This window comes from Psychrobacter sp. CX16 (assembly GCF_057396245.1).
Genome location: NZ_JBXYJF010000026.1, coordinates 1 through 49,973 on the forward strand (window position 1 = coordinate 1; position 49,973 = coordinate 49,973).

37 protein-coding genes and 2 pseudogenes are annotated in these 49,973 nt (G+C 41.1%); 16 read left to right on the forward strand and 23 right to left on the reverse strand.

Annotation, left to right across the window (positions count from 1 at the left end; genetic code table 11):
* A partial coding sequence (locus AC2SLM_RS09850) for a Calx-beta domain-containing protein (protein WP_486553570.1) occupies nucleotides 1-4,070 on the reverse strand: 4,070 nt, incomplete at its 3' end.
* Between the two features lie 105 nt (nucleotides 4,071-4,175).
* Nucleotides 4,176-5,114: an OmpA family protein gene (locus AC2SLM_RS09855; protein ID WP_486553572.1), complete on the reverse strand. Its 939-nt coding sequence runs from the start codon at nucleotides 5,112-5,114 to the stop codon at nucleotides 4,176-4,178.
* A 393-nt stretch (nucleotides 5,115-5,507) separates the two neighbouring features.
* On the opposite strand from AC2SLM_RS09855, the pseudogene AC2SLM_RS09860 reads away from it, so the two are divergent.
* The 3 genes and pseudogenes from AC2SLM_RS09860 to AC2SLM_RS09870 all read left to right on the forward strand — a co-directional run.
* Nucleotides 5,508-6,299: pseudogene (locus tag AC2SLM_RS09860) on the forward strand (IS982 family transposase); the annotation flags it as partial.
* A 126-nt stretch (nucleotides 6,300-6,425) separates the two neighbouring features.
* The gene (locus AC2SLM_RS09865) at nucleotides 6,426-8,546 is read left to right on the forward strand and encodes a sensor histidine kinase (protein ID WP_486553574.1); all 2,121 of its coding nucleotides are present in this window, start codon (nucleotides 6,426-6,428) and stop codon (nucleotides 8,544-8,546) included.
* A gap of 644 nt (nucleotides 8,547-9,190) precedes the next feature.
* Nucleotides 9,191-9,412 (forward strand): annotated as a pseudogene (locus AC2SLM_RS09870) (transposase); the annotation flags it as partial.
* A gap of 22 nt (nucleotides 9,413-9,434) precedes the next feature.
* On the opposite strand, the gene AC2SLM_RS09875 reads toward AC2SLM_RS09870, so the two are convergent.
* From AC2SLM_RS09875 to AC2SLM_RS09890, 4 genes are all read right to left on the reverse strand, one after another.
* A complete protein-coding gene (locus AC2SLM_RS09875; RefSeq protein ID WP_486553576.1) occupies nucleotides 9,435-10,187 on the reverse strand; it encodes an IS4 family transposase in 753 nt (250 codons plus the stop codon).
* Between the two features lie 6 nt (nucleotides 10,188-10,193).
* A complete protein-coding gene (locus AC2SLM_RS09880) occupies nucleotides 10,194-10,550 on the reverse strand; it encodes a transposase domain-containing protein (RefSeq protein ID WP_486553578.1) in 357 nt (118 codons plus the stop codon).
* Nucleotides 10,551-10,670: 120 nt separating this feature from the next.
* Nucleotides 10,671-10,901 carry a hypothetical protein gene (locus AC2SLM_RS09885; protein ID WP_486553580.1) on the reverse strand — a complete coding sequence of 77 codons (231 nt, stop codon included), beginning with the start codon at nucleotides 10,899-10,901 and terminating at the stop codon, nucleotides 10,671-10,673.
* Between the two features lie 152 nt (nucleotides 10,902-11,053).
* Nucleotides 11,054-12,196, reverse strand: coding sequence for a M14 family metallopeptidase (locus AC2SLM_RS09890; protein ID WP_486553582.1), 1,143 nt, complete (start codon nucleotides 12,194-12,196; stop codon nucleotides 11,054-11,056).
* A 220-nt stretch (nucleotides 12,197-12,416) separates the two neighbouring features.
* Here AC2SLM_RS09890 and dnaE point away from each other — a divergent pair, with 220 nt between their 5' ends.
* From dnaE to cysE, 7 genes are all read left to right on the forward strand, one after another.
* Nucleotides 12,417-16,055 carry a DNA polymerase III subunit alpha gene (dnaE, locus tag AC2SLM_RS09895; protein ID WP_486553584.1) on the forward strand — a complete coding sequence of 1,213 codons (3,639 nt, stop codon included), beginning with the start codon at nucleotides 12,417-12,419 and terminating at the stop codon, nucleotides 16,053-16,055.
* A gap of 885 nt (nucleotides 16,056-16,940) precedes the next feature.
* The gene (locus AC2SLM_RS09900) at nucleotides 16,941-17,645 is read left to right on the forward strand and encodes a hydrolase (protein ID WP_486553585.1); all 705 of its coding nucleotides are present in this window, start codon (nucleotides 16,941-16,943) and stop codon (nucleotides 17,643-17,645) included.
* A gap of 140 nt (nucleotides 17,646-17,785) precedes the next feature.
* Nucleotides 17,786-18,010, forward strand: coding sequence for a DUF1427 family protein (locus tag AC2SLM_RS09905; protein ID WP_486541013.1), 225 nt, complete (start codon nucleotides 17,786-17,788; stop codon nucleotides 18,008-18,010).
* Between the two features lie 387 nt (nucleotides 18,011-18,397).
* Complete coding sequence (locus AC2SLM_RS09910) at nucleotides 18,398-20,284, forward strand: amidohydrolase (protein WP_486553587.1); 1,887 nt, start codon at nucleotides 18,398-18,400, stop codon at nucleotides 20,282-20,284.
* A 483-nt stretch (nucleotides 20,285-20,767) separates the two neighbouring features.
* Complete coding sequence (locus AC2SLM_RS09915; RefSeq protein ID WP_486553589.1) at nucleotides 20,768-21,130, forward strand: Hpt domain-containing protein; 363 nt, start codon at nucleotides 20,768-20,770, stop codon at nucleotides 21,128-21,130.
* 51 nt (nucleotides 21,131-21,181) lie between these two features.
* Nucleotides 21,182-22,117, forward strand: coding sequence for an RNA methyltransferase (locus tag AC2SLM_RS09920; protein ID WP_486553591.1), 936 nt, complete (start codon nucleotides 21,182-21,184; stop codon nucleotides 22,115-22,117).
* 61 nt (nucleotides 22,118-22,178) lie between these two features.
* Nucleotides 22,179-23,081, forward strand: coding sequence for a serine O-acetyltransferase (cysE, locus tag AC2SLM_RS09925; protein ID WP_486553593.1), 903 nt, complete (start codon nucleotides 22,179-22,181; stop codon nucleotides 23,079-23,081).
* A gap of 80 nt (nucleotides 23,082-23,161) precedes the next feature.
* On the opposite strand, the gene AC2SLM_RS09930 is transcribed toward cysE, so the two are convergent.
* The 6 genes from AC2SLM_RS09930 to pheA form a co-directional block, all read right to left on the reverse strand.
* On the reverse strand, nucleotides 23,162-23,779 hold the full coding sequence (locus AC2SLM_RS09930; protein ID WP_486553595.1) for a hypothetical protein: 618 nt from the start codon (nucleotides 23,777-23,779) through the stop codon (nucleotides 23,162-23,164).
* A 52-nt stretch (nucleotides 23,780-23,831) separates the two neighbouring features.
* Complete coding sequence (gene folB / locus AC2SLM_RS09935; protein ID WP_486541001.1) at nucleotides 23,832-24,194, reverse strand: dihydroneopterin aldolase; 363 nt, start codon at nucleotides 24,192-24,194, stop codon at nucleotides 23,832-23,834.
* A gap of 59 nt (nucleotides 24,195-24,253) precedes the next feature.
* Nucleotides 24,254-25,219, reverse strand: coding sequence for an EamA family transporter RarD (rarD, locus tag AC2SLM_RS09940; protein WP_486553596.1), 966 nt, complete (start codon nucleotides 25,217-25,219; stop codon nucleotides 24,254-24,256).
* Between the two features lie 171 nt (nucleotides 25,220-25,390).
* Nucleotides 25,391-27,685: a bifunctional prephenate dehydrogenase/3-phosphoshikimate 1-carboxyvinyltransferase gene (locus tag AC2SLM_RS09945; RefSeq protein WP_486553620.1), complete on the reverse strand. Its 2,295-nt coding sequence runs from the start codon at nucleotides 27,683-27,685 to the stop codon at nucleotides 25,391-25,393.
* 102 nt (nucleotides 27,686-27,787) lie between these two features.
* Nucleotides 27,788-28,891 carry a histidinol-phosphate transaminase gene (gene hisC, locus AC2SLM_RS09950; RefSeq protein ID WP_486540997.1) on the reverse strand — a complete coding sequence of 368 codons (1,104 nt, stop codon included), beginning with the start codon at nucleotides 28,889-28,891 and terminating at the stop codon, nucleotides 27,788-27,790.
* A gap of 159 nt (nucleotides 28,892-29,050) precedes the next feature.
* Nucleotides 29,051-30,235 carry a prephenate dehydratase gene (gene pheA, locus AC2SLM_RS09955; protein WP_486553598.1) on the reverse strand — a complete coding sequence of 395 codons (1,185 nt, stop codon included), beginning with the start codon at nucleotides 30,233-30,235 and terminating at the stop codon, nucleotides 29,051-29,053.
* A 317-nt stretch (nucleotides 30,236-30,552) separates the two neighbouring features.
* On the opposite strand from pheA, the gene AC2SLM_RS09960 reads away from it, so the two are divergent.
* On the forward strand, nucleotides 30,553-31,500 hold the full coding sequence (locus AC2SLM_RS09960) for a transaldolase (protein ID WP_486540995.1): 948 nt from the start codon (nucleotides 30,553-30,555) through the stop codon (nucleotides 31,498-31,500).
* A 208-nt stretch (nucleotides 31,501-31,708) separates the two neighbouring features.
* Here AC2SLM_RS09960 and AC2SLM_RS09965 read toward each other — a convergent pair whose 3' ends face one another.
* The gene (locus AC2SLM_RS09965) at nucleotides 31,709-32,284 is read right to left on the reverse strand and encodes an adenine phosphoribosyltransferase (protein WP_486553599.1); all 576 of its coding nucleotides are present in this window, start codon (nucleotides 32,282-32,284) and stop codon (nucleotides 31,709-31,711) included.
* A 208-nt stretch (nucleotides 32,285-32,492) separates the two neighbouring features.
* Here AC2SLM_RS09965 and AC2SLM_RS09970 point away from each other — a divergent pair, with 208 nt between their 5' ends.
* The 3 genes from AC2SLM_RS09970 (at nucleotide 32,493) to AC2SLM_RS09980 (ending at nucleotide 34,866) form a co-directional block, all read left to right on the forward strand.
* A complete protein-coding gene (locus AC2SLM_RS09970; RefSeq protein WP_486540991.1) occupies nucleotides 32,493-32,657 on the forward strand; it encodes a rubredoxin in 165 nt (54 codons plus the stop codon).
* Nucleotides 32,658-32,728: 71 nt separating this feature from the next.
* Nucleotides 32,729-33,706, forward strand: a complete 978-nt coding sequence (locus tag AC2SLM_RS09975; protein WP_486553600.1) for an alpha/beta fold hydrolase — start codon at nucleotides 32,729-32,731, stop codon at nucleotides 33,704-33,706.
* Nucleotides 33,707-33,855: 149 nt separating this feature from the next.
* A complete protein-coding gene (locus AC2SLM_RS09980; RefSeq protein WP_486553601.1) occupies nucleotides 33,856-34,866 on the forward strand; it encodes an alpha/beta fold hydrolase in 1,011 nt (336 codons plus the stop codon).
* Nucleotides 34,867-35,003: 137 nt separating this feature from the next.
* Here AC2SLM_RS09980 and AC2SLM_RS09985 read toward each other — a convergent pair whose 3' ends face one another.
* The 10 genes from AC2SLM_RS09985 to cysS form a co-directional block, all read right to left on the reverse strand.
* Complete coding sequence (locus AC2SLM_RS09985; protein ID WP_486553603.1) at nucleotides 35,004-35,408, reverse strand: DUF4377 domain-containing protein; 405 nt, start codon at nucleotides 35,406-35,408, stop codon at nucleotides 35,004-35,006.
* Between the two features lie 180 nt (nucleotides 35,409-35,588).
* Nucleotides 35,589-36,830, reverse strand: a complete 1,242-nt coding sequence (argJ, locus tag AC2SLM_RS09990) for a bifunctional glutamate N-acetyltransferase/amino-acid acetyltransferase ArgJ (RefSeq protein ID WP_486553604.1) — start codon at nucleotides 36,828-36,830, stop codon at nucleotides 35,589-35,591.
* Between the two features lie 61 nt (nucleotides 36,831-36,891).
* On the reverse strand, nucleotides 36,892-37,707 hold the full coding sequence (xthA, locus tag AC2SLM_RS09995; RefSeq protein ID WP_486553606.1) for an exodeoxyribonuclease III: 816 nt from the start codon (nucleotides 37,705-37,707) through the stop codon (nucleotides 36,892-36,894).
* 115 nt (nucleotides 37,708-37,822) lie between these two features.
* Entirely contained in the window at nucleotides 37,823-38,470 is a 648-nt protein-coding gene (pdxH, locus tag AC2SLM_RS10000; protein WP_486553608.1) for a pyridoxamine 5'-phosphate oxidase, read from the reverse strand.
* A 162-nt stretch (nucleotides 38,471-38,632) separates the two neighbouring features.
* The gene (gene glmM, locus AC2SLM_RS10005) at nucleotides 38,633-39,991 is read right to left on the reverse strand and encodes a phosphoglucosamine mutase (protein ID WP_486553609.1); all 1,359 of its coding nucleotides are present in this window, start codon (nucleotides 39,989-39,991) and stop codon (nucleotides 38,633-38,635) included.
* Nucleotides 39,992-40,282: 291 nt separating this feature from the next.
* Nucleotides 40,283-42,454 carry a phosphocholine-specific phospholipase C gene (locus tag AC2SLM_RS10010; RefSeq protein ID WP_486553611.1) on the reverse strand — a complete coding sequence of 724 codons (2,172 nt, stop codon included), beginning with the start codon at nucleotides 42,452-42,454 and terminating at the stop codon, nucleotides 40,283-40,285.
* A gap of 102 nt (nucleotides 42,455-42,556) precedes the next feature.
* Entirely contained in the window at nucleotides 42,557-42,808 is a 252-nt protein-coding gene (locus AC2SLM_RS10015) for a hypothetical protein (RefSeq protein WP_486553612.1), read from the reverse strand.
* Between the two features lie 281 nt (nucleotides 42,809-43,089).
* Complete coding sequence (gene guaB / locus AC2SLM_RS10020; RefSeq protein WP_486540975.1) at nucleotides 43,090-44,562, reverse strand: IMP dehydrogenase; 1,473 nt, start codon at nucleotides 44,560-44,562, stop codon at nucleotides 43,090-43,092.
* Between the two features lie 228 nt (nucleotides 44,563-44,790).
* A complete protein-coding gene (locus AC2SLM_RS10025; RefSeq protein WP_486553614.1) occupies nucleotides 44,791-46,737 on the reverse strand; it encodes a mechanosensitive ion channel family protein in 1,947 nt (648 codons plus the stop codon).
* Nucleotides 46,738-46,954: 217 nt separating this feature from the next.
* A complete protein-coding gene (gene cysS / locus AC2SLM_RS10030; RefSeq protein WP_486553616.1) occupies nucleotides 46,955-48,460 on the reverse strand; it encodes a cysteine--tRNA ligase in 1,506 nt (501 codons plus the stop codon).
* 562 nt (nucleotides 48,461-49,022) lie between these two features.
* Between cysS and AC2SLM_RS10035 the strand changes: the two genes are divergently transcribed.
* Nucleotides 49,023-49,631, forward strand: coding sequence for a cob(I)yrinic acid a,c-diamide adenosyltransferase (locus tag AC2SLM_RS10035; RefSeq protein ID WP_486553618.1), 609 nt, complete (start codon nucleotides 49,023-49,025; stop codon nucleotides 49,629-49,631).
* 138 nt (nucleotides 49,632-49,769) lie between these two features.
* Nucleotides 49,770-49,973: helix-turn-helix domain-containing protein (locus AC2SLM_RS10040; RefSeq protein ID WP_486552558.1), on the forward strand; the 204-nt coding region annotated here is incomplete at its 3' end.

Sequence of the window (49,973 nt, forward strand, 5' to 3'; positions counted from 1 at the left end):
ACGCTATCGGTGATAGACACGGTGACAGGGTCTGGTAGGTTGTCATCATCGCTGCCATCTTCATCTAAGATAGTACCGATGTTTGAGGCGCTACCTACAGTAACGGTGGTGGTCTCGCCGCTATCGGCGTAGCTGTCATCTATAGTGGGATACGTAACCGTAAAGCTGGTAATGCCTGCTGGAACCGTAATCTCACCGGTACTGGCATCATAAGTGACGCCATCACTAAATATAGGACTGTTGGTATAGTCATCGCCTTCAGTGGCCGGATTCGTGGCACCTGGGGTGAGACTAAAGCTGTACGTCTCAGCCGCGGCGCTTGGGGTACTGATAGCGACGGTATGCACAAGGTTACCGCCCTCAACAACTTGAGCTGCACTGACAGTCAGGGTAGCGCTATCGCTATCGGTGATAATCATATCTGCCGTATTGGCAGTGCTATCGACACTGATGCCCTCAAAGCCGCCGCCTTGGGCGTTACTGATACTGATGTTCACCAGCTCATCGCCCTCAACAAGGTTGTCGACAAGCGTGGCAAGATCAAGACTGGTTGCGCTTGCGCCTGCGGGAATGGTGACTTGCACCACACCGGTAAAGTCAGTACCATTTTGTGCCACACCTGAGTAGGTCACATCAACGGTCACATCGCTTGCCGCGGTTTGTGGATTACCATCTTCATCTTTTAAGATGATTTGGAAGCTGGCTGTTTCACCTTCGTTAACAGCGTCAATATCATCGTAGATCGAAACTAAAACCGTATCAGAATCATCTCTTTCATCAACGATATTCATATCCGCTGTATTTTGAGTAGTATCAACTGCTATGGCTTCATAACCACCGCCTGATACTCCGGTCAATTCAATATTTACAATTTCCGATCCTTCTGCAAGGTTATCATCAATAGTCTCTAAAATAAGATTAGTACTTTGATTACCCGCGGGAATAACAACAGTAGCAATACCTGTAAAGTCACTACCGTCTATAGCAACACCAGTATAGGCAATTTCTACTAAAATATCGGATACTGCATTGACTAGATTGCCATCTGCATCGCGTAGTTGTATCGGAAATAATGCATTAGCTCCTTCAATAACATCTGTTGTAAAATCAAGGATAGAAACATAAACACTATCTCCAAGATATTCATCAACGATGTTCATATCTGCTAGATTTTTGGTAGCATCGACCTCAATGGCCTCAAAACCGCCACCAGAAACGCTTGAAAGCTCAATATTTACAATCTCTGAACCTTCCGCAAGATTATCATCAAGGGTCTCTAAAATAAGATTGGTACCTTGACTGCCAGCAGGAATGACCACACTGGCTATACCTGTAAAATCAGTACCATCTATAGCAACACCAGTATAGCTAATATTGACTGTCGTATCGGTTACAGCATTTATTAAATTACCGTCTTGATCACGTAGCTCAATTGGAAAAATACCGTTAGCGCCTTCTACAATATCGGTCATGTAATCAAGGATTGAGACATAAACAGTGTCTAGTTCACAGCACTCGTCAACAATATCCATATCCGCTGTCGCATGATTAGGATCAATTGAGATTGCTTCAAAACCACCACCTGTAACATGAGCTAATTCAATGTTAACAACTTCAGAGCCTTCATCTAAATAATCATCTAAAGTCGCTATATCAAAGTCTACACTCGAGCTATTAGCAGGTATTGTGACACTTGCCACACCTATGAAATCCGTTCCGTCAATAGCAACGCCACTATAATGAATATCTACAACAACATCAGATATAGCAGTATTTAAATTACCATTAACATCGCGCAGTTCCACTGTGAAAGTTGCTAAATCACCTTCATAAACAGAGTCAACATTATCAACTATGGAAACTAATGCAGAATCAAGGTCAGTGTGACATTCATCAGTAATCGTACCGACACCGTTATTTAAAATAGTAGCATTTACTGGATTGGATAAAACGACATCAAAGGTTTCGGCTATTTCAGCTATATTGTCATCTAAGATAGCAACCGTGATCGTTTTAGTTGTTTCACCTGGCAAAAAAGTTAAGCTACCAGATACAGCCGTGTAATCACTACCGTCTAATGCCGTACCATCAGCGGTTGTGTAATCACAAGTCACATCGCCTGATGGGGTCGCCCCTGTTAACGTAACCGTGAACGTTGCTACTCCAGCATCTTCATCAACGGTGACACTATCAATGCTTAATGTAGCAGCCTCATTAGTATCCTCAATGTATAAATCTGCCGTATTATCCTCACCTATCTCTATACCTTCAAATCCACCACCTGTAACCTCTGTTAAGGTAATAACTACATCTTCTAGGGGTTCATCAAGATTATCCGTTAGAGATTCAATATCTAAATTCGCAGTACTTGAACCTGCCGAAATGGTAACTGTTAAGCTACCGCTATAATCATCACCATTAGTCGCTGTTCCTGTATATTCAACCGTAACTGTGACATCTGTTATAGCAACTTGAGGATTACCGTTTTCATCAGTTAAATTAATAGGAAGGCTTGCCGTATCACCTTCTAATATCGTATCAACATTGTCAGAGATTGACACAATGACTATATCCTCAGGACCTACTTCGTCTTCAATCGTACCAACACCGTTATTTAAAATAGTAGCATTTACTGGATTAGATAAAACGACATCAAAAGTTTCGGCTATTTCAGCTATATTGTCATCTAAGATAGCAACCGTAATCGTTTTAGTTGTTTCACCTGGAAGAAAAGTTAAGCTACCAGATACAGCCGTGTAATCACTACCGTCTAATGCCGTACCATCAGCGGTTGTGTAATCAACGGTGACACTATCAGACGCCAAAGAAGTTGATAATGACACCGTAAATGTGGCAGTAGCATCGCCTTCATTAACGAGAACACTATCAACACTTATTGTTGGCATTGTTTCATTATCAATAATGGTTGTATTAACTGTACTTTTACTGCTTAATACAGCACCACCTGTGACCTCAGTAATGATCACGTTAAATTCTTCAGATCCTTCGTAAATATCATCATTATTAATACCGATTTCAATATCAATACTTGTTTCACCCGCTGGAATAATTACTGTAGCTGTCGTGCTTCCTGTAAAGTCATTACTGTCTGTGGTTTGATTAACCACTTCATAAGTGATTACTGTATCTGTATCAGAAGCTTTATCTAATGTGATTGTATATATCGCAAGTCCACTATTTTCATCAACGCTTGTATCTCCAGCTATTGAAACCACAGCGGGAACCTTAACTATTGCTTCATCACTATTCGAATCTGAAGCATTTTCAAACTGATCAGCGATGAATGCAGAAACATCAATAGTTCCTCCATTATCAGGCGCAGGATATTCTAGAACCAATCCATCATCTATAATGTCTTGAGTAATAGTAACTTGCTGAACTGTTCCATCGGGATTTGTGATGATTAAAAAATCATCAATATTAGTATCTGGTGAAACAGTTATTAACACACCAACGGTTCCATCAAGCTCGGTAGCTGAAATAATGCCATCATTATTCGCATCTTCAGTAATGACAACCGTTGGTGGTTCAATAGCTTTAGAAGAATCAGGAACACCGGAGTCTCTTGAATCTGAATCATCCGAACCTAATGCCGCCAAACCAGCTGTTGTCAAACCTAAACCTATTAAAGGAATTGCGCCCATCCACCACGGTGAATTATAGTATTCACCGCCAAGTGCGTTACCTTGAGAAGCCCCGTCTTGGAGCTGAGTGACAAAATCTTCTTTTTGTGCAGTATCAGGAATATAGTAGTATGGGTCACCTTCTTTAGATATACCTAATAATGCACTTTGATTTTCACTTGCATCTAAAGTATAAAAATCTTTAATAATTAGATCATCAGCTTTGCCTGTACGATCAAAAGCTATTTTTAAATCATTATCAACACGAGTTGTTATAATATGGTCTGGACCATATCCTTTGGCGCTATCAAAGAATTCATAATTCGCATTGTTTACCGCATCTATGATAGTAGGTCCATCATTAGAAAGGTGCTGTTCAACTACACTGCCAGTAGTATCGGTGATTTTTACAATTATATTTTTCATTATTTTTCCTAATCTATTGTGTATAAAATTTATATTGTTTCTAATGTCTAACTTGTACTAAAAACTAACTAACCTCAAAAGCGAGTATGCTGAAGTAGTTAGTAGTTATTTTTGATCGATTACAGCAACCACTCTACGATTCAACTGTCTACCCTCTTCAGTTGCATTTGTCGCTATAGGTCTTGATTCACCATACCCAATGGCTTGAATTCGGTTTCTATCAATGTCATATCTATTTATAAATAATTGCTTAATGGCATTTGCACGTCGCTCGGATAATCTCTGGTTATACTGATGACTAGCATTACTGTCGGTATGTCCTTCAATGACAATCGTGGTGTCTGAATATTTCTGCATTAATTCAGCTGCTTTGTCTATTTCACTAAAATACTGAGGTTTAATGATAGATTTATCATTATCAAAAAGAACCTGTAAATTTATTGATAATTTTTCTTCTAAAACAGGAGGTTTCTCTTCTACAACAGGAGGGTTTGTGTTTACGACAACTATTGGGCGAGGAATGCAGTGAGGAATGACCTTACTGATTTGGTGGCTTTGATATGCCATATTTGTTAAATTAGGAACAGCGTTTTCTCTCGAAACTTGCGTCACTTTTGAACGTCTATTACCATCATCAACGTCAACCTCGAAATAATAGGTTTCATTTCCTTTCAGATCATAAACCCTATGATTTAAGAGTAAATCGTTCGTTTTCTTTTCAGTAACGTTGCTACTGATTCTGTTGTCACCTACGCATGAATAAACAATCGTAAAATTTCCAGGATGTAAGCTCACTTGATAATCATCATTAATTGAGATATTAGCCCCTGTCATAGAATCGTCATCATCCATAGCTCTATAAAAAACTAATCTCGTAAACTTATCTGGAACATCTTTTGCTAAAAGGCTATCGATATTTACTATTTTATCTGGGTACCATGCTACATTTTTGACTTTTATCATCTCATCTGATGTGCTAGCACAGCTACTAATTAATAAAACTACAAATAAAATACAATTTAGCTTTACTATTGATAGCTTCATTGATAACTCCTTATTATTTCTTTCAATAAAATTCAAATTCTTTATAAGATGTCAAAAATATATCCAATTAAGAATCCTTTTAATTTACTGTTATCAAAAAAAACTTAGTAGCTGGATGAGATTTTAGTAATACATAAAACATCTAATAATTCATTGCCTCTAAATATTACTACTTTGTTAACTCAGAATTAATAGTATAAACATACTAATATCTAAGTAATTTAGACAATAGGCCCCCTATATAAAACCCTAGACAAAAAAATGCCCCTAAATCATATAAAGTTAGGGGCTCAAATCAATTAAGGTTATTCGAGGTATAATAAATACACTATACTTGTAACTACCATCAACTAAAAAAAAGACTAAAAATAATTAGCTAAACTTTATTAAGGAGGTTATGCTCCTAAACTAAATGACACCGAGATTATATGCATGGAGCTTGTCGGAGAGTTTCTTGGAATGGATCAAGACAAACAAATATGGCAGTACTTTAAACATCATTGGTTATCTTGGTTTCCGACTTTAGGGTCTTATCGTAACTTTGCCAAACAGTGTGCTAATTTATGGATGGTTAAACAGCATATACAACAGAAAGTCAGTCTGACACAAATTGACGATATACACTTTATCGATGGTTTTCCGATACCCGTATGCAAATATGCTCGTGCTTACAGACATAAGACGTTTAAAGTAGATGCCTCTTTTAGTTACTGTGCATCAAAACAAGAGAAATACTATGGTGTTACGGGTCACTTGCTTATCAATATGTCCGGCATGATTAAAGGGTTTGCCTTTGCTTCAGCCTGTATTGATGAGCGTGAGGTTGCACCAGAGATTACGTATAATGTTCAAGGCTTATTAGGAGCAGATAAAGGGTATATTCGCCCTAAACTAAAGCAGTACTTTGCTTCTATTGGTATTGATTTTCAAACGCCGTTTAGAAGCAATATGAAAGATGATAGACCTAAGTCTGCTGTTAACCGATTGATGCGTTGTCGGCGTAATATTGAGACGGTGATTGGTCAGTTAACTGAGCACTTTAATATTCAGAAGGTTAGAGCCCAGGATTTGTGGCATTTATCCCATCGTCTTACTCGTAAGATACTGGCTCATAACTTCTGTTTTTTAATAAATAAACAACTTGGTAACCCACCTTTGCAGTTAGATTTGCTATTAAAGTGTTGACAGTAGGGTTATAGATAGATGTATTATAAGTTTAACTCTTTCAAATAATTCAACTCACTTCCCAATTCTTATTCATATTTGAGTTTTTGCTATGAGAATCGGTTGTATTCATAGATAAGGAGATATATGAGGATAATCGATGACATAGATGCGCTACACGCCTTAATTAAACAGCCAGAGAAAAGTCAAAAGATTCTCACTGAACAACTTAATCTATTAAATCAACACATTCCATTTGCTTTCTTAGGAGCAATCATACCATCCATCCTATTTTTTATAATGATGTATTTTACGTTAGATTTAAAATTTGGACAAAAAATAATTAATATTTTCTGGATTACCTATCTTGTTTCGTCATTATTATTTTCATGGAACTGGTGGTATAAAATAAATAAATACCCTAGCTATTGTACTTTAAAACGTATCAAGATGTTTTTTATCAGTTATAGCGCTCTTTTAATTTTTTTAGGATCAATAAGTAGCGTAGCTTTTATAGTTTTATGGTATAAGTACTCACAACTCACTATCGAACTCTTTCTAAACTTTATTTTCATTTTTTTTCAATGTATTGCTCTATATTTATGCTGGTACAGCTGGTGTAAAATTAAGTCTATAAATAGATTAAATAGTTTAGTAGTCGACTCTCAATCGGGTATATATACACTATCAGATGAGGAAAAGACTCTAACGACTGACGATACTGAAAGCAATAATAAATACCTGATTAATTACTTTACCTATAGGCTGCTTCTTATATGTACTTTTACAGTAGGTAGCCTTTGGGCATTAGCGATATGCAAAGTTGTCTTGACAAACATACAAGATTCTACTCAAGTCATTACTATGCTTGGAATTCATTTTGGGATACTTGGTGGTGCTATTTCAAGTGTAGGAATTTTTTGGCGTATATATATTATGCTAGCGTTGCCAAGCATGTTAGCGTGGATTTTTACATTATTTTTTCTAAACGAACCAAGACTTATAGTTCTGGCTTTAGCAATATTATTGCTCCTAGTGTTTACTATTATTTTTTCAAGACACACTTGGTTATATACTCTAAAGACCATCCTAGTGTATATGGAAAATAAGAAATTAGTGGAGCAGCTTAGATCTAAAACTAAACAAGTTGAGCAAGCTAGTATTGCTAAAACCCAATTCCTAGCTACTGCTAGTCATGACTTACGACAACCTGTGCAAGCTTTAAGTCTCTTTATTGAAACATTATCCAATACTGAACTTACTGAACATCAAGCTAAAATAGTCGAATACGCCAGTACTGCAAGTAAATCTAGCAGAGATATGCTCAATAGCATATTAGACCATGCTCATCTAGAATCTGGAACAATGAAACCAAACATTGTCACAACAGAACTCAACCATATTATTAAAAGTCTCATTGATGAGTTTAGTATGCAGGCTCAGTCTAAAAAGCTTACCTTGCGCTATCGCACTACTGATATTAAAGTCAGAACAGACCCATCGATGCTCTCTTCAATATTAAGAAATTTCTTAAGCAACGCCCTTCGTTACACCAGTAAAGGTGGCGTTCTTATTGGTGTCCGTGAAATACCTAACAACAATAGTGTTATACATCAAAAATTATGTAGAGTCAGTGTTTGGGATACTGGAAGCGGTATGACGACAGATGAAATAGAGCAGATTTTCATCTCTTTTCACCAATTAGAAAGAAATAATAAGAAGAATCAAGGATTAGGGTTAGGGTTATCTATCGCACAAGGTATGGCTACCCTTTTAGGCACCAGTATCAATGTAAAGTCAGACCTTAATCGTGGATCAGAGTTCTATGTAGATTTGCCTATTATAGATGAATTATATTCAGAAAATTTAGAAACTAGTTGTATGAATAGCAATTCATTTTCTCACCTAACGATATTAGTGGTTGATGATGAAAAGTGTGTCCTAACCTCAATGCAGTTACTACTTAGCTCATGGGGCTGTAAGGTCGTAACCGCTTACGATGTAAATGAGGCATTACTCCTCGCTAGTACCGAACAGCCTAATATTGTTATTACAGATTTTAGGCTGGCGGATAATGAAACAGGTGAAGATGTTATAAATGCTATTCAAAACCAAATTTCATTAACGATAGAGTTTTTGGTGCTCACAGGTGATACATCACCAGAACTTGTCAATACTGAACTCAATAAACGGATAAGAATTCTGCATAAACCCATAGATCCTGAGACTTTAAAAATGATGCTACATAAAATAGCAGCTACTATTTGATTCGATATGTTGGTTGATACTGGTAATCGCTTCAAATTGAGTTTAATAATGATGAAAATTATCAGCTAATTGTTTAAAACGCCCATGAAGCTATCTATTGGTGTATTATCGTAACAGTTACCTTGAGCACTCATAAAGCCTCTAAAGCCGTGAAATGATGATTTTACGATAATCATCGCTTTAATAATGCAAGTCTTGATCTTAATTAAAAGTAAGTCCTCGGCTAGGTCTTTTATCTTTGATTGCTTCATTTAGAGCCGGATAGGCTAAATCAGCGGTAATGTGTTTGTCCATAACGTAGCCTACCTATTCTTCGGTATAAGACTCTTATACGCATGCTAAATAAAGCTAACCCTCATCTGTCCAAATGTAGGTAATATCACTTACCGCAGCACAATTAGGACGATTAACGCCTAACTGATGTTTAAGCAAAATAGGATAGACTCGCTTGTTATGGTCTGAGTCAGTCGTCACTTTAAAACGTTTGTGACGTCTATATTTAATGTCATGTTCTTCTATGATGCTATATACCATATATCTTATGTTTCTGTTAGCTGAAATGTGCATTCAGACTGTAACTATCCCCTAAAATAACACAGCTCAATCGTAGAATTTCCTATAAAATACCCATAAGGAGTTTTGATATGAGCAAACGAATGACTGAGACCCAAATCGTATCGATATTAAAAGAAGCAGAAGCTGGAATACCTGCTAAAGAGCTGTGCCGTAAATACAGGATTGCTAGCTCGACTTTCTATAAATGGCGTTCCAAGTACGGTGGTATGGAAGTCTCTGATGTTAAGCGATTAAAAGAGCTTGAAGAAGAAAACCGTAGGCTTAAACAGATGTTTGCTGATTTAAGCCTCAAAGTGCAAATGCAGGAAGAGATCATAAAAAAGCTATAGACGCCACATGAAAACTAATACGCAATGGACTCACATTTGCACTAACTGCCATATAACCCATTAATCGTCTCAGTAAATTATAAGCAATCATAAGTCCCCAAAACTCTTGCAATACCAACTCAGGTAACTTACTTCTTAACAATAACCCCTCTTGTAAATCAGGCTTAACCTCCCGATACGCCATCTCAATCTCCCAACGCTCCAAATAAAGCAGGGCAAGCTTATCTTTGGCAAAGCGTTTACTGTCTATTAGGGAGGTAATGTAGCGTCTCACCTTACCTTCATAACTAAACTCAATTAAACGAGCTTGCCAAGTTTCTGGTAGACCTAGATTTTTCTTCTCTGCTTGAAGAGATACAGGCATCTCAGTCAAGTAGTCGCCTTTACTAAACGTCTCCTTAACACTATAGCGTAGAGTATCCTTAGCTCGCATTAACCAATGACTGTTTTGATGAGCGTGTTGCCACTTGATGAGTAAGTCTGCTCTATCGAATAAGGTAATGCTGTTGTTTTGTATGTTTAACTCATGCGCTAAGGTGGTCTCTCCGTGACTCATGTGTGTGATTGTCGTATCTATAATTGCATGTGTGTCGGTGTTGATCAGACATACTGAGCGAACTTGTGGATACGGCGTATTCTTGGTTCTGCCTTTACTTGAGCCAAAGTAGTTAAGGTTCTCATCTGTGTAAGGTAGCGAGTATACAACACCATCTACGACGTGTACGCTAAGTCCCATAAAGTCTTAGCGCTCTATACTTTGGGCTTGGTAGTGATGGCTTAGTTGATAGAATAGTTGCTTTAATGGCTCGTGTCCTAGTCTTTGTCTGGCTTGTAAGACAGCATTTGGTACACAGACCTGTCCATCTAGGTTAAGCCTCATTTGTTCGGTAACATACCATATTAGACTATTACGATATAAGGCTGTACCGATAACTAACCATACGACGTGTTCGGCAGGTAGTTTGCGCCTTCTAATACTGGCTTTGCCCGTGTGTTCTAAGGCTTGTTGTATCCATTTAGGGTCGATAATTTCTGCAAATTGGTCTAGGGTTTCAGGTATTCTTTTGTGGGTCTCATATATGGTTTCTTGTAATCTCATAGCTAAATAGCCCATCTAGTTATAGATGAGCTATTTTATTACTTTTCTTCGGGTTTTGCCTTAACTGACTGGCATTACCCAAGATTGGAAGGCTTTTTCAATATAATTGAGTTACTCTTCTTAAAAGTTTTCAAACTTCTGGAAACTTACTTTAAACCTAGTATGACTGGATTCTTTTTGAATGATTTGTCTATCTTCGACACCTTCCTTAGACTTTAATTCATTCCCTAATTCAAACTGTTTTTGGTCTTCTTTACTAATGCCCCATTCATAACCACAAATCATTATGCCATGTTTATCATTAAATCCTTCAAATTTAGATTCCCCGATGTTAAGGTCTTGGTGTGTCATAGTAGCTCCTTTATCTTCAAATCTGATTACTCGTTAATAATAATTAAGGTTGAGCACAATCATCATGGCTTATTTGATTTATTGCAGCGAAAAAGCCCTCCAATCTAAGCATAGAGGGCTTTAATATTTTATGAATGACTCAAGCTAATAAACTAGCGCAGCTCATCTACCATAGCAAGCATCGCCACTAATGATGCCTCACCCAATTTCATTGAACGCTCAGGCGACCAGCCTGTCTCTGCATTAGGCGCATTAGCATTGTCTTTAAATGGCATCTCTAACGTATTGGCCAGACAGTCAAAGCGCTCAGCCACCCAGTTAGTGGCTACCGTCATATTGGCCTCACCGGGTGCATCAATCTCATAACCGTATTCAGTCTGAAAGTCGGCGCTGGCCAGTTTCAATACATCAGAGAACTTCTCACGCAGTTGTGCCAGTCGGCTATCGTAACTTGGCGTGCCTTGCGAGCCAGCTAAGAATACATAAGGCAGCGCCTCATCACCATGCACATCATAAAACAGATCGACACCTGTCTTCTCCATTTTATTAATGACATGATACACCTCAGGGCTTCTCTCTAGACTCGGAGCTTGCCATTCACGGTTTAAGTTAGCACCGACGGCATTGGTTCGTAGATGTCCGCGCACGCTGCCATCTGGATTCATATTGGGTACAATATAGAAGTTGGCTTTATGTAACAATAATTTGGCAGTAGTATTGTCACTTTCTAATAAACTATATAGCAGACCCTCTATCAACCACTCTGCCATGGTCTCACCCGGATGCTGGCGAGCAATTATCCAAATATTACGTTTATTTTCTTGATTTTCAGTACTGTCATCGCTGACTTTTACTAAGGTCAAATCACGTTTATCAAGCGTCTCACCCAAGTGCTCTAAGGTCACCAATGGATGCGTTTGCACGGCGGCCAACAAATCTTGATGACGCTCATAGCTATACGGCGCAAAGTAGGCAATCTGAATAGAGTCATAATCAAGCTCAACCTCGATGCTAAGCTTGCCACCTTGATAAGTGGTGGGCAGACGGAACCAATAATCACGGTCGTAGGAAGCAACCGCTTGATAATCCTCCCAACCTTCTACATACGAGGACTCACCAGCATTCAAAATATTAAGCACATATTGCTCGCCAACATCACCAGTCAGTCGAAAGTTAAACCACTGAAAAAACTCATCGCCAAAATCGGGACGGATTTTTAACTGAATGTCTTTTTTATCTTCTAAACTGATAACTTCGATATTACCAGCATCAAAATTAGCGGTGATATGCATCATATTTCCTTAATAAATTTAAATTATTTTTTATACATATGGGGTAACATCATAAAGTGTAACACCTCGCTTGACTATGGCTCAATATGGCTAAAAATGCTATAGTTACCCTCTTACTTTTTGGCTTGTTTAATACAAATAATCCGCATCTTTCTAGCGCTATACTCTACACAGCGTAGCTCCACAGTCTCATCTCTATCTTAATTAGTTAATCAGGTCGTTTATGGCGTTTGTACATCTTGGTATTCACAGCGAATTTTCTATTACGGATTCTATTATCCGTATCAAACCTATGGTCAAGGCTGCCGCCGCTGACGGACAGATGGCGCTGGCACTGACAGATTTATCCAATTTGTATGCCACCGTTAAGTTTTACCGTGCCTGCCTAGATGCCGGTATCAAGCCTATTATTGGCGCTGAGATTATTCTGGATGATGAGAACACACGCTTAATGCTGCTGGCGATGAATAATGAGGGTTATCAGAGTATTACCCGTATTGTCTCATTAGGCTTTACCGAAGGTCGAATGAACCCTGAAAATAGAGGCACGCCCATTGTTAGCAAAGAGCATTTGTTAGCAAATAGCGCGGGCGTGATTGTTTTATTCACCGAAAAATCCGATGTCGGTCAAGCTTTAACAGGTTCTAACCCAGAACGTGCGGATCAGCTGATTACTGACTATCAAGACGCATTTGGCGACCGTTTATACTTTGCCATTAAGCGTACCAATCGCCCTGGCGAAGATGCCTTTATTTATCAAGCCATTACTGTTGGTGGCAAGCATGGCATTCCAATTGTTGCCCATAATGATGTGCGTTTTTTAAATGAAGAAGATTTTGATGCCCACGAAGCGCGTGTGTGTATTGCTACCTCTTATGTATTAGCGGACCCTAATCGCCCACGCAATTATTCAAACCAGCAATACTTGAAAACACAGCAGCAGATGGAAGCTTTGTTTGCTGATATTCCGCAAGTTATTGCTAACACCATTAGCCTTGCACAGCGCTGTAATGTGACCCTGACTTTGGGTATTAATGTATTGCCAGAATTCCCCATACCTGAAGGCGAGACGATTGAAACCTTCTTCCGCGGAGAGTCGGAGCGCGGCTTGGATGCGCGTTTAGATAAGCTTTATCCTGTTGAGGAGCGCGATGACACTTGGCCAGAGATTCGTAAGCCTTATGACGAGCGCTTAAACCATGAGCTAAATATCATCTTGGAGATGGGATTCCCCGGCTACTTCTTAATCGTTATGGACTTTATCCGCTGGGCCAAGGCCAATGGCGTGCCAGTAGGCCCAGGTCGTGGTTCGGGCGCCGGCTCACTTGTGGCTTATGCATTAAATATTACCGATTTAGACCCGCTGCATTACGACTTACTGTTTGAGCGCTTTTTAAACCCTGAACGTGTGTCCATGCCCGATTTTGATATCGACTTCTGTATTGAAGGCCGTGACCGCGTGATTGAATATGTGGCCAGTCAATATGGACGTGAAGCGGTATCGCAGATTATTACCTTTGGTACCATGGCTGCAAAAGCGGTGGTGCGTGACGTGGCACGCGTGCAAAGTAAGTCATACGGTCTAGCGGATAAGATATCGAAGCTTATTCCAAAGACACCGGGTATTTCATTACAAGATGCGGTATTAGAAGAGCCACAACTCAAAGACTTACTGTCTAATCCAGATAATATGGATTATGAAGATGCCAATGAGATTTGGGAGATGGCGATTAAGCTTGAGGGTATCACCCGTAACGTCGGTAAACATGCCGGTGGTGTACTCATTGCACCTAACAAAATTACCGATTTTAGTGCCATTTATTGTGATGAAGAAGGTCACCGTGTCAGTCAATACGATAAAGACGATGTTGAGGCCGTTGGTCTGGTTAAGTTTGACTTCTTAGGCCTACGTAACTTGACTGTTATTAATGCGGCAGTGAAGAACATCAATGAACGACGTGCCCGTGAAAATAAGCCAGCTTTAGAGCTTGAAGATTTGCCGCTTGATGATAAAAACGCCTATAAATTGTTGCAGGATGCTAAGACCACAGCGGTATTCCAGTTAGAAAGCTCGGGTATGAAAAAGTACCTTGCTAAGCTTCAGCCCACCAATATTGAAGATGTTATTGCTATGTGTGCGTTATATCGTCCCGGCCCATTAGATGCTGGCATGGTAGAGATGTACATTGACCGCAAACATGGCCGTGAGGAAGTGGTCTACGATCATCCGAACTTAGAGCCTATTTTAGAGAATACCAACGGCGTTATTGTCTACCAAGAACAGGTAATGCAAATCTCACAGGTCATGGCAGGCTACAGCTTAGGCGGTGCTGATATGCTACGCCGTGCAATGGGTAAGAAAAAGCCGGAAGAGATGGCCAAACAGCGCGATATCTTTGTAACCGGAGCCACAAATCAAGGCATCGACCCCGTGATATCCGGCGGTGTATTTGACTTAATGGAGAAGTTCGCTGGTTACGGGTTTAACAAATCACACTCGGCAGCTTATGGCGTACTCGCTTATCAAACCGCCTATTTAAAATATTACTACCCTGCTGAGTTTATGGCAGCGGTTCTGACCTCGGATATGAACAACACCGACAACGTGGTGTTCTTCATTAATGATTGCCGTGAGAACTTTGATTTAACAGTTGATAATCCTTCAGTGAACCGCAGTGAATGGCATTTTGTTGCTGATAGTCCGACCAATATTATTTATGGCCTAGGCGCAATTAAAGGCGTTGGTGAAGGTGCGGTTGAATCTATCGTACAAGCCCGCAGTAGCGGCGGTAAGTTTACCGATTTATATGACTTTTGCCGCCGCGTCGATATCAAAAAGGTCAATAAGCGTACGTTAGAGGCATTAATTAAATCTGGCTGTTTTGACGATTTTGCTATTACGCTACGTCCTGATTTAGACGCCGATCAGCGTCATCAGATTCGCGGTGCGCTAATGGTACAGCTACCAAGTGCTGTGCAGGCTGCTGAGCAAGAGCGCCAGAATAATGAAATGGGCATGATGGATCTGTTTAGTGAAGTCGATAATGCCACTACTGCACCACCTCTACCGACTGGAAGCGAGCTGATTTGGGGAGACAAACACCGTCTTAAAGCCGAAAAGGACACCTTAGGGCTTTATCTAACCGGTCACCCTATCGATCAGTATCGTAAAGAGGTCGCGGTTTATACCTCCAATGCGCGTTTGGATAATTTATCAGACACCGGCTATAACGGCAGCACTATGTTTGCTGGCTTGATTATGGATATCGCTAACTTCGGTAACCGCTGTGTGATTACCCTAGATGACGGTACTGCCCGTTTAGAGGTCAGCTGCTATGCTGAGCGCTTTAACCGAATCAAAGATAAGCTTAAAGTTGATGAAGTGATTGTTATCAAAGGGGGTATTCGTGACCGTGATGGGCGCTTATTTGCTCGATTAGATAACGCATATACACTCCTTGAATGCCGCCAGCGCTGGGTGAAGAAAGTCAGTATTAAGATTCATAGCCAAGACACGCAGCTGCTCGATTCTCTACAACCGCTACTTAAGCCGGCTCAGCTAGATAGCATACCCAATCTATCTGCGCCTGCGTTTGAAGAGGATATGGATGCTAAAGGCTCAGCAGATGCCTACTATAATGATAGCGTAGCCTATGATGAGTCAGGTAATATGCTAGCACCGACCGCCGCCTCTACTTATCAGAACGATGGCTGTATACCCATTGCGTTAAATGTCTATACAGAGTTTGCTATTGCAAATGTGGCATTAAATGATGACTGGCGTTTGTATCCTACTGATGACAACTTAATGCAGCTAAGCAATATTGTTCCTGATGAGAACTTATACTTCCATTATTCTTAGCTATACAGCAAAGATAAGACTAAAACAGCTACTATCGGCTCCAATCTCTTACTTAAACCATATCCTGCTTAAGCATTGACTCAGTGCTTAAGTATTTTTTGCGCTTATTTTTAGATAATGACCCTTTATAGGCCACGCTTATCTAATATTTAGAGGAATTATACTACCTTCTACTCTCTTTACTCGTTTGTATGCCAATTTTTAGCGTTATTTATATCTCTGCAACCCTAAGTTTTGTTGTTCTAATATCAACAAGTTAGCAGGCTCAAGTGGCTAATAATTGAAAAAATCTCAGTATTTATACTTGTTTAGAGGTATCTGGAAGCAAAATATAAATTAGTTAAATGATTAAAGGTGAATAGAATTACTAAACAATTCTCGTTATTTATTTGGTCGAAATATTCTATGAGGCGATTTTATAATACTAATTGCCATCATAGTTTCAGCATTATACTGTTTAATAGTTCTAAATAACATAATCTATATAAATTGTAAAATAATAAAACATTAAACTTCACTATTATTTAATTCATCGTATTAATAACAATTTTCGAAGATGAATAATTTAATAATAAAAATCGCTAATATCCTTAAATTAACATGGTTTACTTTATGTTACAACGCCTGTATAAGTCTTGATTCGCTTGTTTTACGATAATATACTATCTCGTAACAGAGCTTAACAGGCTATTGAATGAGTCATTCACAAAATAGTGTTAAGTTCTTATTTTAGTTAAGCTAACCTATTTAATAGCTGCTTGCTTAACTAATTAATTTAAATGTAGTAACGTTTGCTTATATACATTTTTTATCGCTTTTATAAATGATAACTAATTAATTCTATAAAAGTTTAATAATCCCAATAATAAAATAGGAATAACGACCATGACTAAGTCTAACGCATTATTAGAACTATTAACTCCTGACAACTGTCAAGTTATCTTTATCGATCAGCAACCACAAATGGCTTTTGGCGTACAGTCTATTGACCGTCAAACTCTAAAAAACAACGTTGTTGGTCTAGCTAAAGCAGCTAAAGTTTTCAATATCCCAACAACTATTACAACCGTTGAGACTGCAAGCTTCTCTGGTAACACGCTTCCAGAACTATTAGAAGTCTTCCCAGACAACGATCTTCTTGAGCGTAGCTCAATGAACTCTTGGGACGATCAAAACGTTCGTGATGCTTTAGCAGAAAATGCTAAAAATGGTCGTAAAAAGATTGTTGTTTCAGGCCTATGGACTGAAGTATGTAACCTATCTTTTGCTTTATCTTGCCTACAAGACACTGACTACGAAATCTATATGGTAGCTGACGCATCAGGCGGTACTTCTGCTGAAGCGCATCAGTGGGCAATGGAGCGTATGCTTCAAGTGGGCGTTGTTCCTGTAACTTGGCAGCAAGTTCTTCTTGAATGGCAACGTGACTGGGCTAACAAGACCACTTATGATGCAGTAATGGACATCGTACGTGAGCATTCTGGTGCTTATGGTATGGGTGTTGACTATGCTTACACTATGGTTCATAAAGCGCCTGCACGTTTTGCAGCGAAAAACACCATTGGCCCAAACCCAGCACCTAAAAAATAATAAGATTTAACTAATGACTAGTTACTCTTATTTATTAGGTTAAAAAAGGATTAATCGAGTTGAACTGTGACGTTATTTTATAACACTTAGTTTTGCTTGGTTAATCCTTTAACGTTTTAATAGCATAGAGATTATAAATTATGAAAATTTATATCTATTCACTCATTGTCGGTATTGTTGTAGGCGTTATTTATAACCTCGTTAACGTCCGCTCACCTGCTCCTCCAACATGGGCGCTGGTTGGCTTATTAGGTATGCTTATTGGTGAACAGGCCATTCCGTTTGCAAAACAGCATTTTTTTAATAATGCTACGACGACTCAACAAACCACACAAACCTCATCTGATGTTGATAATAACCATTAATAAACCGAGTCAAATAGACGTTAGAAACTATCCTATTAGTTAAAAATAAATCGTATTGGGTAGCTTTCTAAAGCCATGACTCAAGTTCGACCTATATTTACTTTTTTTAATGATATTGTGTCATTACTGTTAAACGTAACGCTAAGCCGCTCTTTAACATGACATTACAGCTAATTTTAGCTTTGTATGTGTTTGGCAGTGTTATGTAACATCTAAATCTTCCCTCTTGTATGACAATAATATTTTATATACGATTTCTTCGGGTAATACCTAAATAATAAGGATAAGTATTTGCCCCGATGACGATAAATCTATAAATAAAAAAGTTAATCCATAGGCAATTTTTTATCCCAATCTAATTGGTATTCATTTTAATAGGACAGTATTATGACTTCTCCTGACATTATTTATTATAACGGTAATATAACAACACTCGATACCGCTAACCCTACAGCTACCGCAGTTGCTATCAAGGATGGCCGCTTTACTAAAGTCGGTACTGATTCAGAAGTACTTGACCTTGCGGGAAGCACTACCAAATCAATCAACCTAAAAGGCCGCAGTGTACTGCCGGGTCTTTTTGATAACCATACTCACGTTATCCGTGGTGGTCTAAACTACAATATGGAACTACGTTGGGACGGCGTTCGTACATTAGCAGATGCTATGGCGATGCTAAAACAGCAAGTAGATAACACGCCGGCTCCTCAGTGGGTTCGCGTTGTTGGTGGTTTCACTGAAAACCAGTTTGCTGAAAAACGTCTACCCACACTTGACGAAATCAATGCTGTTGCCCCAGATACTCCAGTATTCATCCTACATTTATATGACCGTGCGTTACTAAACGCAGCTGCACTACGTTCAGTAGGCTATACAAAAGATACACCAGAACCACCAGGTGGTGAGATTCAGCGTGACGCTAACGGGAATCCAACAGGTTTACTACTAGCAAAACCAAACGCAAGTATCCTTTATGCAACGCTTGCTAAAGGCCCAAAACTTCCATTTGATTATCAGCTCAACTCTACTCGTCACTTTATGCGTGAACTTAACCGCTTAGGTGTAACTGGTATTATTGACGCAGGTGGTGGTTCTCAAAACTTCCCAGACGATTATGAAGTCGTACAAAAGCTTCATGAAGAAGATCAGTTAACGGTTCGTATGGCTTATAACTTATTTACCCAAAAGCCAAACGAAGAGAAAGAAGACTTCTTAAACTGGACCTCTTCTGTTACCTATAAACAAGGTGATGACTACTTCCGTCACAACGGCGCAGGCGAGATGCTTGTTTATTCAGCAGCCGACTTTGAAGACTTCCGTCAGCCACGTCCTGAAATGCCAGCAAATATGGAAGAAGACCTTGAAGAAGTTATCCGTATCTTGGCTCAGAACAAATGGCCATGGCGTCTACACGCAACGTATGATGAAACCATTGAGCGTGCGCTAAATGTTTATGAAAAAGTAAACGAAGAGATTCCATTCGAAGGTTTAAACTGGTTCTTTGACCATGCTGAGACTATTTCTCAAAGAAACATCGATCGTATCGCAGCATTAGGCGGTGGTATTGCAGTTCAGCATCGTATGGCTTACCAAGGTGAGTACTTCGCTGAGCGTTATGGTACTGCAGCCGCTTCTAACACCCCACCTATTAAGCAAATGCTTGATAGCGGTGTAAAAGTATCTGCCGGTACGGACGCGACACGTGTTGCCTCTTATAACCCATGGGTATCTCTATCATGGCTAATCAGTGGTCAAACTGTTGGCGGCCTGCAGCTTTATGATCAAGACAACCTATTAGACCGCGAGACAGCTCTACGTATGTGGACTGAGAAAGTTGCCTGGTTTACAAACGAGGAAGGCAAACGTGGCCGTATCGAAGAAGGTCATTTAGCGGACTTTATCGTACCGAATAAAGACTTTTTCAAAGTGCCAGAAAATGAGATTCCTTACTTAACCTCTGATCTAACCGTTGTTGGTGGTAAGCCTGTATTCGGTGCTGGTGAGTTCTCTGACTATGACTCTCCAATACCCCCTGCAATGCCAGACTGGTCGCCAGTTAATCAATATGGCGGTTATGCTGCTTGGGGTGACCCAGAAGGCGCTGGTAAAAACTCTCTTGCTCCTCAAGGTGCTGCTATGGCCGCTTCTTGTGGTTGTTCAAGTGCGTGCGCTTTACATGGTCACAACCATGCTAAAGCTTGGAAATCTAATGCCCCTGTATCAAACATGAAAGATTTCTTCGGCGCGTTCGGTTGTTCTTGCTGGGCGGTATAAACTGCTAGTCTTTGGCTTTATGCGTTAAAGTGAAGCTAATTAAACCACAGCTTATAAAGCTTAGTAATAAAAAAGAAGCCCGCTAAATCTAGCGGGCTTCTTTTTTGTGGTGTGTCAAAAAGTATGCTGATTAAAATTTAAACAATTTTGAAGCTTTGAAAACCATATAGAATCAGGGAACTTAGCCTAAACTTCCTATTGACTTTTAGCGCCAGCATACTATTTAGAACACCATCCTTTTTTGTCTGTTATTTATAAACCTCTTATGTGATTAGCCTCTATTGTGTCCCTTAGGTAACATCAGCCGCTCTAGAACGCTTGGGCATAGATTTTACAATCATTTTTCATTAAACTTGCTTACGGCAATTTTTACTAACATCATAATGATATCTTTATTGTAGGCCAACTTCGGCAACAGCTCCTCGATTGGGTAGCTTACTTAATATATAGCCACAATCAAAACTCATCTGGAAACTATCACTTATGACCGGCCGGCCTCCTACTCTTAGCAAGCATATAGATGATATCGTCTTTTATGAGATGAAGACGCTACTTGCTGAGGACTTTGCTCCATTACTTAATGAATATCTGCATAATAGCGTGCATTACTTTCAACAATTAAACCAAGCAATCGCTGATAAGCAAATACATACCGCGTTAGATATTGCACACACTTTAAAGGGTGCCAGTTTAAATTTGGGACTACATAGATTGACTGCGCTGTGCCAACAGTTTGAAGACGCTCTTCATCAGCAGCACTCACAAAAATTAGATAAGTTACTGATTCTCATCAAAGATGAAATAGACGGCTCTAATACAGAAATTTATCACCGCTTGAATACCTAATCATCAATCTATAACCAGCTACCTTTTTTGTTTTATAACTGTTGAGACTCTATGACCGCTCCGAATAAATCACTAACGATTAATAATTCCTCTAACCATCAGAATCACTCTAACCAAGCAGATGATGACGCCCCTTTATTGGACGATTGGCTTACAAACATTCGGATTGTCATGGTCAATACCACTTTGCCAGCAAATATTGGGTCAGCAGCCAGAGCCATGCTCACCATGGGCTTAACTGACTTGTTCGTGGTTAACCCTAAGCATCCTATTGATGATACTAGTATCTCCCATGCTGCCGGTGCAAAAGGTGTATTAGATGATTGTCAGGTCGTAGAGACACTTGAACAAGCCATTGCAGATTGCCAATTGGTATTTGCCGCCAGTAGTCGCCAGCGCCACATTCCGCGTCCTGTGGTGACACCAGATCAAGCTGCTCAGCTGATTTTGCAACGTCACAGTCTAATTGATGCCACTAAGACTGATAGCACAGGCCATACAAAAGTGGCTGTATTGTTCGGACGTGAAGACCGAGGCCTTACTAATGATGAGCTGGCGTTAGCAGACTATCATATTCAAATTGATGCCAATCCTAACTATCCTGTATTAAATGTGGCCTCAGCAGTACAGGTGATTTCTAGTTTCTTTTATAGCCGGTTTTTGCAGCATGAACAGCAAATTATTGCTGAGGGTTCTGAGAGTATTGAAAACGTTGAGGCCGGTCAGTCATATCAAAACCAGCTGGTTATTGATATTATGCTAAGACAGCTTTGGGACACGCCAGCGATCAACCAACAACAAAAGCTAAGCCTACAATCTCGAATTATTGAACTCATGCATACGCTAGATTTGGTTGAAAGCACAGATACTCAAGCGCTTAGAGACTTGCCTAGCAGATTATCAAGACTGCTTTCACGACTGCAATTAGACCAAAAAGAATATGAATTATTAAATGCTATTATTGCCAAAGTGGCACTTAGACTCTAGAATTAAAGGTTATCCAAGCTTTTGCTTGTTATATCCCAATACCTAACCATAAGATATCGCTATGAGAATCATTAAAGCCATTCGTAAAGCCAAATCATCATTACAAGAAGATATCTCTGCCGTATTTAGCCGCGACCCTGCAGCGCGCAATAGCATAGAGGTACTTTTGACCTATCCAGGTATCCATGCGCTTATTATGCATCGCGGCGCACATTATCTATGGCAAAAAGATTATAAGTTTTGTGCGCGCGCCTTATCTTATGGTTCACGTATGGTGACGGGTATTGAGATACACCCCGCGGCTCAAATTGGCCGTCGCTTTTTTATTGATCACGGTATGGGTGTGGTGATTGGAGAAACGGCTAAAATTGGAGATGATGTCACGCTATATCATGGCGTCACTTTAGGTGGTGTATCGCTAGGTCAAGGCAAACGTCATCCGACGTTAGAGGACGGCGTGATTGTGGGTGCCGGTGCTAAGGTACTCGGTCCATTTACAGTTGGCAAAAACGCGAAAATCGGCTCGAATGCAGTAGTGGTCAAAGAAGTGCCTGAAGAAGCCACTATGGTCGGTAGTGCGGCACGTATGATTGCCCCTGTCTCAAACGAGGCTCAAGAACAAAGTCTAGTAGAGGCTGAGAAGCAAAACGCCAATAATAAACAGTCTGATGAGGAGAGTTTATCTTGCCCAGATGACGCTTTGGCAGAAAAAGAGCGTAAACATAACCGAGACCAATATGAAAAACGCTTGTCTGAACGCTTAGACTTTAGTGCTTACGGCCTTAATCCTAATTCAGAAGACCCCGTTGCTGAAGCCTTTACCAAGGTACTAAACCATATCCAGCAATCGGAAACCCGTATCAGCGAGTTACAGGACGCTATTTGCAAACTTGATCCTAGCTTTAAGCCAAAATACTGTCATAAAATCAGCGCCGATGAACTAGAAGACGTCATTAATAACTAACTAAGCGTTGTTAGAAACAGGGTCTTATCAAAAACCTTATTAAAGCGAACGGCACAATTATAAAGCCATAGATCATCGGCTCATAAATAGTTTAATTCTATCAACTCATTTATCCCTACCCATTCATGCTTTTTGAATGGGTAGCGCTCCGCAATAGCAATCAGTTCTGATTGTTCATTCTTAATGCCAAGTACATCAATATCGATAATTACCTGACGGTTTTTAGGCTCTTTGATATTGTCAATCACATCAGCCACATCTTGCTTAATCAGCTTTTGTGCTGCATAAAAGTCATGCTGAATATTCTTCTCAATAACCTTAGTCGTTTTGATGACCTCACCTAGATTTGCAGTCACATCAGAGGCATCAAACACTAGATAGCCGCATTGATTGGTATAATCCGGCTTAGGATTATCAGGCGTCGCTGTATAATCAGGGTTTATGAACTCGGTTGACCATACCGTCTGTGAGCATAAAGTAGCCAATGCTTCTCTAGCCTGTGCTAAATGCGCTGAGGCATTCTGATTACTACCCAATGCTACCAAATAGCCCTGTATATGACGCCCTGTTTTTAGAGTACATAGCTTTTTGATAGATTTAATAGCGGTTAGGATATTTGAATTATCTAGATGGGCGTTATTAGACTGATTACTTATGCTTAGGCTATTTTTTTGGCTGGCTGGCTGCTGATGGTTCATGTTCCCTATTCCTCTTCTGCCCTATCTTTACTCTCAGCTCACGCAATGACGACTAATTGGCCGTGCGCACAATATGAACCGCTACTGCATCTGCCTGCTCAATGGCTGTTGGCTTAGCCACCGTTACTTCAACCTCAGTGGTGTTATATTTCTCTAAAATATTTGTCGCAATCAATTCAGCCAGTCGTTCAATCAATAACGCTTTGGTGTCTTGGCACCAAGCAGTAATGTCATCACACACTTCTTTATAATTAATAGCATGAGTGAGATCATCGGTATTGGCCGCTTCACTGATATCGGTTGTCATTGTCACATCAATGACTAAAGGCTGAGTGATTGCACGTTCCCAATCAAAAACACCAATGATAGCATCAACCTTTAACCCTATGATTTTTACTTTATCTGCTTTACTCATGTCATCTCACTTTATCAAAAGAGTGGATAGCGATTCGCCATACACTAAGCATCTATCTGTTATGCATTATCTTGTTTAGGGGCCATTTTTCTAAGGACTTTACTGGGTCGATTACGCCACAAATCGATACTAAACAAAGCCAGTCCCAGCCAAATGAGTCCAAATATAATCAACCGGTGACTGTCAAAAGGCTCACGATAATAAAACACCGCCAAGAAGAAAATAATGGTTGGTGTTAAATAATTCATAAAGCTAATGATACTGTACGCCACCATTTTAGTAGACTTATTAAATAGCAACAGCGGTATTAAAGTAATTGGGCCTGCCAGCATCAAGAACCAAATATTATCACTCCACCAAAAGGACAGATTTGAGCTCACCACATCTGAGGTCATAAACCACCAAATACATATCGGCACCAATAAAGCAGTCTCTAAAAATAGCGCATCCAGCGCTTGTAGCGGAGTACGCCGCTGCATGACCCCATAAACGCTGAAGGACATTGCCAAAATCAGCGATACCCACGGCAAGCTACCAAGCATAACGACCTGAATAAGTACCGAAGATATAGCAAAGCCGACCGCTATCCACTGTAAAGGACGTAAGCGCTCCTGTAAAAACACCAAGGATAATAAAATACCCACCAAGGGACTGATGAAATAACCGAGACTGGCTTCTAAAATTTGATTGGCATTAACCGCCCATACGTAAGTCAGCCAATTGGCGGCGATAATCAGGCTGGATATAAAGGTAATAACGATAAGTCGAGGGTTTTGCTTAATGGTAGTAAACCATTGCCAGCGCTTGGTCAATATCAGTACCAAACTTAAGCACACGAAGGTCCAGACAATACGATGACCGATAATTTCGACCGCATTGTATTCGCCTAACTGTTTAAAATAGAAAGGAAAACAGCCCCATATTGAAAAGGCCAATAAGGCAGTAATAATACCTTTATTAGTGGTTTTGACAACGACGGGTTTTGGCTTTGGAGTGTTGCCATTGGTAGGCGTGGCTAGTGACATAACAATTATCCTAAGGATTTATTTATAACACTAAATCCTTTCTTTAAAGGCTATTACCTGAGTAGATCAGATTGTTAAAAATTACTGAAAAACAAAGCCATCCTTAAAGCGGATGGCCTTAAATAATTATCGACCTAATTTAACTAAGTTTAATCACAAGATGCGATTCATTTATTGGGTCTTTATCGTCATACCTATCTTATTGGCTAAGTCAGCAAACCCTGGGAAGCTGGTATTAACCGTTTCAACACCTTGGATAGTGATGGTGTCGTTGGCTCGCAGACTTGCCACAGAGAAGCTCATCACGATACGGTGGTCATGATGTGAATATATTTCACCGCCACCAAACACAGGCTCATGCGACTGACCATCGCCTTTACCTTCGATAGTAATACCGTCGTCAGTCACCGTACAGTCTACGCCTAATTGGGTTAACCCATCTCCCATGACCGCAATACGATCTGACTCTTTAACACGCAGCTCTTTAGCACCGGTTAAAACGGTCTGACCTTGCGCACAGCTGGCCGCCACAAACAGGACTGGGAACTCATCAATCGCTAGAGGCACCAATTCTTCTGGAATAGCAATGCCTTTTAATTGAGCTGATTTAATTGTAATATCTGCAACCGGTTCGCCGCCCACAAAGGTCTCATTACTTAGCGTAATATCAGCACCCATTAGTTTTAAGATATCGATGACACCGGTACGGGTTGGGTTCATACCCACTTTGGCAATGGTAATCTCACTGTCTTTGGCAATAGAGCCAGCTACCATAAAGAAGGCGGCTGAAGAGATATCCGCGGGCACTGCAATGTCACAAGCGGTTAGTTTACCGCCGCCCTCGACGCTGATTTTATTACCCTCAACCTGCACCTCATAACCAAAGGCTTTTAGCATACGCTCGGTATGATCACGGCTTACTTCTGGCTGAATAACCGTCGTCGTACCTTCCGCCCAAAGCCCAGCTAAAATCAGGCAGGATTTTACTTGTGCAGAGGCCACAGGCAACTCGTAAGTAATACCATGTAACCTGCTACCACGCTTATCGCTACCGGTAATGCTAATTGGTGCAGTACCACGCTCGCCCGTGGTCTGTAATGTCGCACCCATTTCACGCAAAGGCTTGGCCACTCGCTCCATTGGTCGTTTTGAAAGACTGGCATCTCCAGTTAATACACTGTCAAATTTCTGTGCAGCTAAGATGCCAGACAATAGGCGCATGGTAGTGCCTGAGTTACCCATATACAAAGGCGTATGACTTGGCTTTAATCCATTGATACCAACACCATGAATGGTCACTTCACCATTTTCAGGGCCTTCAATGGTCACGCCCATATCTCTAAAAGCTTGCAACGTGGCAAGTGCGTCTTCCCCTTCTAAAAATCCAGTGACTCGAGTAATGCCTTCAGCTAAGCTCCCAAACATAATACTGCGGTGTGATATCGACTTATCACCTGGTACTTCAATGGTGCCATTAATAGTAGAGCTTGGGGTAATAATGTATGCGCTAGAGGCATTATTTGAAGTCGCCATAGAGTTATCCGAATTAGAAAGTTCTGTTAGTTTTTTAGTATAAGGGGTACTGGTAAGCATATGACCGAAGTGTTTTCTTGCTGATTGTGCTCGGCCTAATAGACCTAGCAGCTGAGTCGAGTCTTCTGTGTCTATAATCTCACGTAAGTTACTTAAATAACTGCCATATTCATCAAGCGCTTTAAGCAATGCCGGCTTATTGGCAATAAAAATATCATGCCACATTAATGGATCGCTTGCGGCAATACGGGTGAAGTCCCTAAACCCGCCTGCCGCATAGCGAAATATATCCATATTGTCATCGTGACTTGCCAGCTGCTCAACCAGATTGAAAGCTAACAAGTGCGGTAAATGACTGGTATAAGCCAACACTGCATCGTGATGCGCCACCTCCATTTTCATCACCGTGGCGCCTACCGCCTGCCACAATGCTGATATCTTTTGAATAGCACTTAGCGTAGTAGAATCAAGCTCACAAATAATAATATTATGGTCAACAAACAAGGTCGCCAGACGCGCGTTAAATCCCGACTGCTCTGCGCCGGCTATAGGATGCGCAGGCACAAATCCGCTCGGTAGGTCAGTGAATACCTCTTTGGCTGCATCGACCACATTTTGCTTGGTGCTACTGACATCGCTAATAATACAAGTCTTGGAGATTAAGCCTTGTTCCATAGCCTGATGAATGTCTTTAAAGACGGCTTTCACTGCTTTGACAGGTACAGCAATGATAATACAATCACTGCCCATAATGACATCGCTAAGCGTATCACTACCGGCATCAATCACAGACGCATCTAACGCAGCATTAATGCTAGGCAGATGTCTATCGACAGCGACCAGTCTGGTCGACAAATTTCTGTCTCTAATTGCTTGAGCCAAACTGGCACCAATAAGCCCCAGACCGACCACACATACCTGTTCGAACAAAATTGCCACTTCACCTATCTCGCTTAATGATTGTATGGGCTATCTATGTGCTGTGTTCTATTTATTATAATCTAGAGAAATATCACACAGGCTATGTATTATCTATTATAAAGACTCTAGCGTATCTCTTAGAGTATCGATTAGGCGAGTATTGTCCTCTGGCGTACCGACTGTAATGCGCAGCCATTCATCCAGCCCATAACCACTAAGGGGTCTGACAATAATACCCTGCTCTAATAAAGATTGATAAATACCGTTGGCATCACCGACATTGACCATCACAAAGTTGGCATAGGAGGGCACAAACGCCAGTCCTAACGCATCAAACTGCTTACATAACCAGCGCTTTTGTCCATCGTTGAGCTTATACACTTCTTTAATAAAATCTTGGTCACTTAGCGCGGCTACTGCTGCTGATTGAGCCAGTACGCTGACATTAAATGGCTGACGCACGCGGTTTAGCAAACCTGCAATATCAGGATGACTTAGCGCATAACCCACTCTCAACGCAGCCAGTCCATATGCCTTAGAGAATGTACGGACAATAATCACATTATCAAACTCATCGATTAATGCGCGATTATTACTCTCTGGACTGTATTCAATATAAGCTTCATCCAACACGACCAGTATATGCTCAGGTACTTGAGACACAAATTCTTTTACCGCATCGCTTGTTAACAAAGTACCCGTTGGGTTATTTGGATTCGCAATAAATACAAGGCGCGCATTGGGTGTGTCTTGAACTGCCGTGAGCATCGCATCTAAGTCATGCCCATAACGGTTGGCGGGTACTTCTACGCCGGTTGCACCCAATATTTTGGCGACCATTGGATAAACGATAAAGCCATATTGACTGTATATAATCGCGTCATCACTGTTTACAAAGGTGCGCGCGATGATATCTAGCAAATCATTAGAGCCATTACCCAAGGTTACTTGCTTGATATTGGTATCGGTAAACTCGGATATCGCTTGTTTTAACGCATACGCATTGGCATCGGGATATCGCGACAATTTCCCTAACTTCTCGGTAATAGACAAAGTCACGTAAGGCGAGCAGCCCAAAGGGTTCTCATTGCTGGCAAGCTTGAGCACATCACTGACATCATACTCACGGGTAAGCTCTTCAACAGACTTGCCCGACTCGTAAGCCTGAAGCTGCAAAATGCTATCGTAAGCTGGGGTAGTAAAGGATTGTTGACTCATGATGACACCTAATTTATATGCAAATAATGCGTATGATTAACAACTGAAAAAACAGGCTAAGTTAAATAAGAGAGCATTAAGCTAAGCAGCTCCTTAAAATAGATGGCTTTAGCTTTAATCAAAGCCATCGCTTAACCTGCCTTAATCTCAACTACAGCCTTAAATAACCGCTTGTGGATATGAGCCTAGAATGCGTACGTCTCTGACCATTGGGCGAATCTCTTCGATCGCCGCACGCACATTTTCATCTTCGATATGACCTTCCATATCAATAAAGAACACGTACGCCCATTTGTTTGGACGCTCTGGGCGGGTTTCAATACTGGTCATTGATACGCCATGCTTAGATAGCGGTTTTAAGATTTCGATAAGCGCACCGGCTTTGTTATGGGCAGACACCAAGATTGAGGTCTTATCATGACCTGATGGTGCAATCTCTTCGCGGCCAATAATCAAGAAGCGGGTGGTGTTGTTTGGATTGTCTTCAATATTCTCATGCAGCTTATGCAGACCATATTCAGCCACTGCCACATCACCGGCAATCGCTGCTGAATGCCACTCATTTTTTAGACGGCGTGCTGCTTCACCATTACTGGATACTTGCACACGCTCTACATTTGGATAATTCACATCAAGCCAATGACGGCACTGGGCAAGTGACTGCTGATGCGAGTAGATACGGCTTAAACTCTCTACTTTGGTATGCTCAGCCACTAAGAAGTTCTGATGAATTGGCAACTCTACCTCACCGATAATTTTGAGTGTTGAGCTTAAGAAGCCATCAAGGGTGTGGTTCACTACTCCTTCAGATGAGTTCTCAACCGGTACCACGCCATACATGGCAGAGCCGGCTTCTACTTCACGGAATACATCCGTAATAGTGGTTAACGGTACGGTGGTTGAGGCTTTACCAAAATGCTTAAGTGCAGCAGCGTGAGTAAAGGTGCCAACGGGACCTAAAAAAGCAATCTTTTGCGGCGCCTCTAAGTCAAGGCACACTGACATGATTTCACGAAACAGGCGTGCCATTTTCTCATTGCTAATGGGGCTGTCTGACACCTCATTACGCTTCATAATGTTTTTGAGCACTTGTGCTTCGCGCTCTGGACGATAAAAAATAGGATTTGATTCTGCTTCGTCGGCATTTTCTTTTTTAAATACCGCGACTTTTTGGGCAAGTTTGGCACGATTGCTAATAAGCTGTAAAATCTCACCATCTACTTGGTCAATCTTGTGACGTAGTGTTTCAAGCGTATTGGTCGGTGCAGTACTTTCGCTTGAGTGATTGCTATTATTTGCCATTTCATTACCAGTATTATTGTCGTTATTCATTGACGAAGTCATAAAAAAGCCTATAGGTCATGTTATGATATTTGGAGATGTTACAGGTCGTAAAAAGTTAACTATAACAAACTTACGCCCTGTTAAGATAGCGTCGTTTAGACACAGCGTACTGTTTTAACTCAAAATACGCCAATATGCGGCTTAAGCCATTGATTTTGCCATATTCTGTGTCTTATTCATCGGTTAATGCTATGGCTAGTTTAATACGCTAACCGTTTTAACGCTAGGGGTTATCGTTTAGTTTAAACGTTAACATAGTCTCGAATGATAATACCCTTAAAAATTTTAATCCCCTGACAATAATTTAGGAATACATGATGAGTGCCTTATCACAATTACAAACCATGACCACCATTGTTGCAGACACCGGTGACTTAAGCGCCATTGCTCGCTTAAAGCCTGTTGATGCCACAACCAACCCCAGTCTCATCACTAAAGCACTCACCCACCCTGATAAGCAGGCCATGTTATCAGATACCCTAAATCGCTTCTCTGATCGCGGCGATAGCATGATTGATAATGTCATTGATAATCTGACGATTCAAGTCGGTACCGATATCCTAAAACTTATCGAAGGACGTGTATCAACCGAAGTCGATGCCCGTTTATCTTATGATACTGAGGCGACAATCGCCAAAGCGCATGAATTTATGGATGCTTATGCCCGTGCTGGTGTCGATAAAGACCGTATTTTGATTAAAATTGCAGCCACATGGCAAGGTATTAAAGCCGCAGAACAGCTTGAAAAAAAAGGCATTCACTGTAATCTAACTCTTATCTTTGGTCAGCATCAAGCGGTTGCTTGTGCCGATGCAGGTGTGACCCTTATCTCGCCATTCGTGGGCCGTATTCTGGATTGGCAAAAGCGTGAACAGAACCGTCAAAGCATTCCGGTTAGCGATGACATGGGCGTACAATCGGTTAAACGTACTTATCAATACTACAAGCAGCACGGTTATAAAACCCAAGTGATGGGCGCAAGCTTTAGAAGTGTCGATCAAATCTTAGCATTGGCAGGCTGTGACTTATTAACCATTGCACCAGATTTACTTGATCAATTAGCGGCATTAGATACCCATGTTGAGCAGCAACTGTCTGCCGATATGGTTAGCGATACTATGCCACGAGTGAGCTTAACTGCGGATGAATTTAACACCGCGTATGAACAAGACAGCATCACTCAGCACTTACTACCAAAAGGTATAGACGGATTTATTAATGCCCGTGACGAGCTTGCAAAAGCGTTACAACAACTTAGCAAATAATTGACTGAGCTGATTTAATAGACAAAAAAACTCTATGCAATGCGTAGAGTTTTTTTGTGCATTATTTCAGTAAACTTTTAGATTATAGTCATAGGCAACTAAATGAGATACAAGGCAACCGAGTGCAAGTACTACTCTAGTAGGCTTAGTGAGGTTAACGCTGTAGCTCTTTAGTTTGGCTAAGACTATAAATAGCTATTGAATTAGCTTAGCCTTCTAATACCGTGTAAACAGGTACCGGAAATTTATCATGTAAATCAACCAAGTCTAACAATACCAACACGCCAACCACATCGTGACCCGCTTCTTTGCATAAATGATAGGCAGTGTTTAATGTGCCCCCTGTCGCCAGAATATCATCTACCAACAACACTTTAGAGGCACTAAGCCCATCTTGAATCTCTAACGTGTCACTACCGTACTCTAACGCATAAGATTTATTGGCCACGGGTGGCGGTAGCTTACCAGGTTTGCGCAGTAGCATCATTCCTTTGCCCAGACGTCCTGCAAGTAGGCTGGCAAACACAAAGCCGCGCGCTTCAATAGCAACCAGACAATCCACTTCATCTAATAGACCTTCTGGCAGTGCATCGAGTAGAGCATCAATCACCGCACCCACATGATTTAGCAATAACGGAGTAATGTCATAAAAATTAATACCCCGCTTTGGAAAATCAGGCACCATACGGATGGCCTGCCAAAGAGGATGTTGCTTTTGATTTTGCTGAGCGTCAGCACTTAATGAAGTGTCTAAAGAAGGCGTTGCAGTCGCTTGATTACTCATAATTAAATCCGGCAGTGATTGGGTAATACCTCGTATTCTAGCATAACTGACAGCAATGCCCATTACCGCTTGTTAACCAATGCTGCCTTCTATTTGAGTACGCACTCTAATACGAGTTTGCTATAAATTCAGTGATACGGTGCGTCCAGTTTTTGCTATAATCACTGCCCTAAATATAGTTTAACCGTCATCAATATGGAGCGATGTCATGAAAAAATGGGAATGTATTGTTTGCGGCTGGGTCTATGATGAGGCGCTTGGGTGCCCTGAAGAAGGTATTGCGCCGGGCACTAAATGGGAAGACATTCCGGATGACTGGACCTGCCCTGAATGCGGTGTCGGTAAGCTTGATTTTGAAATGCTTGAGATTTAAGCCTTAACACCGCATAATAAACCGGCTACTCTATGCTTAGCCTACCATTGTCTAAAAGGACTTATGACCTCATGTCAACTGCTATCACCCACCTAGCTAAATTACCGCCTTATGATTGGTATCCCTCTCCGATATCTGACTTGATGCAACAAGCCATCATTGCGGTATCAGACGACATTGAGCTATGTGTTGAGGTAGGCGGTAATCCAGACAATCCACCACTGCTATTGATTATGGGGCTTGCTTCTCAGCTGATATTTTGGCCAGAGAACTTTATAAAGCGTTTAATTGATGCCGGCTTCTTTGTCATCCGTTTTGATAATCGTGACATAGGTTTATCAACCAAAATATGCCGTAAAGACTTACCGCGTGTTAATACTCTCTCTGCTATGCTCAAGATGCAACTAGGTCTCGATAACTCGAAGACTCCAGTACCATATCGCTTAGAGGATTTAGCAGATGATACGGCAAACCTTATCAAAGCATTAAACCTATGTCAGGTACACGTTTTGGGCGCGTCTATGGGCGGTATTATTGCACAGATATTAGCTGCCAAATATCCGCACCTTGTTAATAAACTGGCGCTTATTTTCTCAACCAATAACCGTCCGATGCTTGCACCGCCACGCCCTAAACAGTTATATACATTAATCAAACGTCCGAAAAGCTATGACGAAGAAGATATCGTCGAACATGGAAAATGGTTTATTAATACTGTGGGCTCACAAGGTCATATAGACGAGCAAGCGGTAGCCGATATGGCACGGCTCAGATATCAGCGCTGTTTCTATCCAGCTGGTAGCTTGCAGCAACTGACGGCTATCTTAATGACAGGCTCTATCCAGTCATACAGTAAAGAGATTAAAGCACCGACGCTCATTATGCATGGCAGCAATGATGGCTTACTACCGATATCACATGGCAAGGCGGTTGCTAAAGACATTCCTAACGCAGTCTTCAAACCCATTAATGGCATGTCGCATGATTTGCCTGAATATTTTCAGCCATTTATTGTCAAACAGCTTAAAAAGCATATGCTCGATACTTAACGCATATTCTTTCTTTTTGGTCAGTGATAGTCTTATCTTACTCTATTCCCTGCCTGAATCCTGCTGTCATCAAACTGACATTAACCTAGTCTAGTCTTAATAAATCGGTCATACACCTTTTAATTCTCAACGCCTCTAGGTTCTTGTCCATGCCCAAATCTGATAAGCCTTATCAAATTAAAAGCAAACCCTCTAAATACGCTGAATTCATGCAAGCATATAAAATCAAGACGCCAAAATATAAGTTCTATCTAGAACGTGGCGGTCATAAAGAAGACCCCATTATTTTATTAATTATGGGCTTAGGTGCGCAGTCCTTAGTCTGGTCAAATGTGTTTTGCAAACGCTTAATTGAGTCGGGCTTTCAAGTCATCCGCTTTGATAACCGCGATATTGGCAAATCTAGCAAGCTCAAGCATAAGAACAAGCTGACCAAAGACTATCAAACCATCGGTAAGCAGTTAAAACTACTGTCTAAATTTAAACTCGGACTGCCGTTAAAGCTTGATGAGACAGCTATCCCCTATACTCTGTTTGATATGGGTGAAGATGTAAATCAGCTATTAAATGCGTTAGATATTGAGCAGTGCCATGTACTTGGGATGTCGATGGGCGGTATGATTGCTCAAATTATGGCAGCTAAGTATCCGCATCGTGTCAGCAAACTTGGCTTATTGGCCACCAGTAATAACAAACCCTTCTTGCCGGCACCGAAATTTGATGCATTAAGAGCGTTGACCAAACCCATGCCAGACAATAAAGACCCTGAAGTTATTATTGAAAACAACATACATCTATATCGTACGATTGGCTCACCTGACTTCTTTGATGAAAATAGAGCCAAACGACGTGCCAAGCTGCTATTTGAACGTCGCTTTTATCCAAAAGGAGTATCACGCCAATTACTCGCGGTGCTCGCTACAGGCTCTTTAGTCGAACTAGACCGTTTAATTAAGCAGCCAACGCTTATTGTACATGGCACACATGACCGACTCCTGCCCCCTGCTCACGGTCAAAGTCTGGCCAAGACTATATCACATGCTAACTTTAAGCTTATTCCAGGTTTGGGGCATGATATCCCCTACCCGCTTGCACGATATCTAGCAGATTTATTTGCTGAACACTTTAAAGCATCTTCTAATGATCAACTCACAGCTTAGACTTTTATCATTGAAGTTTGCATAAATATCGGACGTAAAAAAAGAGTATCTGAATTTCAGATACTCTTTTTTATTTGATTACTTAGACTGTACTCAAAACAAATTTATTTTAAGTCATATGAAGTAATGTTAATAAATTAAAGCTGTTCAGAAGTTTTAGATAAAACTTCGTTTAGGATCCATACCGGTTTAACAACACCTGTTTCTTCGTTTACAACTGCTTCTTGACGAACATCTAATAAATAGCGGTAGCCTGGCTCATAAGTGAAACCTTGGATATCACCAGATAGCGTGTTGTAGTTTTTCTGGAATGGTTGACGGAATTGTAAGCATTCGCCTTCTACCATAGTACCGTTAGCAGCAGGTACTTCACATACTGCTTTGTTTGGATCAACTTCAATTTTGAAACTTGGGATATCGATAACTTTAACAACTGTCGCTTCGCCATCGACAATCATAGCGCGCTCATCTTTAAGTTGAGTCGTACTACAACCAGTTAATGCAACAGCCGCTAGAACAACAGAAGATAATAAATATTTCATAAAAGACCTCTAAAATTAAAAAGTTAAGATGAATAATGCCCAAATATAACAATGGCTAGATAGTTCTCGAATCTGACACAATTATAAAAGAGTTCCAGTCTTGCTATCTATAACTAGTTTGTAACCTTACGTTAAGAATATTAGCAAACACAGTGACTTTGTACAGCGAGCGCGCTTTAATTAACTTCTATAATCCGCATTAATACTCACATAATCATGCGATAAATCACAGGTATATACCGTATCAGATGCGCCACCAAGCCCTAAGTCAATATTAATAGTAATCTCAGGACGGCTCATGACTTCTTGCCCTTGCTCTTCGGTGTAGGTGGCATCCAATTGACCGCGAGTACAGATAGCCACATCATCTAAAGTGACGCTGACTTGATCTGCCTCAAGGTTTTTTGCACCCGAATAACCGACAGCGGCGATAATACGCCCCCAGTTAGGGTCACTTGCAAAAAACGCCGTTTTAACCAGTGGTGAATGCGCCACCGCATAAGCGACATCGCAGCAATCCTCAGTAGTCTTGCCTCCGGTTACCTTAACCGTAATAAACTTCGTTGCCCCTTCACCGTCACGCACAATGAGAGTAGCTAGGCGCACAAAGACTTGTCTTAAGGCATCAAATAAAGATTCATAATGTGGATGCTGTTTTGAGTCAATCAAATTAGCCGCATCATCACCGGTCGCTATTAAGACACAGCAATCATTAGTCGAGGTATCTCCATCGACAGTAATACGGTTAAATGATTGATTGGTTAATTCGATCAGCATCTCTTGTAATAGCGAACGAGCAACTGGCGCATCGGTTGCAACGTAACCAAGCATAGTCGCCATATTCGGACGAATCATACCTGCACCTTTTGAGATACCAGTCACATGATAAGTCAGCCCATCAGCCACTTGTACTTTAGTACTGGCAAGCTTTGGTACGGTATCTGTGGTACGAATAGCATTGGCAGCTGCTAACCAATTATCCGGCCCCAAATTATCAAGGCAACGCTCAAGACCATTGATAATAGCATCGCTATTTAATACTTCACCAATCACGCCAGTTGAGAACGGCAGCACTTGTTTAGGGTCTACTTGTGTTTTATCGGCAAGTGCTTGGCAGGTTGCTGCCGCACGCTGATAACCATCGCTACCAGTTGCCGCATTGGCATTACCAGTATTAATCAGCAGATAACGAGGCGCATTATCAGTGGCATTTAACGCCTCTAAATGCTCTCTAACAATATGCACCGGCGCTGCACAGCATTTATTGGTGGTTGTAACACACGCGGTGGCTGCAGACTCCTTTAAACGAAAGACCACAAGGTCGTCGCGATTTTTATAGCGTACCCCAGCGGCAGTAATACCAATATCAACGCCTTTAATAGCATAAATCGTCTCGGGGGGTGCAATATTTCCTACTGGCATAACCGTCCTTATAACTCTGATTATTGATAAAAACAAACACTTAACTATTCAAATTTGATACCTAAAACTTAAACGAGGCCCAAATCGGTGCGTGGTCAGATGGCTTTTCCATCGCACGTAACTCATAGCTGATACCGGCATCCGTACATTTATCTTTGATATCTGCGGTGCAAAGAATATGATCAATACGCAGGCCACGCTTTGGATCATCGTTGAAGCCACGGCTGCGGTAATCAAACCAGCTAAACATCTCGTTAGAGTCCGGATAATGTAGACGATACGTATCAAATAGCTCACGGCTCATCAGCGCACTATACCACTCGCGCTCTTCTGGTAAGAATGACGTTTTGCCTTGGCTTAGCCAGCGCTTGGCATTTTTTTCACCGATACCAATATCAGTATCTTCTGGGGCAATATTCATATCACCCATGATAATGAGCGTTCTGCCCTCAGCTTTAAGCGCATCAATATAATGATTTAAAGACGCATAAAACTCACGTTTCATCGGAAACTTGGTCTCGTGTTTGCGACTCTCCCCTTGTGGAAAGTAGCCATTTAATACATCAACTTCTTGGCCATCGAATACGTAGCGGGCATGAATAAAGCGCTTTTGGGTGTCATCATCGTCATCAGGAAAGCCTTTATGAACATAAATAGGCGCCACTTTCGAGACCAAAGCCACACCGTAATGGGCTTTTTGTCCGAAGTATTCAACGTGATAACCCAAAGACTCAACCAATTCTAACGGAAACTGCTCATCATGTACCTTGGTCTCTTGCAGTCCCATCACATCGGGATCAATAATGTCTCGTACAGCTTCCAATTGATGCTGTCGCGCGCGAATACCATTAATATTAAAACTTACAAAACGGGTCATAAACCTACAATCCTAAAATTTAAATGTCACACAATTAAGTGCCAGCCATTGTGCTAGCATTGATCTTTATCGTTATATTTATAATGCCTACATGAAAGCCGGCTTGAAATCCTGTCTAAGGCAATAAACGTGTTGTCAACCATTTGCTGCCTTGCTCGGGCTGAGTATACAGTATTCTATCATGCAATCGGTTAGCGCCGCCCTGCCAGAACTCAACCTCTTGTACTGTAATTTCATAACCACCCCAAAAATCTGGGGTTGGTACAGTACTGCCCTCAGGGTATTGCTGCTTTAAATCAGCAAATTTTTGATCCATAACCGCACGGCTAGCAACCTCACCACTTTGAGGCTGACTGACCCAAGCGCCTATCTGACTCTCGTAAGGTCGCTTTTGGAAATAAGCATCCGTTTTCTCGCGTGATATCTTATCAATACTGCCACGCAGTCTAATTTGACGCTGCATATCATGCCAAAAGAACAGCACTTCAGCATGCGGATTTTGCTCAATATCCTGGCCTTTATGGCTTAAATAGTTAGTATAAAAAACAATACCCGACTCGGTTATCTCGCGCATTAAAACCGTACGCACCGCAGGCATGTTATCTGAACCACACGTCGCCAAGCTCATTGCATAAGGTTCAGGTACTTTTGCTTCAATGGCTTCATTGACCCAATGCTCAAGCAGTTCAAAAGGGGAGTCAGGTAAGCCACTTTCATTTAACTTGCCTTTCTCATAAGACAGTCTTTGATCGGTAAAGTCCATAATCAGCCTTTAATTCTTATTGAGTTAACTTTTATGTATTGATATGAATGAATACGGCTATCAATATTCGAGACGATTAGATTAAACAATGCACCTAGCCCAATTAATCGTAGCGAATAGCAGCTTGTACTCTATGGTGTCTTTGTATTTAAACAGTGCGTATTAAACCATCGTGGCTTTAACTTTATCGGCAAGTTCTTGAGTCAGTTTTTGACATTCGTTATCATTATCAAGCTCTACCATCACACGAATTAATGGCTCAGTACCTGACTTACGAATCAATAAACGACCACGCCCCTCAATACTCTTTGTCGCTTCGTTAAAAACCTCGACCAATTCTGGGAATTCATACGGATCTTTCATCTCGTCAAGGCGCACATTGACCAAACACTGAGGCAATAATTTAAAGCCTTCCATTAATTGGCTTAATGATTGCTTGGTTTGTGCCATAACTGCCAATACTTGTAGCCCTGCAATGATGGCATCACCAGTGCGGCTTTTATCTAGACACAAAATATGGCCTGATGGCTCGCCGCCTAATATCCAGCCATTACTATCAAGGCCCTGCATCACGTATCTATCACCTACTTTAGCACGCTCAAGTGGAATACCTTCTGATTCTAAAGCCAATTGCAGACCCATATTACTCATTTGGGTACCCACAACACCGGCAGCTTTCTTTTCCGCTTTGGTTGCTAAGATATATAAGATACCGTCGCCATCGACCAGTTTACCGTGCTCATCGACCATAACAATACGGTCACCATCGCCATCTAAGGCAATACCTACATCAGCTTTATTTTCAACGACTGCACTTTGTAGAGACTCAGGATGCGTTGATCCGCACTCGTCGTTGATGTTCACGCCATCTGGCTTATTATGAATCGCAACAACTTCAGCGCCAAGCTCTCTTAACACACGAGGGCCCACGCTATAGCCTGAACCATTTGCACAATCAATAACGATTTTTAGGTTAGATAAGTCGTATTGATAAGGGAAACTGCCTTTACAAAACTCGATATAACGGCCTTTGGCATCATTAATACGATAATGCTTACCTAGATTTGCAGGGTTTTCTTGAGTGTAATCGGCATGATTTTCAACGATACCACTATTTAACTTATCGTTGATGGCATCTTGCATCTCATCACTGAGCTTACGCCCATCTGCTGAGAAAAACTTAATACCATTATCATGAAAAGGATTGTGCGAGGCTGAAATTACCACACCCGCATTGGCATGAAAACTGCGTGTTAAATGGGCAATAGCAGGCGTCGGCAACGGGCCAATCATATGTACATCAACGCCTGCTGAGTTGAATCCTGCTTGTAGAGCTGCTTCGATAACATAACCCGATAAACGCGTGTCTTTTCCTATCACCACACTTGGTTTTTTCTTTGGATTTGGGTTCTTTTCTACCAAGACTTGACCCGTCACATAACCAAGCTTTAAAACAAAATCAGGTGTGATTGGAAACTTACCAAAAAGACCACGAATACCATCTGTACCAAAATAACTCATAAACACCTCAAATTATGACAAATAAATCATATAGTTTTATATAAAAAACATTCCCCTAATATACTACAAAAAAAAGACCAAAAGATATTCTCTTTTGGTCTTTTACTTCGCTTAAATCAATATTTAACTTATACAAATAGCAGGCTAATTTAAACTCAAATATTTTGTAAATCTATCTGAGTCAGCACTGCGATTAATAGGTAGTGGATTTAATTTAAAAAACATAAATCGCTGCATATAAAATTAAGAACAGCCTTATAAATATCAATAAGCGTCTTATTATCCGTAAATTTAACCCTGTCCCATTGCTGGATCGCTAATACCATCCTCTCCTGTTTCTACCCGCCCTGCAAAGCGACGTGACCACTGCCTACTTTGCACCATATTCACGCTAAAATCATACCAACGTCCACTTTTAGCTAAATCAAAGTATTGCTGTTTCTCGCCATTAGCAGCTACAGTTATAGAGATAATTTCACGATTAAAATAAGCATTGTCGTTAATGTTAAATGTTAACTCTCTATCGGATTTATTAATAATATCCACATACACATCACCGCTACAAATATCGTAACAAACCCGTATTTCTGCATTCGCTTCATTAACATTCCCAACGAAATGTCTATGATATCCATTTGCAGACAAAACCCACAAATCATAGTTACCTTGTCTATCTGCTTGCCAAATATCATTAAGCTGTGTATTACTTTCTAACATATAGCGTCGTGGTGGCAAGTTCAATGCTAGTCTATCATAAACATGGAATACGCAAGCAGCCTCTCCGGTATTTGCAAAGACTAACCCTATGTTACTACCTTTTAATCTGGCGCTAGTGTGTAGACGATAAGGAAGCGCCCGAGAAGGTCGGTAACCCTTTTCTTGAGTTGGTAACATTGGCATGTCTGGCTGTGGTATCTGTTTTAATAATTCTTGATTAGCACGTATATTATCAGCAGAAGTTTTGGTATGTCGACCGTCTAATACTGGAAGTTTATCATTGTTTGGGTTACTAAAATTAAAAGCTGACGTTAAATCACCAAATACTGCACGTCGATAAGGTGATATATTGGTTTCTTTTACACCAAAACGTGCCTCTAAAAAACGCAGTATAGATGTGTGGTCAAAGTTTTGAGAGTTTACCCAGCCACCTCGGCTCCATGGTGATACTACGTAAGCAGGGACTCTAGGGCCAGGTCCATATACATCATTATCTGGTGGTGGCATATCAAACAAGGCTTCCGCTACTGGAAGCTTGTTATAATATTCAACAGATAATTTTGTTTCATCAAGGGTCGTTTTTCCATACTTTTTATTATACTCTATGGAAGGCGGGCAAGGCGGAGGCATATGATCAAAGAAACCATCATTTTCATCAAAGTTAATAATAAACGCCGTTTTACTCCATATATCAGGGTTTGTAGTTAATGCATCCAGAATTTCTTGTGTATACCAACCACCTTGCACAGGACTCGAAGGGCCTGGGTGTTCAGAATATGCAGCAGGTGCGACTATCCATGACACTTGTGGCAACTGATTATTCATTATATCTTCTTTGAATGTTTGTAAAAATCCACCATCAGGCATAGTGTTCGCAATACCTTTATATAATGGCGCATTATTATCATCATTTTTATCGTAAGCTGGAGCAACATACCCCTCACTATCATCATGATAGACAGGTTTACCAGAATCAATATTAGCAAGTCGATATTGCTCAAAACCAACCAAACAATTATCCGTAAAGTTATCAGGCATATTTTGATACACCTTCCAACTTACTCCCGCTTCTTCTAATCTTTCAGGATAGGTTTTCCAAGTGAAGCCTCCACCCGTTGTACCTGGTTGAAGGGAGTCCCAAAAATTGTTAACTACAATTTGTGGTGGGTTTGTATTTGCCCCGTTAGTACCTGTCCAGAAAAATAAACGATTGACATTAGTACCACCATGTAATGAACAGTAATAAGCGTCACATACAGTAAATGCTTCAGCCAGAGCGAACTGAAAGGAAACCTCTTGACGTTCATAATAGGCCATTGAGTGTGGTTCTTTATATTTTGCCCAGTGGCTCATTCGCCCCTTGTCCCATGCATCACGAGCATCAACCCAACTGTGAGGCGTACCCGAAACCCGCTGTGCATTTCCTTCTGCCTGATTAAGATGGTATGGAAGAACTGGTTGATCATTTTTATCTAATTGTTCCCATACGCTTCGCTTATTACTTTGAGGAATGGTAAATCTATCACCAAATCCACGTACACCTTTTAAAGTACCAAAATAGTTATCAAAAGATCGGTTTTCCTGCATTAGAATAACCACATGCTCAACATCCATAATAGTACCAGTCTTATTGTTAGCTGGTATAGCGAGTGCTTTTTGGATTGATAATGGCATAGATGCAATGGTAGCCGCAGACAGACCTGCAATACCTGAACCTTTTATAAAAGATCGACGATCAAGGCACATAAAGACTCCTTATGTTCTTATAATATTTTTTAGTTTTATCGATTGTATAGTTTGCAGCGTATGAGGGAATTTATACACTCTATTTACATCTAAAATATCGCTTTAAGGTGCACAGTCCATATTTTTTGATGAACAATTTAGATTTCCATTATCAGGACTGCTATTAGGAACCTTTTGTGCTTCAATATACTTCTGCTCATCACTATCACTACCACATCCAACCAAGGTCACTGAAATTATTATAATGGCTATAGACAATAGCGAACTAACAATTAACTTTAACCAACTACCTTTAAAAGTTGAAATTTGTAATATAGATTTTTCTGAATAAGACAAAAGTGAATTAATTGACATATACGTCCTCAGTTCTATTAAATTGAACAACATGACCGAAAGAAATTAATTTATAGAAGGTTTATGAAACTGAGGTGAAAGATAGATGAACATGCAATGACATAAAGTTGGCTAATATTTAAAGTAGTTTGACTTCATGTAAATGGCTAAGGAACGATATAAAAATCGGATGTAGGCTGTTTTTTGTTATGGATATAAAAAAGACCAAAAGGGAGTTCCTTTTGGTCTTTTTTATATTAAAACTTATTTATTAAGTAAACTGCAATAGTATATATGACGACTTATTGTACGCGATAGTTCGGTGCTTCTTTGGTAATCTGCACGTCATGTACGTGAGACTCTTTCATACCCGCAGAAGTCACTTTAATGAACTGTGGCTTAGTACGCATCTCATCGATGGTAGCAGAACCGGTATAACCCATTGATGAGCGTAAGCCACCTATCATTTGGTTTACAATACCGCTAACTGGGCCTTTGTAAGGCACACGGCCTTCGATACCCTCTGGTACTAATTTCTCAACACCGTCTTTGGCGTCTTGGAAGTAACGGTCAGATGAACCATTAGAGCCAGACATTGCCCCCAAACTACCCATACCGCGGTATGCTTTGTAGTATCGGCCTTGAAATAGCTCAACTTCACCTGGCGCTTCTTCTGTACCGGCTAATAATGAACCAACCATGATGCATGATGCGCCTGCAACGATGGCTTTTGCCATATCACCTGAAAAGCGGATACCGCCGTCAGCGATTAGTGGAATACTGTCTTTAAGAGCGGATGCCACGTTATCAATTGCAGAGATTTGCGGTACACCAACGCCTGCGATAATACGAGTGGTACAAATTGAACCTGGGCCAATACCTACTTTCACAGCGTTAGCGCCAGCGTCACGCAATGCTAATGCGGCATCACCAGTGGCGATGTTACCGCCGATAACTTGAATGTGTGGGTAGTTCTTTTTAACCCAAGCAACCTTATCAATCACGCCTTTTGAATGACCATGCGCTGTATCCACAACAATCACGTCAACTTCGGCTTCTACTAAGGCCTCAACGCGTGCTTCTGTATCAGCACCGGTACCAACCGCAGCACCAACACGCAAACGACCTTGTGAGTCTTTACAAGCATTTGGGTTGTTTTCTGCTTTGTTGAAATCATTAACGGTAATCATGCCTTTTAGGGCAAAGTTATCATCAACAACCAATACCTTTTCGATACGGTGCTCGTGAAGCAATTTTTTGATATTCTCGTTGCTCTCACCTTCTTTAACGGTCACAAGCTTATCTTGCGGCGTCATAACATTGCTAACAGGCTGGTTGTGATTGGTCTCAAAACGCACGTCACGATGAGTCACAATACCTACCACCTGTCCGCTGCCTGACTCCACAACCGGTACACCAGAGATATTATTTTCATGAGTGATGCGCAATAGCTCGCCAACACTAATATCCGGCGTTACCGTGATAGGATCAACAACAGTACCCGCTTCGAATTTCTTCACGCGGCGTACTTGCATTGTCTGACGGTCGATATCCATATTTTTATGCACAATCCCCATACCGCCGAGCTGTGCCATAGTAATGGCCATTTCAGACTCAGTTACGGTGTCCATAGCTGCTGAAATAATCGGTAGATTAAGACTGATATCTTCGGTCAAACGGGTGGTTAATGACGCAGTCTTAGGAAGCACATTAGAATATGCTGGCAGGAGTAATACATCATCAAAAGTTAGGGCATCATCTACGATTCGCAACATACAAACCTCTTGGCTGGGAGAAATTAGCAGCGTATTATAACAAAATATTCAGTCATGTGAGTTACTGAATTCATCCGGTTAGCACTGCTAAGTAATTGAAATGTAACCATCCATAACTGGTGGTAATACAAATTATTATCTATTTATCATATACCCAACCATCGGTTAGGTATCCTGTTAATTTGTATTGATATAAGGGCATCTATTGGTTATTTCAATGCGTTTATTTTACTGAGCTCTTGGCGATAATGTAATACGATCAGTTGGCAAGTAGTCGCCTTGCTCGTTATTTAAGTAATCCAGCATCTGTCTGCGTACATCACAGCTTAAGTCCCACGCATCAAGCGGGCCTTGAGCACTGACTTTACCGCGCAGCTTAATGGTACTTTCAGTCACGTCAGTTACCTGAAGGTCAGGCTCAGTTTCATTATCCCAAAGCTCATTGGCCTTGGTAAATTCAATAAACTTCTGTTTAATCGCCTCAATATCTGCACCGTAATCCACGTATAGATAAACCGCATACGTTTGACTGGTAGTGGTGTGCGACCAGTTTTCTATAATTTCTGTCACGAAGTGCTTCATAGGCACAATTAAGCGTCTGTTATCCCATGTTTGCAGCACCGCATAGGTGTATCTTAAATCCTCAACTTCAGACCAAATACCGTCAATCATCACAGTATCACCAATACGTACCGGCTGAGTAACCGCGACTTGAAACCCTGCAATAATATTACCCAGTGTCGGCTGCGCTGCAATACCGATTACTGCACCGGCAATACCTGCTGAGGTTAATAAGGTTTTACCAAGTCCTTCTAAATCAGTGAACTCCGCTAGACTGATCCAAAAGCCGCCCATAACAATCACAAAGATAAAAATCCGTCTGAATATGGACACATAGGTCATGCGCTCGCGGCGAATAATAAACTCTTCATCATCAAGCGCATCAATTTGATAATCTTGATAACGGTTGGCAAAAAAGTTAATGGTGCGAATACCCAACCATAAGGCACTTATTACCAGTCCAATCCAAATAATAGGCCGCAGCGAGGTTGCCATGGCATCTATTTTAGGGAAGCTGCCTGATACCAAGGCAAACATCATTGAAAAGCTAATAAAGACGGTTAACGGAGCCGTAATTTTGCTAAATAAGTCGGTAACACCTCTACCTTGTAAGGACAGCTCATCATGCCCGCCCTCTTTTAGCTTTTTATCAGAGTAGGCTTTGGTTAGCTTGGCTGCGCCCTTACTCATCATCAGACCAAGTCCCATGGTCAGCACCATAAACAGCAGGATGCCGAATATTTCCCACAGTTTTAGACTGAAAATCTCTATAGACAACCAGTCTGGCAAATAACGCTCAAATTGAGCGGGTTTGTGAATATCATACAAAGCTTCGATATTCATCACCGTCTGTGATGAAAACACCCAAACTGGTGCTTGACCTTCTACTTTAACTCGCTCTAAATGAATCGGCACACTGCGATTTTTATAATCGATAGAGCCAAGCTTAATTGAACGTCTTGGCACCCCATGAATAGGATTATTACTGCCTATCGACGGTTCAACCAATCCATCTGCCCGATCTGGCATTTCATCGAAAACGTACAAATCTTTTTCAGTTAATAGATAATCAAGCTTTCTGACCAATTCTGAAGCGAGGTTAACCTGTTGGGTGTCGGCAATTGAATTGAGATTAAGAGCGTAGGCTGCCAGAGCGAAATCATTTTGTAGATTGGCGGTATTAAAAAACTCTAACGTGGCCAGTGGTGTCTCTAGATTGGGCGGGATGGCAGGTGTCGGTAGGCCAGTGTTTAGCTCATTAACCACATAATAAGCTTCATTATATTCACCAGTTAACTCTGTATTGGCTTGAAGTTTACGGGTAGGATACCGCGTCTCCTTTTCGCCCTCTTCCTTGATTTGTTGCTTAATATAACCAACCAAGGTCTCGGGTTGCTCGCTAATAGTATCAGCATCTGTGTAGGTATTATCAGCCCGTGAAGTAGATACCAAACTCTCATTATCTGAGCTACCTTGTGCAGCGCTGACCTCAGCGTTAGCGGCAGATAATCCAGTAATCGTCATCATCGTTAGCAACAGGACTACTACCCATGTTGGCATGCGATTAACGCGCGAGGTTTGGCTATTTTCGACTGGCTTTAAATGAGTATCCATACCTACCTTTGCTATCTACTGCTGCTATCTGCTGCTTAATAAGTTCATACGGCGCCATACCCATTTAGATAAAATAATGCGCCTTAATAAAAATTGTTATAAAAAAGCCTGCCCCACAAGTGAGCAGGCTAGTTAACCAACCTTTCAACGGTCTAAATCTTAACCGGACTATTTAAAGAATGAAAGTCTTAAATGGTTCACATTTTAACCGAGCCGATTAAGTACGGCGCCACGTAGTACCATTTTTGCCATCTTCAAGCTCAATACCAGCGCTTTGTAGTTGATCACGGACTGCATCAGCACGGGCAAAGTCTTTATTGGCTTTGGCATCTAGACGCTCTTGAATGAGAGCATCAATTTCCGAATCACTTAGTTGACCTTCTGCTGCTGCACCGATTTGTGCTTGCAAAAACTCAGTCGGATTTAATTGACCTAGATTGAGCACGCCTGCTAAATCGCGAAGGGTCTGGGTTAATACTTTTAATTGTGCTGCTGTTTCATCAGAGCCCACTTCACGTGCCAGTTTATTCACTTCTTTGGCTAAGCTAAATAGCACGCTTAACGCCAAAGAAGTATTAAAGTCATCGTTCATGGCCTGAATAAAGTCAGCGACATATTGTGCTTGATTAGCATCAATATCGGCGCTGTTTAGATTCACATCGGCCAATACCGCATCGGCTGCTTTTAATGCTTGATAGATACGGGTTAGACCAGAATGCGCTTCTTTTAATGCTGCATCAGAGAAGTTCACCTGACTGCGATAATGGCTCGATAAAATAAAGAAGCGAATGGTTTCTGGATGGAAGGTTTCCATCACATCGCGAATGGTGAAGAAGTTGCCCAAAGATTTAGACATCTTCTCACCATCGACGTTAATAAAGCCGACGTGCATCCAGTTTTTGGCATAGGTGCATCCAGTTGCCGCTTCCGATTGTGCAATCTCATTTTCATGGTGCGGGAATTGTAGGTCATGACCACCGCCATGAATATCAAAGCTGTCGCCTAAACACTTTGTTGACATCGCTGAGCATTCAATATGCCAACCTGGACGTCCGCCACCCCAGTTTGATTCCCACTGCGGCTCGCCCGCTTTGGCCGCTTTCCAAAGCACAAAGTCAAACGGATTCTTTTTGTCGTTATCAACATCGACACGTGAGCCTGCTTGTAAGTCCTCAAGCTTACGCTTAGATAATTTACCATAGCCATCAAATGACTCAACGGCATAATACACATCGCCATTAGACGCAGCATAAGCATGGTCTTTTTGCTCAAGCGTGCCAATCATAGTCAGCATATCATCGATATGATCGGTAGCGCGTGGCTCAAAATCAGGATCCATACAACCTAAAGCCGCCGCATCTTCGTGCATGGCTTTGGTAAACCGGGTGGTTAATTCACCAATCGCTTCTCCATTCTCATTCGCGCGGGCGATAATCTTGTCATCAATATCAGTAATATTGCGCACATAGGTTACGTCATAACCCAAATGACGCATCCAGCGAGTAATCACGTCAAAGGCAACCATGACACGGGCATGGCCGATATGGCAATAGTCATAAACCGTCATACCACACACGTACATGCCCACTTTGCCGGCCTCTAATGACTCAAATTTGCGCTTTTTGGTCGTCATCGAATCGTATATTTTGAGCGCGGCCTGATTTTTTGCTATTTGCTGCGCTAATGGCTCAGAGATTAGAATTATTTTGGCATCTGCGGACATATTGAAAACCTTAAATTTAACTGACTGAAGATTAAGACAATTGTTTTTATTAAACGATGCTCTAAATATGAGGCATTCGTTATTGATAACAAGACATATAATGGATAATAAAGCCTGTATTTTGTGAGAGTCATCTTACCTAAGCTTGCCTAAAATTGCTATATTTCATGGCCATAGAGTATGATAGCTTACGTAGTCAGATAAAGAAGACTCAGCTCGTTGATAAAGCTTTGATAATTTAAGTCCCTATTGTAAACCCTATATTCCTATACTATAGACCCTTTAATGAATAACCGCCACAAACCGTCTATATACCTTAGTGTCTGTTGAATATTTAAATGTGGAACTGGCAAAGGCTGTTGCTAAAATTGCCCCAAACGTTGTTATAAACCTAGCTAAGGTCTAGACATTATCATCGGTTTACGCCTAGTTTGGAACAATTTTAGCTATCAGCAGTCCTAATATTTGAATGTTCAACAGACCCTAATAATCACTATAAAATAGACCCCTAGCGGTCAGACAATTAACCGGCTAATTACCGAACAATCTTGGAGAAACACCCATGGGTAACCGACTCACTAAAATCTACACTCGCACCGGCGATGATGGCACAACTGGCCTTGCCAATGGCGACCGCGCCAGTAAAGCCGACCAAACTTTTGTGGTCATGGGCGATGTGGATGAGCTAAACGCACATATCGGTATGATAGCCGCATATGCCAACACGTTAGCTGATAAAGGTGTTGCAGACTGCAATTCATCGTTAGACGATATCTTACAGACTATCAGTATTGTTCAGCACTTACTATTTAATGTGGGTGGCGAGCTTGCGATGCCTGAGTACAAAGGCATTGATGAGGCGCATATCGATTGGATTGAAAGTGAGATTGATGTATTAAACAAACAGCTTCCTGCGCTGAAAGACTTTATCTTGCCAGCAGGCTCAACGTTGGTTAGCCAAGTGCACATTGCCCGCACCGTCTGTCGCCGTGCTGAGCGCCAAGGTGTGCGTCTAAAATCGGATAATCCAGATGCTATTTCGCCAAGCGCGCTTAAGCTATTAAACCGCTTATCAGATTGGTTGTTTGTGCTTTCAAGATATTGCGCAAAAATTGAGCACTCAAGCGAAGTCCTATGGAATAAGACCATCTTAGACAGATTCGCTAAATAAACTGTCGTTTATGCTCTCTTAAAGCAGCCTGTGGAACTAGCCGCTTAAAAATAGCCCAAAAAGCCCTCTATTTAATAGAGGGCTTTTTTATCGTTACTGTCCCGTCCTAAAATAAGTTTACGAAAAGGAAGCTTATAAATGGACAAAGCAGAAAGATCAAGGATTAAACGAACACAGAAAGATTACACACTCGGCTTTAAATTAGCTGTGGTAGGGCAAGTAGAAAAAGGCGACATGACCTACAAACAAGCCCAAAAGCACTATGGCATACAAGGACGTAGTACCGTCCTAACTTGGCTTAGGAAACATGGTACATTAGACTGGAATACACCGCCAAAGAGC

Excerpts from the sequence above, each read along its gene's own strand:
- AC2SLM_RS09965 (WP_486553599.1), bottom strand. The coding sequence starts at position 32,284 with ATGAGTAATCAAGCGACTGCAACGCCTTCTTTAGACACTTCATTAAGT.
- AC2SLM_RS09930 (WP_486553595.1), bottom strand. The coding sequence starts at position 23,779 with ATGAACCATCAGCAGCCAGCCAGCCAAAAAAATAGCCTAAGCATAAGT.
- AC2SLM_RS09890 (WP_486553582.1), bottom strand. The coding sequence starts at position 12,196 with ATGATGCATATCACCGCTAATTTTGATGCTGGTAATATCGAAGTTATC.
- AC2SLM_RS09900 (WP_486553585.1), top strand. The coding sequence starts at position 16,941 with ATGACTAAGTCTAACGCATTATTAGAACTATTAACTCCTGACAACTGT.
- hisC (WP_486540997.1), bottom strand. The coding sequence starts at position 28,891 with ATGAGTCAACAATCCTTTACTACCCCAGCTTACGATAGCATTTTGCAG.
- AC2SLM_RS10025 (WP_486553614.1), bottom strand. The coding sequence starts at position 46,737 with ATGGATACTCATTTAAAGCCAGTCGAAAATAGCCAAACCTCGCGCGTT.
- cysS (WP_486553616.1), bottom strand. The coding sequence starts at position 48,460 with ATGTCCGCAGATGCCAAAATAATTCTAATCTCTGAGCCATTAGCGCAG.
- AC2SLM_RS09915 (WP_486553589.1), top strand. The coding sequence starts at position 20,768 with ATGACCGGCCGGCCTCCTACTCTTAGCAAGCATATAGATGATATCGTC.
- AC2SLM_RS09875 (WP_486553576.1), bottom strand. The coding sequence starts at position 10,187 with ATGGGACTTAGCGTACACGTCGTAGATGGTGTTGTATACTCGCTACCT.
- pdxH (WP_486553608.1), bottom strand. The coding sequence starts at position 38,470 with ATGGACTTTACCGATCAAAGACTGTCTTATGAGAAAGGCAAGTTAAAT.
- guaB (WP_486540975.1), bottom strand. The coding sequence starts at position 44,562 with ATGTTGCGAATCGTAGATGATGCCCTAACTTTTGATGATGTATTACTC.
- AC2SLM_RS09865 (WP_486553574.1), top strand. The coding sequence starts at position 6,426 with ATGAGGATAATCGATGACATAGATGCGCTACACGCCTTAATTAAACAG.
- cysE (WP_486553593.1), top strand. The coding sequence starts at position 22,179 with ATGAGAATCATTAAAGCCATTCGTAAAGCCAAATCATCATTACAAGAA.
- AC2SLM_RS09910 (WP_486553587.1), top strand. The coding sequence starts at position 18,398 with ATGACTTCTCCTGACATTATTTATTATAACGGTAATATAACAACACTC.
- pheA (WP_486553598.1), bottom strand. The coding sequence starts at position 30,235 with ATGACTTCGTCAATGAATAACGACAATAATACTGGTAATGAAATGGCA.
- AC2SLM_RS09975 (WP_486553600.1), top strand. The coding sequence starts at position 32,729 with ATGTCAACTGCTATCACCCACCTAGCTAAATTACCGCCTTATGATTGG.
- AC2SLM_RS09985 (WP_486553603.1), bottom strand. The coding sequence starts at position 35,408 with ATGAAATATTTATTATCTTCTGTTGTTCTAGCGGCTGTTGCATTAACT.
- AC2SLM_RS09960 (WP_486540995.1), top strand. The coding sequence starts at position 30,553 with ATGAGTGCCTTATCACAATTACAAACCATGACCACCATTGTTGCAGAC.
- glmM (WP_486553609.1), bottom strand. The coding sequence starts at position 39,991 with ATGAGTTATTTTGGTACAGATGGTATTCGTGGTCTTTTTGGTAAGTTT.
- AC2SLM_RS10010 (WP_486553611.1), bottom strand. The coding sequence starts at position 42,454 with ATGTGCCTTGATCGTCGATCTTTTATAAAAGGTTCAGGTATTGCAGGT.
- AC2SLM_RS09980 (WP_486553601.1), top strand. The coding sequence starts at position 33,856 with ATGCCCAAATCTGATAAGCCTTATCAAATTAAAAGCAAACCCTCTAAA.
- xthA (WP_486553606.1), bottom strand. The coding sequence starts at position 37,707 with ATGACCCGTTTTGTAAGTTTTAATATTAATGGTATTCGCGCGCGACAG.
- AC2SLM_RS10015 (WP_486553612.1), bottom strand. The coding sequence starts at position 42,808 with ATGTCAATTAATTCACTTTTGTCTTATTCAGAAAAATCTATATTACAA.
- AC2SLM_RS09970 (WP_486540991.1), top strand. The coding sequence starts at position 32,493 with ATGAAAAAATGGGAATGTATTGTTTGCGGCTGGGTCTATGATGAGGCG.
- AC2SLM_RS09885 (WP_486553580.1), bottom strand. The coding sequence starts at position 10,901 with ATGACACACCAAGACCTTAACATCGGGGAATCTAAATTTGAAGGATTT.
- AC2SLM_RS10035 (WP_486553618.1), top strand. The coding sequence starts at position 49,023 with ATGGGTAACCGACTCACTAAAATCTACACTCGCACCGGCGATGATGGC.
- AC2SLM_RS09920 (WP_486553591.1), top strand. The coding sequence starts at position 21,182 with ATGACCGCTCCGAATAAATCACTAACGATTAATAATTCCTCTAACCAT.
- AC2SLM_RS09855 (WP_486553572.1), bottom strand. The coding sequence starts at position 5,114 with ATGAAGCTATCAATAGTAAAGCTAAATTGTATTTTATTTGTAGTTTTA.
- argJ (WP_486553604.1), bottom strand. The coding sequence starts at position 36,830 with ATGCCAGTAGGAAATATTGCACCCCCCGAGACGATTTATGCTATTAAA.
- folB (WP_486541001.1), bottom strand. The coding sequence starts at position 24,194 with ATGAGTAAAGCAGATAAAGTAAAAATCATAGGGTTAAAGGTTGATGCT.
- AC2SLM_RS09905 (WP_486541013.1), top strand. The coding sequence starts at position 17,786 with ATGAAAATTTATATCTATTCACTCATTGTCGGTATTGTTGTAGGCGTT.
- dnaE (WP_486553584.1), top strand. The coding sequence starts at position 12,417 with ATGGCGTTTGTACATCTTGGTATTCACAGCGAATTTTCTATTACGGAT.
- rarD (WP_486553596.1), bottom strand. The coding sequence starts at position 25,219 with ATGTCACTAGCCACGCCTACCAATGGCAACACTCCAAAGCCAAAACCC.
- AC2SLM_RS09880 (WP_486553578.1), bottom strand. The coding sequence starts at position 10,550 with ATGAGATTACAAGAAACCATATATGAGACCCACAAAAGAATACCTGAA.